Below are 57,112 nucleotides of genomic sequence, written 5' to 3' on the forward strand. Positions count from 1 at the left end.
CGGCGCGAACGCGTCTTGCCCCCGGGCCGCTGTGGTGCTCTGACGTATGACAATACTTCTGAGAAGATTAGTATCTCAGCATCGGCTCGGTCTTTCTGCCCGTCGCTCTCGCTATCTGGGGGGGCACCGCAGGCCGCATACATCGCGGGCCTGTTCGACCCGTCGGAGTTCGACTGGAGCGTGTGCCCGCGTGAGGAGGCGCCGGCGGTCGGTAGGTCAGCTGCTCTCGGCAGCTGACGTTTCGGGCTGTCGTTCTGGTGGCAATCGCCAGCGACCGTCGTCGGTGGCGGACTGTGTTGCCGAATGGATCTTCTCTCCCTTGGTGTGCCATCGCCCCTTTCCGTCTTTGTGTTTACTCTCCCCCTGGTTCTTCGCTCAAGCTGCGATAGTACCGATTCACTGCCGCCTGGTAGCGCGGGGGCACGTCAGTGGACTCCCGCACCGCCACGGCCCGGGCGTGCCCACCGGCGTTCTCGCGCAGGCGGTACTCGATGTCCTGGAGCCGGGCGAGGAGGGCGGTATGCTGGCGCTGCAGGGCTTGCAGGTCTGCCGGAACCGTTTCGCCTTGCAGTGCCTCCACAAGGGCGCTGATGTCGCGGGCGACATCGCCGGCGCCTTGGAATGAATCCGCCAACTCGCCGAGCTCGCCCAGGCGTTGCCTCATCCGGGCCGTGAATTCGCCGAGGCGATAGCTACTATCGTAACCGCCCGCAGACCCGACAGGCCCCGTGCCCGTGCTGCTGGAAGTGGTCCCGGTTCCGGTACCGGCCGTCGCCGCCCCCTCCGCCCCCGACGCCGGCGGGGTGCCGGTGGATTGCTCGCCGCTGGATGACGCCGCGCCTTGTCGCTCGGCATCGGCAAGGCGCTGTTCGTCCGCCTTGAGACCGCGCACCAGCGCCCGCAACCGTTCCAGCCGCTCCGCCTCGCTGAGACCCGCCTGCCCGTCACCACGTGCCGTGGTGTCGGCCCGGACGAGGCGTTGCCGGACGAACTCGATATCGTCCTCTAGCTGGGCTTCGCGTGCCGCCTGTGTGCGCTCCGGATCGCGGTCCAGGGCTTCGGCCGATACGCGCATGCGTGCTTCCAGGCCCCGGTCGCGCAGCATGCGCTCGGCGGCTTCCAGGTCGCCGGCCAGTTCGGGCTGCGCCTGCCGTGCCTGTCGCAGCAGGCGGCCAACCTGGTTGGTGAGCTCTCCGAGCTCTCCGGCCAGGGTGTGTTTGCGCCGGGCGAGCTCCCGCGGGGACGCGGAACGCTGGTCGCCGTCACTGCGTTGCCGGTCCAGAGCCTGGCGGATGTCCCGCTGTTCCGCCGCCGCTACCTCGGCACGCTCCCGGGCGCGCGTCACCCCCTCCACGAGCCCCTGACGGCCGGCTCGCTCCAGAGTGCGCTGAACCGATCGCAGGCGTTCCAGCGCTTCCTCGCCGGCCTCGGCATCGCCGCGCCGTGCCGAGCGTTCCATGGCGGCTCTGGCGGCACGGAGCTGATCCCGGGCGTTCTCGGCCTGGCGGGTGACCGCGGGGTCTCGGTGTCGGGTCAGGCGTGCCAGCTCGCGCTCGAGTTTCTCCAGCTCTGCGGCGAGCGCTTGCTGCGTGGTGGTCCCGCCGCTGCCCTGCTGGCCGCGCAGCCGGGTGCGCTCGATTTCGCGCTGCTGCCGGCGTGCGAGCTCACGCAGTTTGTCCAGGGCATCCTCGATGGCCTGCTCGGGGCGGTTCCACTGGCCGCGTTGCAGGGACTCGTACTGGTTGCGGAACTTGTCCATTTCCAGCCGGAAGAGCTCGGTGAGCTCACGTCGGGCGCCATCATTCTGTCCGCCGGTGCCACGGGACTGCGAAATCATGACATCGCGGAAAGCGGCGTCGGCTCGCTGAAGGTGGCGCAGCGCCTCGCGTGCCCTGGGCAGGGCAATGGCCACGTCGCCGCCGGCGAGCTTCGCCTCGACGTCGACCATCGCCCGGGCGGCGCGTGGCATTTCCTCGGCCATGCGTCGATAGCCTTCGTTGTCGCGGACGAAACGGCGTGGCCCGAAACGTCGGACGATGGCGTCGACGCGCTCGCGAATCCGGGCCTGGGCCACCGCCAGGGTATCGATGCGATCGGTGACGACAAGCGGGTCGAGGCGATCCCGCTCGCGTTTGAGCTTGAATAGCGCCACGACGAGCGAGCGTTGCTGCGCGCTGAGCTCGGCGCCGCGAGGGCCCTGGCCACCCCCGGCGCCACCACCGCCACCGCCCGAAGCGCGATGGTAGCGACGCTCGAAGGGACGGACTTCCATGAAGAAGAGGTCGGTGACGGCCACACGGTCCGGATCGCCTGGCGCATCCCGCGCGCGGGCGTAGTAGGCAATGAGGTCCCCGGGCTCGAGGGGAAGCGTCTCCAGCGCCAGGACGTGGGTGGCTTCGATCGCCGTGGGGGTGTCGGGGGCAGGCTCGAAGGTGATGACACGATCGTCGCTGCCGTTGATGTTGAGTACCAGCTCCAGCGCGCGCACGGCGACATCGTCCCGCGCGCTGGCGCTGATGCCGATCTCCTCGATGGACGTGACCCGTGTGTCACGCCCCGGCCATTCGAGGGCCACCGCCGGCAGGGCGTCCGCGTGCACGCGGATTGGGTATTCGGCGCTCGCGGCGACCGGGCCGGCTTGTCCCGCCGGCAGCTCGATGCGGTAGCGCCCATCCGCCTCCAGTGCGAGTGTCGCCCGCAGGCTATCGCCGCTTCGCTTCAGGGGGATGCGGCGCTCCCCGTCGAGCACCAGCGCGCCGGTTTCCGCCGTCGTGTCGGGGACGACGCGTACTTCCACCCGGCTGCCGCGCACACTCGAGATGGGCCCACCGTCACGAACCCGTTTCGGCGGTCGACCGGTGTGTTCGGGATATTCGTAGCGCAGATCGATGCGCTCGACGCCCGGGCGTGGCACCACCGCCAGCCGGTGCCGACTGGATTCGATCGGGCCGCTGCGGACGTAGTAATCCACCGGCGCGTCGATATCGATCAGCAGGGCTTCATGGCCGGCCGTGGTTTCACTCGGGGTCATCGCCGTCGGCGTCCAGCGGTCTTTTCCAGCCGTGCGGGTCATGAGCTCGACGCGTTCCGGGCGGAAACCATCGGCCTGTGCGGCAATCGCCTGATCCGCGCCGGCGGCCACGACCACGTCCCCGGGCCGGACCGTCAGGCGGTAGGGGTTGCCGGGCGCTGCGTCGGCGGAGGGGCTTGCGAGCAGTACGAGACCGTGCCGGATGGGCGCCGGGCCCCACAGGGAACCGACAATGGCGACGAACGCGATGGCCGTGAACGCCGTGGCGGCTACGCGCAGGCGTGCCAGCTCCAGTGCGCGCACGTTCCCGGTACCGGCACAGGCCGCCGCGGCCCGCTCCAGGAGCGTGCGCTCCAGTGAGCCGGAGCCGGTTCGGCCGCCGGATGCCCGCATCTGCTCGTTGACCTCGGCGGCACTCACCACGAGTGCATCGAGCCCGGCCGAGCGGGCTTCGATGTAATGCGCCGCCTGCAGCCGGGAGAGGCGCCGTAGCAGCAGCGCCAGCGCGGTGGCGAGCAGGATGAGCGGCAGGAGCACATAGATGGCGATGCGTGCGGCGTCGACCGCCGCCTCGTCGAAACGCTCCGTCGCCATATAAGCGACGGCCACGCCGATCGCGAACACGGCCAGGCCGGTGGCGACCGTGGCGGCCTCGAGCGTACGTCGGGCCCACCAGCGCCGCCGGACCAGGGTGAGCCAGGCGTCGAACGTCGGCTCGGCGTCGGCGGGTGCCGGATGCCGGGTCGAGGTGGAGCGGCTCATGGCGTCGTCGTCCTCCGGCCGAGTGGCCGGGCTTCCATTGGGCTGCGCCGGGTGAGGCGGTTCGCCGCCAGGCTTTCCAACAATAGCAGGGCCGCAGCGGCGCCGAGCAGATACCAGCCGAGCGGCGTTGCGGCCCCGGCGGTGGCGACCGCCACCCCGGTGGGTGTGCCCCCCGGCAGCGGGCGCCGTGTGATGCGCTCCCTGAGCTCGTCGGGGCGCGCGGCGGTCAGCAGGGATTCGCGGCGGTCGGTATTCACCGCCAGCATCAGTGACGGTGCGCCACCATCGCGGCGGTGTACCTCGTGAATGCCACGCTCGCCGACGCGCAGCAGGTGTTCCCCAGGCGGTAACCCGGTCCGCCCGCCGCCGGGTAGCTCTACCACGGCGGCGCCGCCGCCTGCGAGGAAGGGCGCCCAGTCCGCACCATTCGGTAGCCTTGTCGCCAGGCGCCGCAGATTCGCGACATCGCCGGGCGTGTGGGCGAGGGCGACGTCGGCCCGGCGGGCGAGGTGGCGTAGCAGTTCATGGAGCAGCGGCACGAAGCCCGGCTCCAGCGCGAGATCGCTCCATGGGGCGGTGTGGCCGGCGGTCATGACCACGCTCCGTCCCCGCCCGTGGGCGTGCTCGACCAGCCATGGCTCGCCGGTTTCGAAGCGTGCCAGCACGGGGCCGTCAATGTCGTCGTGATTGACATCCAGCGTGCGCGAGAGGCGGAACCGCACGCCAGTCAATGCCCCGGCGAGGTTTACTTCGGCCTGGGGGGGTGATGCCGGCGGAAACCCCGGGGCCAGCACGACGCCGATACCCGGCGCCGGGTGGCGACGTACCGGTCCCGGGCGCCCGGGCACCAGCGGCGAGTCGCTGGCAGGGTGTCGTGCCGCGGAATCGGTATCGGTCATGATCATCAGCACGGCGCCGCCGCGTTCGACGAATCGCGCCACGCGTTGACGAGTGCCGGTATTGCGCAGGGCGAGATCGTCGGCGATCAGCACATCGATGTCCGCCGTGGTGTCGCCCGTGGCATCCCGCGCCCAGCCGGTGACCGTCATCGGCGGATGCGTCGCTGCCGCGAGGGCGCGTTCGAGATAGACCGGCGGCTCCCCGCTGCCGGGGGCGGTGGCGGAGTCCCGGAGCAGCCCGACGCGAAGGGGCGGCGCAGGGGTTATCACCAGGTCGTAGACGTCATCCGCCGGCAGATCGTCGGCGTCGAGTACGATCCGCGCGGCGATCTGGCGGTCCGCGGCGGCTATCACCGGCATGGATATCGTGCGTTCCTCGCCGGGCGCGAGGTCGACCGTGCGCCGGGTGCGGGGGCGTCCATCGGTTTCCAGTGCCACATTGACGCTGGCGAGGTCGGTGGTGCCGGTATTGCGTATCCGCACGGCGAGGGTCTCCGCGCCGTCGCCGGCGTGACCCGCCGGAACGAGCGTGGCGCCGAGAATGGCGGCGTTGGCCGTCACCGCCGCGGTGACGGGCCGGAGCTCGATGTCGATGGGGGTATCCAGGTAAAGGCGGTCGAGCCGCGTCAGCACGGAGCGCTGAAAATCGGAGACCACGACGATGGCCGGCTGTGTCGCGCCCGACTCGTGCAACAGGCGTTCGGCGAGGCCCAGCGCGGCCGCCGGCCGGGTGCCCCCATGCGACGGCCTCAGCTGCGATAACACGGCACGCAGGGTGGCCCGGTCACTGCTGAAGGGTGATGCCAGTGTGGCCGTTTCGTCGAAGGTGACGATGGCCAGGCGCTCGTCGCCGGTCAGTGCGTCGATCTCGGTCTCGGCGGCAGCGACGGCCTCCCGCCAGCGCGCGGTCGGGCTCATGCTGTAGGAACGGTCGAGCAGCAACACCGTGTCGCGCACGGGTGCGGTTGCTGCACCGTCGCCGGTTTCTTCGGCGAGCTCGGGGCCGGTGAAGGCGACCACCAGCAGTGTCAGCGCCAGGCACCGCAACGCGAGTAGCAGGGGGTTGCGCAGGGTCTTGCGCCGGCGGGCCCGAAAGGGCATGCGCTTGATGAACATCAGCGACGGGAACGCGAGGCCACCACGCTCGCGGCGGTGCACCAGGTGCACGATCACGGGGACGGCGAGCGCCGTCAGGGTGAACAGAATCCAGGGGCTGGTGAGCGCCAGTGCCATGATCAGCGCCTGAACCGGCCCCGGAAGGCACGGGTGGAGAGGTAGTGGTGGAGCATGTGATCGAGGGGCTGGTCGGTGGCGAAACAGGCGTAGTCCATGCGGCGTGCCCCCAGCGTGCGCGCCAGTGCACGCCGGTGCGCGGTGAGCTCGCGGCGGTAGTCGTCGCGGATCGACTCCGGCACCACCGGTGAGCGGGCGCCACTTTCCATGTCCTCGAGTACGGTGGGTTCGGTGAACGGCAGGTCGCGCTCGGCGGGGTCGAGCACGTGCACCGCGATGACCTCCTGACCGCGCAGCCGCAGCTGATCCAGCGCCGCGGCCGCTTCGTCGGGCTCGGCGTAGAAATCGGAGACCACCACCACGATGCCCCGCCGGGTCAGCCGCCGGGCGAGGCGCTCGATGGCGCCGGTGAAACCGCCCGGGCGGTCGGCGGTGAGACGGGAGAGCGTGTGCATAACCGCCTCACGGCGCCGGGCCGAGGGCATGATCATGGCGACGAGGTCGTCATCGAATCCGGCGAGCCCGACCCGGTCGCGTTGGCGTGCGGCAAGATGGGTCAGGCAGCCGACGACGAAGCGGCCGTAATCGAGCTTGCTCACCCCGTGGCTGTCGAAGCCCATGGAGCGTGATATGTCGAGGGCGAACATGACATCCGCGTTGGTCTCCGCCTCGAAGGTCTTCATGTACAGGCGGTCGGTGCGGGCATACAGGCGCCAGTCGATGCGTCGCACGTCGTCGCCGGGCACATAGGGGCGGTGTTCGGCGAAGTCCACCGACACGCCGCGGAAGACAGCCTGGTGCAGGCCGCTGATGAAGCCGTCCACCACCTGCCGCGAGATGAGGTCGAGGTTGCGAATGCGTGCGAGCACGTGGGGGTCGACGAAGCGCGTTTCGGCCACGCGGCCGCCTCCCATGGATCGCCCGCCGCCCGTGGCGCCGCCGGGGGCCGGCATCACGCAGACCCCACGTTCGCCGTGGGTGTGATACTGCCCAGAAACTCGGCGATGAGGCTGTCCACGGTGACCTGTTCCGACTCGGCCTGGAAGTTGCGGAGCAGACGGTGGCGTAATACCGGTGCGGCGAGGGCGCGCACGTCCTCGTAACCCACGTGCACCCGCCCGCGCGTGAGCGCCCGCGCTTTGCCCGCGAGCACCAGGAACTGCGCCGCGCGCACGCTGGCGCCGTAGGTGAGCCAGCGTTCAGCGGCCGGGGCGGCGGCGGGCGTGCCCGGACGGGTCGCGCGGGTGAGCTGCACCGCGTAGCGGGCCACCGGCTCGGCGACGGTGACGCGGCGGGTCAGGCACTGGTAGGCGAGCAGTCGTTCGCGGGAGATCACCGGGTGCAGCTGTGCGGCCGCCGGTCCGGTGGTGGCCTGGACCACGGCGAGCTCATCGTCCTCGCGCAGATAGTCGAGCACGATTTCGAACATGAACCGGTCGAGCTGTGCCTCCGGCAGGGGGTAGGTGCCCTCGAGCTCGATGGGGTTCTGGGTGGCGAATACGAAGAACGGGTCGGGCAGGGGGTAGGTCTTGCCCTGAATCGTGACGTGGCGCTCCTGCATGGCCTCCAGCAGGGCGGACTGGGTCTTGGGCGGGGTCCGGTTGATCTCGTCGGCGAGCACCATGTTGGCGAATATGGGGCCCGCCATGAATGCCAGCTCGCGCCGCCCGGTGGCCGGGTCCTCCTGCACCAGGTCCGTGCCGGTGATGTCCGAGGGCATCAGGTCGGGGGTGAACTGCACGCGGGAGAAGCTGAGATCAAGCGTCTCCGCCATGGTCTGCACCAGCAACGTCTTCGCGAGCCCGGGCACGCCCATCAGCAGGGCGTTGCCGCCGGCGAGCAGGGTGACCAGCATCTGCTCGACCACCGCGGTCTGGCCGACGATGCGCCGGCCGATTTCCGTGGTCACGGCGTGATAGTCCTGCTCGAGGGCCCGGGCGAGCTCGGCGTCAGAGGTCGGGGCAGCGGTGTTCAAGACGGTATCCTCCCGGAGTCATAAACCCCGGCGTTCAGGGGCATCCCGTGCCGGGCCGTTGCGTTCCGGCCGGCGTGGTTCGGCGCCTGGTGCGGCGTCTGGGCGTTCTGCCGTCAGGCGTCGATCGCGCACCGTCAGCAGCAGTTCCAGGGCATCGTCGTACAGCGGCGCGATCTCCAGCGCGCGGAGCACCTCGGTACGTGCCGCCTCGGTCCGGTCCGCGTGGCTCAACGCGCGGGCGAGTCGATAGCGCGCGCCCGCTTCGTCCACCGGTCCGAGCGCGACCACCGCCTGGCGGGCGGGGATGGCGGCTTGCCAGGCGCCGCGCCGCTCGAACATGGCCGCCATGTCGCGGTAGGTGGCGGGGTCGAACGGTTGAATGAGGGTGGCGCGCTCCAGGGTGCGCGCGGCGGCGTCGGCGGCGCCGGTCTCGCGGTAGAGCCGGACCAGTGTGCGGTGGGCGTCGAGGTCGTCGGCATCGATGGCGATGGAACGTTCGAGGAGGTCCATGGCAGTCGCGCGGTTGCCGAGCCCGATCTCCGCGTCGGCCAGCAGGCGATACGCGCTGCCGGGACCGGCATGGTCGGGAAACATCGCGAGCGCCTGCCGGAGCGGCTCGCGGGCTTCCGCGAAAGCTTCCTGCTCGAGAGCAGCGCGACCCCTTGCCAACACAGCCGCGTAATCGGCGCCGGCGCCGCGTCCGTCCGGGAACAGGCCGCGCAGCGAATGTCGGAATCGCTCGTGGACGTAAGTCTCGAATGCGCGGTCGAACGCCGCCGGCTTCATGGCGAATCGCTTCGCGATCAATTCGGCCGTGGTGGCGCCCTCGGCGAAGCCCTCGATCATCGCGACAACGGCATCGAATCCGTGGCGTTGCTCGATGAACGCCACCACCAGCGATGCCTGGTAGTACGCGTGTGCGATCTGCCGGGGATAGCTCGGGCGCAGAAATGCGCGGTCCATGTCGCTCGCCGGCGGCAGCCGCCCGCTGTGGAAGGCGTGCAGGAAGTCGGGGGTGACGTCCATGCCCCAACCGGGGTGGGCCGCGCGTTCCTCGTAGACCGCGAGGCCCTCGCTGAACCAGCGTGGCATGCGGCCGCCGGTGGCGGCCAGGTGGAAGCTGTGAGCGATCTCGTGCCAGACCGCGGAGGCCCAGTTGAAGGGGCCGAAGGTGCCGGATGACGGCGAGTTGAGTGCGATCACCGGGCCGAAACACACGCCGAGGATGTTCACGCCCACCAGGCCGACGGTGCGTACGGAGAAATCCTCGTGACGCGGGTAGAGTTCGATGCGAATGGGAGTCTGCGGACGGACTCCGTAACGCTTTTCGAAGAACTCGTATGCCTGTTCGGCGATGGGCAGCAGCCGCAGGGCGAGCACCTCCGCCTCGCCGGGGGCAGCGACCAGGGTGAAGCGTTCCGAGCGTACCGTCTCGAAGTCCGCCAGGCGATCGAGGAGGTCGAGGGTGTTCTTGGTGCGAACGTCGTACGGGTCGCCGCGGAAAGCCCGATCCAGGCTGGCGCGACCGGCGCTCATGTCACCCAGGCGCAGAAGATTCTCGCCGGCGAGCATGTGGCCACGCCAGGCTTGCGAATCCTGTCCGATCTGGGTGCGGGCGAATCGCAGGGCGTCGCGGTAGCGCCGGTTCTGGCCGGCGATTTCGGCGAGTGTCTCGAACACGCCGCCATAGCCCGGCGTAGCGCCATGGATTGCGGCGATCTGTTCGCCGAAACGCTCATGGTCGTCGCGGAGGTAGTGCACCGCCGCCAGCAGGGCGCGTGCCTCGGGGGAGTGGGGGTTAACCGCGAGTGCCCGGTGGATGTGACGCTCGGCGGCCTCGACGCGGCCGCCGTCGAGGAGCAGGCGGGCGAGCAGGAGACGCGCCGGCACGTAGCCCGGTCGTCGGTCCAGGACCAACGCGACCGTGCGCTCCGCCGCCGGCGAATGGTCGAAACGCTGGCTACGGGCCAGCCCGAGCAGTGCCGGCAGGTAGCCGTCGTCACGCTCCAGGGCGGTCCGGAAGGCTTGCAGTGCTTCGGTGTTGTTGTAGCGGTCGAGCAGCAGCTCGCCGAGGGCGACGTGGCCCCGCGGGTCATCGGGGGCGCGGCGAATCGCCCGCTCGTAGTGGTCCAGGGCCGCGTGATACAGGGCGGGATCGCTTCGGGCGAGGCGCCGGTACGCATCGCCGACGGCGATGTCGGCCGCCGGCGTCAGCGCACGCTCACGCCTGCGGGCCACGTCGGCGACACCTTCGAGCCGCTGGCGGGCGCGCTCGGACCGTCCCAGGAGCGTATCCAGCCGCGCCAGGGCGACCTGCGCCGGCAGATCGGGTTGCGGTGCGAGGCGGGCGACCCGTTCGTAGACCTCGGCGGCCTGCTGGTATTCGCCGGTGGCGATGAGCCCGCGGGCGAGTATTCGCCATGCCGCGGCCTGTTCAGGTTCGGTTTCCGTGACGGCGCGTGCCAGGCGTACGGCTTTGCCCGGGTCGCCGGCGTCGAGCGCCTTGCGGGCGTCGTCGATACCGGCGCCGCTGACGGGGGGCATCGCCATGACGAGCCCCAGCGCCAGGGCACCGGCCAGACGGTGAAGGCTGGCCGCTGCGCCGGTCATCGTGCCGCGACCTCCCGATAGGCCCGCCGGTTGAGTGCCAGTGCCACCAGCAGCGATTCCAGTCGGTCCCGGTAGCGCTCGGGAGGCAGTACCCGCTTGTCCCGTTTCAGTCGCCCGATCAGGTCCACCAACCGCTGTGCCTGTACGTCCAGCGCCTGTTGCGCGACGGTGACGCGTTCATCGCCGCCGTCGGTGGCGGGCTGTGCGAGGGTGAAACGCCGGGCGAGGCCCCCGTCGCCGCCTTCCGGGGATGGCTCGGGGCTGCCGCGGCCATCGCCGTCGTCGTCCAGCAGCGCGTGCTCGGTGAGCAGTCGCTGTTCGCTGTGGTACGCCTGTGCAACCTGACGTTTGGCGTAGCGAAACGCCTCCAGTAGCGATATCGCTTTGTCCTTGTCCGTGTCGGCGGCGTCGTTGGCCAGGGCCTCGACGAAGTAGGCGGCAAAGCGGGTGTGCTGCGCTTCGGCGGCGTTGGCCGTGGCCGAGACGATCACCCGGTTCTCGCGGGAGAGCGCGGTGAGGAAGGGGGCGCTGGCGGGTGTGGTGTCGATCACCGCCACGCGCCGGTCCGCCAGCGCGGCGAGCGCATCGGCGAGATCGGTCGCGCTCAGATCGGGGCCGGGCAGGTTGAACAGCGCCTCCGGGCCCTGGGCCGAGCCGTGCCCGATCAGCACGATGAGGATGCGGTCGCCCGGCGACGAGCGCTCGGCCAGCGTGGCGATGGCGGTGAGCACGGCGGCTTTACGGGAGATCCCGTCGACGCGCTCCGGGGCCAGCTCGGGGTGCGCGGAGAGGTAAATGCTGCGTGCGTCATCCATCGCGTATCGGCCGTGTATCGTCTCCAGCAGCGTCAGCGACCAGCGGTGGAAGACGTCTCGGTAGTAGGGTTCGCCGCCGAGGCCGCTGACCACGAGGAGGTGACGTTCTCCCACCGCTGCGGAGACCGCCGGCGCCGTGAACGCCAGGCACAGCCCCAGCAGCAGTGTGCGGGCGGCGTTCATGCAACCCCCCGGCCGCGGCGCAGCAGCCACTCGGCGCACATCAGTGTCAACGCGGCGAGCAGTAAGACAGGCGCATCCCACAACGGCAGACGCTTGACCACGGAGCGGGTGTCGCGGGTGTCGTCGATGGCCCCGGCGAGTGCCCGTGCATCGGCGGCATCCACCAGGCGCCCGCCTGTGGTCGCGGCGATCGTCTCCAGGAGTTGCCCTCCGGCCGTCCGCCCGTGGAACTCATCGCCGCTGGCGGTGACATCGACGTGCTCGCGCACCGTCACGTCGCCGTTGCCCTCGCCATCCCCCGGCAGGGTCAACGTGAGCTCGTGGCGGCCCGGCGTACGGGGCACGAAGCGTGCGCTCTGCCAGCCGGCGGTGCCCTCGGTGGAACGCGTCATGGGGTAACGCCGGATCTCCCCCAGCGGCGTGGTCACGGCCAGGGTGAGCTTCGCTTGTGGGTCGGGACGATGAAGCGCGTCGAGCGCGTGTGCCGAGACGGTGACTGCCTCGCCCGGCGTGGCCCGGGTTACCGAGAGCTCGGTGCGAACGCGCCGGTCGGCGTGCCGTGCCAGATCCCGGATGATCCCGCGCCAGAGGCGTTCGTGGGTCTGATCGGCGGGTGCATCGGGGACGCCCATCTGCCATCGCCAGCTGTCGGCCACCGCGAAGCTTGCGACCTGGCCGCGGCCGTAGCGGTGCCTCGCCAGGACGATGAGCGTATCGCCGTCCACTGCGCGACCCTGCAGCAGGACGCGGGCGCCGAGTTTCGCTTCCCGCAGCGGGTTGAGCACGGTCAGCCGTGGCAGCTGCGAAAACGGCGTGATTGCGTCGGTGGTGCCGGTGAAGTCCAGCAGCGGGTCCGATCGACCGGCGGTGGTCGGCTGCACGGCCACGTCGGTGGCGCCGGTCGTGGCGTCATCCACCGGGTGGACGGGCATCAGCTCGGCAAGCAGAGACCGGGCGTGACCGCCGCGCGCGTAGGCGTGGCGGCCGCCGAGCAGCAGCAACCCGCCGCCACGGCGGGCGACGAAGTCGCGGATGGCCGCCTGTTGCTCGCGGGTGAGCAGCGTCGCCTCCACGCTGCCGAGGATCAGTACGTCGTAGCGGAACAGGGTCTCGGCCTTGTCCGGAAAACCGCCGGCCAGCTCCCCGGGATCCTCGACACCGACACGGTAGTATTTGTTGTCCGCGGTGCGGATCAGCGAGGTGAGGTGAATGGCCGGGTCGCCAGCCACTGCCCGGCGGATGAACTTGACCTCGTAACGGGGCTCGCCTTCGAAATGCAGCGTACGGATGGGCTCGTCGAGCACGACCACGCTGCGCTCGCGCTGGTTGTTGCGCACGACCGTCTCGCCGGGAAGCGGGGTGACCCGGGCGGTCAGCAGCCGGCCGCCGGCCTCCTCGAAGCTCAGTCGCCGGTGTACACGCAGTTGCTCGCGGTCTTCCGGCAGGGTGAGCTCATGACGGTCGACGATGATTCCGTCATCCTCCAGGGTCAGTACGACGCGATCGCCGCTGAATGCCTGCCACGCGAGTGCCACGGTCACCGGGAACTCGTCACCCGGTCGCACCCGGCGCGGCGCATGCAGCCCGCGAACCGCCAGGTCACCCCCCGTGCGTGCAGGGATCATCGCGACCGTATGTACCGGTACGTCCGCCGCCCGCAACGCGGTGAGGGCGGCGTCCAGCCCGGTCCGGGCGTGGGGGGAGGCGCCACCGCCGTCGGTGACGAGCACCACGGCGGCCAGTGAGCCCGCGTCGGGGCCGGTCGCCACCTGTAGCAGCGCGTCGCCGAGCTCGCTGCGTGCGTCCGCGTGGGCCAGCGCCGACGCCGGTTGAAAGGGGTGAACCCCCTCGCCGAAGCGGAAGTAGCGGGTGTCGAAGCGTTCATCGAGCGTGGCCGCGAGGGACCCGGGCTCGCCGCTGACGAGCATGGCCATGCGCTCGGTGCCGGTGACACTGTCGGCGTCCGCCAGCCGCAGGCTCAGCGAGTCGTCCAGCAGAACCGCAACGTGGCCGGGGATGGGGTCGTCGACTTCACTGATCAGCGTCGGCCGCGCCAGTGCGAGCAGCAGCACGGCGGCCAGCAGCAGGCGCAGGGCAAAAGTCGCCGGTCCGCCCCCCAGACGCCGGTAACCGGCGACCCACAGCAGCACCGCTGCCGCCGTGGCGACCGCGAGGGCATAGAGCCACCAGGGCCAGGCGATCACGATGCTGCCGTCGGCGAACCATGCCGGCGGATACTTCAGCAACCATTCGAGCACGGCCGGTAACCGCTGTCAGTGTGTCATCGCGTAGATGACGAAGTTGACGCCGATCTTGAAGGCATAAGTCGAATACCGCAGGTGGTAGCTGGGGCTGTCCGCCCACTCCCATCCGTCGCCGAGATCCGTGTTCCAGTTGATGAGCACCATCAGACGTCCGTCATCGTCGAAGATGCCGCGGACGCGGGGCACCCGGCCGCCCTGTTCGTGGGTGGGGCCTTGGCCCGAGGCCAGCTGCACATTCGGGACCTGCACGACCTCGTCGATGTCGTAGAAGACGTGGAACACCGGGTGGTCCATGGGCACTTCCTCGATTCGGCGCGCGGGGAAGACCCGGCGCATCTGCTCCTCGAAGTGTTGCCAGGCCCAGTCCCCCCAGAAGTCGTCGATGACCAGAAAACCACCGGCGAGCAGATAGTTCCGCAGCGCGGCGACTTCCGAGTCGGTGAGCGACATCGAGCCCACCTCAAGGACGTAGACGAACGGGTACGCCTGCAATGCCTCGGCGCGCAGCTCGATGGCGTGCTCGGCGTCGGGGGCGTCCACCAGCGTGAGGCGCTTGAGCGCGACCAGGAACTGCTGATCCGCCTTGGGGTAGTCCACGGCCCAGCGCGGTCCCCAGCCGTTGCCGCTCCCCGCGCCGTAGATGCCGCGGGTGAAGTGGAACTCGTGGCTTGCCGGCTCGCCGTCGGCCATCGGTGGCCGTGCCGCAGCCGGCGCCGTCAGGGAACCGGCGAGAATCGCCGTCAGGCCTGTGGCCAGTACGTTCCGGTGCCAATGGCGTTGGCGCACCATGCCATCGGGAGGGTCGTTGCGAGGCGTCATCGCGATTCGAGAACCAGCTCGGCATCGCCCACCATCACGATTGCGCCGTTGGTACGGATCTCTTCCAGGGGAATGGCGAGTGCCTCGTCCCCGGGGCGAAGGTGGGGATCGCCCTTGAACAGGATGCGCGAGGTCAGTGACCGGTGATCCGGATGGCCGACCACATAGTGGATGTGCTTCGCTCTGCGGTACTGTCCCGGGACCGCCGTGATCACCGAGAACTCGCCGTCGCCGTCGGTAATGAGCTGCGCCCGGTAGCGTGCCTCCCGGTACCGGCCGGCGCCGTCGGCCTGCCACAGCCGGACTTCCGCCCCGGCCACCGGATTGCCGTCATCGGCGACGACGCGGGCGCGCAGATGCAGCCGCTGGCCGGGGTCGCCGTCATGCCATAACTGCGCCTGGTGCGCACCGCTGGTCCGGTGCCCGCCCACGGGCCCGTCGCCCGTTTGCGCGGTCGTGAGAGACGGCATGGTGGTGACGAGCACCATCAATGCCATGGCCCGGACGATCCGGGAAAGCCGGAGGGTGGACATGGGCGCTTACACCCCGAGGGGACAGACTGTTAGCAAGAATAGACGATGCGTCGTCCCGACTGCCCGGATCTCCCGACCCATCCGACGAGCGCTGCCGGCGACTGGCTCTTCGCTGCGGTGCGTGCTTGACGCCGTACCGTGGTACGGGCGCTATGCTCATACTGCGGTGCGGAGGTGACCATGTCCGGCATGACCATTGGCAAGGCGGCACGGGCCGCCGGCGTGAGAGTCGAGACGGTTCGCGTCTATGGGCGTTGCCGCCTCATCGACCAGCCGGATCCGTCGCTGTTGTTCGGCGCGGTGGCCAGCGTGCGCTCGTCGAGCTGCGCTTCCCCCTTCGTCCCGTGAGCAACGACTGCGCGTGCGTGGGGGAGTGCCATGCCCGATTTGATTGCCATACTCGAGCAAAGCCCGGCCGGCTCGTGGCCGGCGTTCATCGCCGTGGCGCTCGCGGGCCTGCTCATGGGGGTGGCGCCGAGCTCGCTGCCACTGATTTCGGTCGTCATGGGGTTCGTCGCCGGCCGACAGGACGCACCGAGCGGGCGGGCGTGGATGGCGGGGCTTGCGCCGTCGGTCGGTTTCGTCGTCGCGATGGCGATGGTGGATGCGGCGATCGGTGCGCTGTTCGGTTTGCTTGGTTTCGTCGTGGTTCGCGCTCTCGCCACTCACCTGGCGTTCACGTACCTGGTGATCGGTCTCGTTCTCGTCGTACTGGGGCTCGCCATGCTGCGGCTCGTCCGTGTGCGCTGGCCGACACCACGACGCCCTCGGACGACACGGCCGCACTCCTTCGCGGCGGGGTTCGCTCTGGGCGTTCCAGTCGGCCTCACGACCTGTCCTGCGTGTACCCCGATCGTGCTGCCGATTCTCGGCGCCGCCGCCTCGAGCGCGACGCCTTGGGCCGGCGCGGCGCTTTTGTTCACATTCGGTCTGGCCCGAGGCATCCCGGTGATGATCGCCGGCAGTCTGACAGGTAGCGTCAAGCACGTCCGCTGGCTGGCGCCCTGGGTCGTCCGGGTGGAGGCCGCCGGTGGGATCGTGCTGTTGTTCGTCGCCGGGTACTTCCTCTACCTGAGCGCCGTCTACGGGCAATGGCTTCCCTAGTTGTTACTAATCTTCTCAGAAGTATTGTCATACGTCAGAGCACCACAGCGGCCCGGGGGCAAGACGCGTTCGCGCCGGCGTGGCTGGGTCACGTCAAGCGAGCGCAACGCCGCCACCGGGGCGCTGTGGCGCTCCCTTTGGGCCGGTCTGTGCGCCGATGGGATCTGCGTTGCTCACCGCTTATGGTGCCCGGCTACACGGCGCGCCTCGCGCCTTGCCCCATCGGCGCACAGACCGGCTGACGCATGACAATACTTCTGAGAAGGTTAGTAGCTCTAGCCCGGACGGTGTCGCGCCTCCTCGCCGTAGCCCCATTACGACTCGTCGCTGCGCCTGACCCTGGCGAGGGGGGCGCATCGGAAATGCGACGACATGCGGATGCCGGATACCCGGATGACGGCGGTTGTGAGGCGGGGATGCGTCGCCCCGATTGCGGGGGCTCGTTTGTGTGCCGGGGTCAGCCGCTATTTCGCCGGCGGGTTGGCAGCGCGCCGATGATCTCGTTCGCGCTGGCCGGCTTTGCGAAATAGAACCCCTGGAGGAAATCGCAACCGAGGTCACGCAGATAATCCGCCTGGAATCTGGTCTCCACGCCTTCAGCGACGACTTCCAGGCCCAGCTCGTGCGCCATGGCAAGGGTCGTGCGAACGATGGCCTCGTTGCGCGAGTCTTCGGGAAGCCCTTGCACGAACATTTTGTCGATCTTGAGTCCGTCGACGCGGAGATCCCTCAGGTACGCCAGCGATGAATAGCCAGTGCCGAAATCGTCGATGAGTACACCGATGCCGAGCGACTGCATGCGCTCGATGGCTTGCATGGACAGTTTCATGTCATCCATGACCACGCTCTCGGTCAGCTCGACGTAGAAAACGCTTGGATCGATGTGCAGTCGTTCGAGGTAATCGACGGACTTCTGGATGGCGGCCGTTTGCGCGAACTGCTTCGCGGAGAGGTTCAAGGCGATCCTGATCTCCGGCATGAATCCCTGGAACGTGTGCAGGTAGTCGGCGCATGCATTCGTGAAAACACGGCGCGCGACATCGGCCACCTGCCCGGATTCCTCGGCGACAGGAATGAACTCACCGGGGCCGATGTGACGCCATTGCCCGGAAAGCCGCGCCAGCGCCTCGAAGCTGTGGATCCGGCCCGTTTTCGCCTCGATGATCGGTTGGTAGTGATTGATGATGCTCCGCTTCTCGACGGCCTCGCGAAGCGCCTGGGAAATCGCGAGAAACGTCCTGGTCCCCTGGTAAAGGGCTGGTTCGTAGAATCCGATCTCGCCGCGGCCGCTACGTCGTGCCGCGCGCAGTGCGGTTTCCGCACTCTGAACCAGTGTTTCCGCTTCCGTGCCGTCCTCGGGAAACAACCCGATGCCGATGCTGGCGGACAGGCGCAGTGCCTCGCCGTTTACCGGCACCTCGGCCAGTAGCGCCCGTCGCAGGGCATCGGCGATTCCCGTGGCATGCCCGACGCTGGCCATCTCGTCCACGAAGATCAGGAAAGTATCTCCGCCGGTTCGGGCAACCACGCCGTGATCGGCGGCGGCGCCGTGAACGCGTTCCGCGACGATGCGCAGGACGTCGTCGGCCACATGGTGACCGAAACGCTCGTTAATGCCCTGGAAGTAATCGATATCGATGACCAGCACGGCCGCCAATGCATCCCTGGGGCGCCCCGTGAGCCTTTCCGATATGGCGTCGAATGCGGCCGATCGGTTGGGTAGCCCGGTCAGTGGATCATACAGCCTGAGGCGGCTGATGAGGTTCTCGAAATCCTCGATCCGGCCTATGTCCGCAAACAGGCACAGGTAGTTGGCTTCCGTGGAGGCCCTGGTATCGATTCTGGATATGCTGCCCTGTAGCGAGATAGGGGTGCCATCCTTTTTTCTGGATTGGAGTTCGCCCTGCCAGAATCCGTTCGCCTCCAGCGATGCATCGATTGCTTGCAGCCGCTTCGGGTCAACGTCATTCAATGTATCCCGAAAGGGCGGCGTTTGGTCAGCGACCTCGTTGGCGGTGAAGCCGGTGATTTCTTCGAAGGCGGCATTGACCCACTTGATGCGCCAGTTGCCGTCGACGATGGCCGTCCCTTCCTGGGTGTTCTCGAGTGCGGTCTGGGCGAGGCGAGCTGCCCTGAGGGCGTGGTGTCGCTCGGAGATGTCGTGGAGCATCAAAACCGTGCGGACGGTTCCCGAGGTGTCCCGGAACAGTGTGCTGTTGATCTCCACGGGCAGCAGCAAGCCATCTTTTCGACGAACGTTCAGCTCCGCAGTGACGCGCCCCTCCTCGTGGCGTTTTTTCAGCAATCGCTGTAGCTCGGGGTCGTCATCCGCCATGAACAGTTGCCGACCGCCGGCCCTGAGCTCGTCTTCGGTGTAACCAAGCATCTCGCAGCCGGCCGGGTTGGCGGTGTGGATCCGCCCCGACGGCTCGGAGAGAAAAATGCCGTCGAGGCTGTGCTCGACGACGAGCGAGAGTTCGGAGTACGTCTGTGCGTACCATCTCAGTAGCGTGGCAACGGCCCAGCCGATGACGGGCGCCGTCAGTACGATGAAGATCACGCCCGCCGCCGCTTGCACGAGAACGGGCTCCTGATTCCCTCCGGTGATCTGAGCGATCGCGCCTTCGAGTCCGATGACGCTCACCAGTGCGATGACACCGTAGACGGTGGCACAAAGCGCGCCAACATGGCGGGGGGGCCAGCGGAGTGGGCGCATAGACGTGACCTCCTGACAGAGAAGTGTAGCAGGCACACTTCACACGCCGACGAAATCACAATCGGACCGCCGATCCGTCGGCGGGAACCGTATGTGCACGTGTTCGCGTTCCAGGCAGGGGGGATCATGGTGCACGCGGCAGGCGCGCCGGTGAGACCGCCGGGACGTCGTCATCACAGGTGAGCCGGTTGCGGGCCTGCCAGTGCGGGTGGCGGAGGGATCACGAACGCGTGCCAGCGTCAGCCGGCGGGTAGGCGGCAGCCACGAAGCTTGCGCGAAACGCTCATTGATACCGATGATCTCAACCGGCGCAGCAGGAGAGCTGCGAGACGTCCCGGGTGAAGGTCTGCGCACAGAGCCTGAGGCCCTCTACCATGGTGAGGTAGGGGAAGAGCGTTCCGGCGAGCGCGTGCACGGTCATGGCGCTGCGAATCGCGAGTGCGGCGGTCTGGATGATCTCGCCGCCGTTGTGCGCGAGCACCTGCGCGCCGATGAGCCGCCCGGTGTCCGCTTCGGCGACGAGCTTGATGAAACCCCGGGTGTCGAAGTTCGCGAGCGCCCGCGGCACGTTCTCCAGCTCCAGGCGCCGGCTGGTGGTCGCGATCCCGGCGCTGCGCGCCTGGCCCTCGTCCAGACCCACTGTTGCCACCTGGGGATCGGTGAATACCACGGTAGGCGTGACCGATAGGTCCAGCCGTTCGTCGCCGCCGGTCATGTTTACCGCTGCCCGCGTACCGGCGGCCGCCGCGACGTAGACGAGCTGGGGCAGATCCGTGCAGTCGCCGACCGCGTAGATCGCCGGGTTGCTCGTGCGCAGCCGTTCGTTCACGCGGATGGCCCCGCGCTCGTCCGTGGCGACGTCCGCCGCCTCCAGATCCAGTGCCCCCGTGTTGGGCGTGCGGCCGGTGGCGACCAGCAGCCGGTCCGTGGCGATCGGGCCGTGACGCGTGGAAAGGGTGAATTCGCCGCCGGTGAACGTCACTTGCGCCACCGCCGTGTGGGGGAGAACGCGCAGGCCTTCGTCCTCGAAGGCGGCCTGGAGTGCCTGTCCTATCGCCGGATCCTTGCGACTGAGCAGCGTGCTGCGGGCGAGCACGGTCACTTCGCTACCCAGACGCCGATAGGCCTGGGCGATCTCCAGGGCGACGAACGACGAGCCCAGCACGGCGAGCCGCGACGGCGCTTCGCTGTGGAACAGGGCGTCCGTGGAAGTCCAGTAAGGCGTCTTGGCCAACCCGGGTACCGGGGGTATGGCGGGTGAGGCGCCGGTGGCGATCAGCACCCGGTCGGTCGCGAGTCGCCGGACGCCGCCTGCGGTCAGGCTGACCACCAGCGTGTGGTCGTCCTCGAAGCGGGCGTGGCCGTGGATGAGCTCGATTCGTGGGTTGTCATCCAGAACGCGCTGGTATTTCGATTCCCGCAGCGCCTCGACACGGCGGCGAATCTGTCCCAGCAGGCGCTCGCGGTCGACCGCCGTGCCGCCGGTGCGTGGTACACCATCGAATGGATGATGACGCCGCGCACGGGCGGTTTCCGCGGCCCGCAGCAGGATCTTCGAAGGCACGCAGCCAACGTTGACGCAGGTGCCTCCGAGGGTGTCCCGTTCGATCATGGTCACTCGGGCACCGGCCTCGGCGGCGCGAATGGCCGCCGCGAAGGCGGCGCTGCCGCTGCCGATGACGGCGATGTGAGGCTCGCACGCCCGGCTACTCGCTCCCCGGTCGACCATCGCTCACTCCTGCGGCTGTGCCGGGTAGCCGGCGTTCGCGGTGGTTCGCGTCAACGCGGCGATACCGGTCTGCGTGTCGTCGAAGGTGACCGTGGCAGTCTTGTCCTCCAAGGATGCGGTGGCAGCGGTGACGCCGGGCACATCGCTGAGTGCCTGCTCGACGATGTAGGAGCAGCTCGCGCACGACATGTTCGCGACGTCCAGGGTCACCGTCCGCTCGGCGGCAACCGCCAGTGGCGTCACGATGACCATGAGGCAGACGGCAGGCAGAAGGCGGTACATCGGGTTCATGGCTCAGTCTCCCATCAGCAGCGGCAGTAGATACGGCCAAGCGATCACGGCGATCACCAGCAACGTCGACAGCCACAGCACCACGGTGGTAATGCGTTTCCCCGGGGCGCTCGCGCAGTGGCCCTCGAGATCACAGGCGTCGCGCTGGCGCCGGCGCATGCTGATGAAGCCGGCGAGGATCAGGGCACCAGCGATGACCACGAAGATCGGCTTGTACGGGGCGAGGGCGGTGAGGGTCGCTATCCATGCCCCACCGATGCCGAGCGAGAACAGCGCAAGCGGCACGATGCAGCATGAGGATGCGAGCACGGCGCCCAGGACGCTGGCGCCGGCGAGCACCCCGGTCCGGTCGTGGTGCGTCACCGTCGGCGCCCGGCCGTCGGTGGTGGTCGACTCGTCGGTGTATGGCATGGCTTCATCCGCTGGGCGTGTCGGTTGCTGTGAACTACGCTATTGTCTGTAGTGACTACAGGGTCAAGACATCGCGAGGTCCGGGGTCTTGCGTATCGGGGAGCTGGCTGCCGAAACGGGCGTCAAGATCGAAACGATTCGCTATTACGAACGTGTGGAGATCCTGCCGGCGCCGGCACGAACGGCGAACAACTACCGCACCTACACCCGAACCCATCTGCGTCGTCTGCGATTCGTCCGTCGGGCGCGGGCCCTGGGATTCACTCTGGATGAGGTGAGGACGCTGCTCGCCATGATCGACGGCGGCGATTACACCTGCGCCGAGGTGAAGACCCTGGGGGAGCGGCATCTTGCCGACATTCGCGCGAAGATCGCGGAGCTGCGACGCATGGAGGATGTCATGGGGCAGGTGGTGGAGCAGTGCAGCGGCGCGCGTACGCCTGACTGCTCCATGCTGGAGGCGCTGTTCGACGGCGACGATCGGGGCGTGGACGATCTCCGCTGCCGCCGGCCAGGCGTTTGATGCTGAGCTGCCCGGGGGCGCCGGCGGCCCCGGCGGTCTCGCGCCCCCGTGATTGCACGCCCTCGAGAGGGGTTCAGGTTTCCTGCGCCGCCAGCCAGCGGATCCAGTCGGCAACCCGCTGCACCGGTCCGGAGAGCTCGCGTTCCCGCGGATAGCAGAGATAGCAGGCGTCCGTGGGTGAGTCGGTCCGTCCGAACGGCGCCACCAGGGAGCCCGCATCGAGATACCCGTCCACGATCGGCCGGCGGCCCATGGCGAGGCCCAGGCCGTTCTGGGCAGCCTCCAGAACCTGGTGACCCTCCGCGAATCGCAGTGCCTTTTCGAGGCCGGGTGCATTCAGACCGACGGTGGCGGTCCATTTGGCCCATTCATCGGGGTCGGTTTCGTTGACGATCAGCCGTGCTTCGGCCAGGGCACGCTCGATGTGCCCGCCAATGGCCGTGTCGAGATAACCGGGCGCGCAAACGGGGATCAGTGCATCGGGGAAAAGGCGGTGTGCCGTGAGTCCGGGCCACGAGCCGCCGCCGTAGCGAAGGGCCAGATCGACCTGCTCGCGCGGCAGATCGACGCTTCGGGCCGTGGTCAGAATCTGCAGGTCGATGCCCGGACACTGCGCCTCGAACGAGTTCCAGTTGGGAATGAGCCACATGGAGGCGACCGCCGGCAGGGTCGTGATCGCCACGCGCTGGCGGCCCTGCGGGCCGCGCAGTTGCCGCGTCTCCTTGCGGATTCTCTCGAGCGCGGGCACGACCGCGTCGTAGTAGCGCTCGCCCGGCTCGGTCAGCGTGACCCCTGTGCGGTTGCGCTCGAAGAGCTTCAGGCCCAGGTAGTCCTCGAGCTGACGGACCTGGTGGCTTACCGCCGACTGCGTGATATGCAGCGCTTGCGCCGCGCTGGCGAACCGCTTTGTGCGGGCCACCGCGACGAAGGCGCGTAACGCTGCGAATGGCGGGAGGTCGCCGAATTCACTCGCCAAGACCGGCTCCCATCGATTCTATTCATGGCATGTGCAATATATCTCGTTTGAGTCGATGCGCCCATTCGCCGAAATATGAGGGCATGACGACTACATCAGGCCTGTTGGCGGGAGCGTTGCCATGAATAAATATGATTCCCGTGATGCCCATCGGCATATCTGGGATCTCGGTGGCCTGTATGTGCAGGCCACGTGGATGCAGACCCAGGCGCGGCAACTGGCGACCATGGCGGCCATTCGGTTACTGGCGAGAGCGCTGTTCCGCGTGGCACTCCCTGTGATCGGATTAGTAAGGCGCTGGACCAGTCTACTGGCAGGTGCACGGACCGCGCAGGCGCGCCCGGGCGGCGCGGCGCAGCCGCCCGGGCGTTCCATTCGGCGAAGCGGCTGAATGGCGCCCGTCGCGGTCAGCGGCGCCCGAACGCGTGAGCGAGCGATTCAGGCGCTCTCGGCCTGGGGAAACCGGTCCCGTGTGCGGTTGGCGTAGCGCACCAGGGCGAGCATCACCGGCACTTCCACGAGGACGCCGACCACCGTTGCCAGCGCGGCGCCGGACTGCAGCCCGAACAGCGCGATCGCCGCCGCGACGGCCAGCTCGAAGAAATTGCTCGCGCCGATCATGCTTGCCGGCGCCGCCACGCAATGGGGCACGCGCCAGGCACGGGCCCAGCGGTAGGCAAGGGCGAAGATGAGCACCGTCTGCACGATCAGCGGCACGGCGATGAGCGCAATGTGCAGGGGATTGTTCAGAATGACTTCGCCCTGGAAGGCGAACAGCAGTACCAGCGTGAGAATCAGGCCCGTGGGCGTGACCACACCGATACGCTTCAGGAACACGTCGTCGAACCACGTTCGGCCTTTGCGGCGGATGAGGCTCACCCGGGTGAGGTATCCGACAGTCAGCGGGATGACGATGTAGAGCAGCACCGAGAGCGCCATGGTGCGCCAGGGCACGGCGATATCGCTCACCCCGAGCAGGAATACCACAATGGGCGCGTAGGCGACGAGCATGATGAGATCGTTGATGGCGACCTGCACCAGGGTATAGGGGGCATCGCCCCGTGTGAGATAGCTCCAGACGAAGACCATGGCGGTGCAGGGCGCCGCGCCCAGGAGAATGGCGCCAGCGAGGTATTCGCGAGCGAGCGCCTCCGGGATGAGCGGCTCGAAGACCACGAAGAGGAAGAACCAGGCGATCGCCGCCATGGTGAAAGGCTTGATCAGCCAGTTGACGACGGTGGTGATCACCAGGCCCTTGGGCTGTCGGCGTACCCCGACGATGGCGCCGAAATCGATCTGCACCATCATCGGGAAGATCATCGCCCAGATCAGGATGGCCACGGGAATCGAGACCTGGGCGTACTCGAAGCGTGCCAGCGTCTCCGGAATGGCGGGCGCGAGCTGGCCCAGTGCCAGGCCGGCCATGATGGCGAGCGCCACCCACACGGACAGGTAGTGCTCGAATACCCCCATGCCTTTGTCGACATCGGGCGCCTGGGTCGCCGCCACGGCGGCGTTGCCTTGGTTCTTGGTCATGGTCTTCCGGTGGTCCGAGTGTTGGGTGGTTTGCGTGGGTCAGCGCTGCCTTAGCGCTTCGGGCAGGGTTTCGACGAATGCGCGGATCTCGTCGCGTACCCGGCGATAGTGCGTCATGGCCTCCGCCTCGTTGGTGGCTTGTCTCGCCAGCGCCGGGGGATCCTGAAAGCCTCGGTGGACGGTCTCGACCCGACCCGGGAAGATGGGGCAGCTCTCGGCGGCGTTGTCGCAGACGGTGACGACATAGTCGAAGGGTACGTCCGCGACTTCGTCGACGTGTTTCGAGGCGTGCCCGGTGATGTCGATGCCGGCTTCGCGCATGACGCTCACGGCGCGTGGATCGACTCCGTGGGGGGCGATGCCGGCGGAATAGGCATCGATGACGTCTGCCTTGAGGGCGCGCGCCCAGCCCTCGGCCATCTGGCTGCGGCAGGCGTTGCCGGTGCACAGGAAGAGTACCTTCACGGGTTCGGTCATTGGTCCGTCACCTTCGCGTACGTTGGAGCGCCCTGGCGGCAAGGCGTGCTCGCCCCGGCGTGGCCGGGGCACTCGAGGTCAACAAGCTCAACAGCAGGCCCCGGTGGTGTTCTTCGACGCCGGCGCAGGGGCACAACACGAGCCTTCGGTTTCCGTCTCCGCCGCGGTGGTGGGGGCACAGCAGGCGGCGCCGTCTCCACCGTCTTCATCGCCCGTGCCGTAGACGGGGATGCTTTCCAGGCTGTGGAAGGTTTCCCAGGCGATGCCCTGCGGGTCGGTCACCCAGTACTTGTCGGATTTCGCGTAGCAGCAGGCGGTACCCATCTCGGCTTTCACGCCGGCCTTCATCGGCTCGAGCCGCTCGTGCACCTCGGCGAGCTCGTCATCGGAGTCGACCTGCACCCCCAGGTGGTCGAGCCCCGCTTTCGCACTACGCGTCGAGATGGCGAAGTTCACCCGGGGATCGTCGAGCATCCACTTCGCGTAGTCGGGCTTGAGCACCGTTGGCTCGACGGCGAACAGGCCCGTGTAAAAGGCGACGCTGTCGTCGAGATTCGAGACCGAGACGTGTACGTGCAGGCGTTTCATGGCGACTCTCCTTCAGTGGGGGCGCAGGCCAGGGCGCTTGCGGGGGAGCAGGATTCGCCGCCGCAGCAATTCTCGGTGAGAAAGCCGATGAGCGTGTTCATCGCGGCGAAGTCGGCGGAATAGATCACGAACCGGCTGCGCTGCTCGGCGCGCACCAGACCGGCATGGCTGAGCTCCTTGAGGTGGAACGACAGCGACGACCGGGGAAGTTCCAGCCGGGTGCTGATCTCGCCCGCGGGCAGCCCCTGCGGACCGGCTTCCACCAGCAGGCGAAAGACGGACAGGCGTGACTCGTGGGCGAGTGCGGCAAGCGCGGTTACGGCAACTTTGTTTTCCATATTTCTATAATAGTGGAAATGTCGAATTCGATCAATCGTCGAGGCCCGCTGCGTGCCGGCCCGCAGAGGCAGGCGAGTGTCTGTCCTGGCGCGGTGAGGTTGCGCGGACGCAGTGGGTTTGACACGCATCATTGAAACATGGATTTTGTTTAAATCTTAAAGGCACACGGAGGCAGGGAGCATGCCGCCGACCATTGCGTTCCTGATCACAGTCAGCTTCGTGATTTCGTTCGCCGGGATGCTGGCGCTCGTCTGGGCCATCGCGAACAACCAGTTCAGCCTGAGTCAGGGGGCGGCGCGCACCATCTTCGCGCATGGCGAGGAGGGCCGGGGCGAGGATCCGGCCACACCGGCCGCCGAGCCGGGAAGGGGGCGGGTCGAAGCGGATGCCGCGGAGTTGGACGCGCGGGACGTCGCCGACCGATCCACGCGCGTGCCCGTGCTGACGTTCCTGGGCTCTGCGGTGATGTGGCTCGTGGTTGGCTCTCTCTACGGCGTGCTGGCGTCACTGAAGATGCACTGGCCGGAGCTGCTGGCGGACACACCGGCGTTGACGTTCGGTCGCGTGCGACCGATGCATCTCAACGCAGTGGCCTACGGGTGGGCGGCCATGGCGGGCATCGGCGTGGCCATATGGCTGATTCCGAGGCTGTTCAAGACACCGCTGGTGGGTGGGCGTTACGCCACGGTGGGGGCGTTGATCTGGAACGTTGCCATGGCCGCGGGTCTGGTGGCGCTTGGCGCCGGCTATTCGGACGGCATGGAGTGGCTGGAGATTCCCTGGCAGATCGATCTGCTGTTCGTGCTCGGAGGTGCGCTTTGTGCGGTGCCCTTGCTGCTCACCGTCCGGCACCGCCGTGTCGAGCATCTCTACGTGACGAGCTGGTACCTGATGGCGGCGCTGGTGTGGTTCCCGTTGCTGTTCACGGTGGCGAACCTGCCCGGCGCGTTCCCGGGCGTCTCCGGCGCCACGGTGAACTGGTGGTTCGCGCACAACGTGCTGGGGCTGTGGGTGACGCCCATCGGCATCGGCGTGGCGTACTACATGATCCCCAAGATACTGGGTCGGCCCATCCTCTCCTACCGCCTGTCACTGCTCGGGTTCTGGGCGCTGGCGCTGTTCTACAGCCAGGTTGGGCTGCATCACCTGGTCGGCGGCCCGGTACCCACGTGGGCGGTGACGCTGTCCATCGTCCAGAGCGTGATGATGGCCATTCCCGTGATCACCGTGGCGATCAACCACCACGGCACCATGTGGGGGCATTTCCATCGCCTGAAAGACTCGCCGACGCTGCGTTTCGTCTGGCTCGGCAGCCTCGGCTACACGGTCTCCTCGCTGCAGGGGTCCATGGAGGCGCTGCGCTCGGTGAACCTGGTGACCCACTTCACCCACTACACCGTGGGCCACGCCCATCTGGGCTTCTACGGTTTCCTGAGCTTCGTGCTCTTCGGCGCGGTGTATTTCATCGTGCCGCGGCTGGCGGACTGGGAGTGGCCGTCGCGGCGGTTGATCAGCGTGCACTTCTGGCTCACGGCCGCGGGCATCACGGTGTATTTCGTGGCGCTCACGATGGGTGGTTGGCTGCAGGGCCTCGCCATGCTGGATGCCGACACGCCGTTCATGGACGTGGTGCGGCTGACGCTGCCGTATCTGGAGGCGCGGTCGCTCGGAGGCACGCTCATGACACTCGGCCATCTGGTGTTCGCGGGTCACTTCTTCCTGGCGGTCACCCGCCAGGGGCGGGCGCTTAGCGGGCCGACGCTGTTCTCCCCGGCGCGCGTGCGCGAGGAGGGCCGGGCATGAAGAACACGCTCGCCATCATGGCCGGGGCGGCCGTCATCCTGCTGTTCTCCATGCTGCTGCTGGTGGTCATGCCGTATCTGCAGGTCACCGCGAGTGATCCCGCAGAAGAGCTCGAACGTTACTCCGCCGCCGAACGGCGCGGTCGCGCGATCTATATCAGTGAAGGTTGTGTCTATTGCCACAGCCAGCAGCCTCGTGACGGGTCATTCGCGTCGGCCGACCAGGCCCGCGGCTGGGGAAGGCCGTCGGCACCCGCCGATTACGCCTACGATCAGCCCCACTTGCTCGGCACCATGCGTACGGGGCCGGATCTGCTCAACATCGGCGCGCGTCAGCCCAGTGCCGACTGGCATCTGGCGCACCTCTACAACCCGCGCTCGGTGGCCCCGGGCAGCATCATGCCGCCCTACCGGTATCTGTTCGAGGCGGTGATTGCGCCGGGCCCGAACGAACGGGTGGTCAATCTCCCGCAGGGGTACGGCCCGGGTGGTGGCCGGGCGGTGGTGGCCACCGATCGCGCCCTCGATCTGGTCGCCTATCTCAAGGCACTGGATCGGACTTACGCCACCGACGACATCCCGCGGGCAGACGAGGAGGGCGAGCGATGACCGCACCCCGCGAGCGCGCGCGGCAGCGCGAGAACCCGGAGCCCGAGGAAGGCGACCGTCCGGTGCCGAAGGCGGTGTTCGTGCTCATCGCCGGTCTGTTTCTGTGGGGCTGTTACTATCTGCTCGCCCACACGGGCTATCCACTGGGCGCCGGGGATGCGCGCACGCCCATTGTCGCCCGCGACGGCGCCGATGGTGGCGCGGTCAGCGGCGCGTCCGTATATGCGGGTAATTGCGCCGCCTGCCACCAGGCAAAGGGGCAGGGCATAGCCGGCACGTTTCCGCCGCTGGTCGGCAGTCGCTGGGTCACGGAGGGTAATGGACGCATGGCGGCGGCGATCGTGCTGCGCGGTCTCCAAGGGGGCATCGAGGTCCAGGGCACGGTCTATGACGGTCAGATGCCGTCCTTCGCTGGCCAGCTATCGGATGCCGAGATCGCTGCGGTGGTGACCCATATCCGCACGAGCTGGGGCAACGATGCTGGTGCGGTGAGTGCCGGGGTCGTCTCCGAGGTGCGCACGGCCCTCGACGGCGACGCCGGCCCCTGGAAGGGGGGCGAGGCTCTGCGATCCGCATTCGACGGGTCGGCCGGGGGGTAACCCGCCTCTCAGCCGTCCCTGAGGTTCGGCGGCACGATGCCAAGCTTGCGCATGCGCCGGTAGACGGTGGGGCGGGAGACGCCCAGCAATCGGGCGACGGCAGTGATGTTCCAGCGTTGCTCGCGCAGCAGTTCGTGGAGCTCGCAGTGGGCGTCGGAAGGCGTTCGTGGCGTCCCGCTCGAGTATCCGCCAGCGTCGAGCTGTGCCACCACCCGGCCGGGCAGCGGCGCGCAATCGTCAGGCAGGTCGCCGAGGGCGATCTCGTCGGCCTCGCAGGTGGCCAGGGCGAATCGCAGGGCATTGTTTAGCTCGCGGATGTTGCCCGGCCAGTCGTGGGCGAGCAGGGCACTCATGGCGTCGCCGCGGATCGCCGCATGGGCGCCGCGCTCGCGGCAGATACCCTCGAAAACGCTGCGGATGACGTACTGTTTGTCGGCGCGGGCGCGCAACGGTGGCAGCTTCAGGGTGGCACCGTTCAGGCGGTAGTAGAGATCCTCGCGGAAGGCGCCGTCGTCGATCAGCCGGCGGATGTCCCGGTGGGTTGCGGCGACCACGCGCAGGTCGACGGGGACCGGGCGTTCCGCGCCCAGCGGCAGGATTTCCTTTTCCGCCAGCGCACGCAGCAGCCGGGTCTGCAGATGCAGGGGCATGTCCCCGATTTCGTCGAGAAACAGCGTGCCGCCGTCGGACTGCTGGATGAGCCCTTTCATGCCCTTGCTGCGTGCGCCGGTGAACGTGCCCGGCTGATAGCCGAAGAGCTCGCTTTCGATCAGGGATTCGGGGATCGCCGCGCAATTGACGGCGATGAACGGCCGTCCGGCCCGGTCGCTGGAATCATGAAGCGCGCGGGCGAGCCGCTCCTTGCCGGTGCCGGTCTCGCCGACGATGAGCACGTTCACCGGCTCGTTGCGCAGGCGCTTGGCGCAGGCGATGGTCTTGCGCATGGTCGGGTCGTCGGCGGCGAGCCGGTCAAGCTCGGGCAGATCCCGGGTTTCCGCCGGGCGTCGGCCGTCATGTGCCGGCCCGTGGCGCTTCTTGGGCTCGATCAGGGTGGCGAAGTAGATCTCGCCGGCGTGGTTGGTGTGAAAGGCGCGCACCTGGTCGTCGGTCGCGAAGGGAATGCTCAACACGTCCGTGAGCTCACAATCGAACAAGTGCGTGATGTTCAGCGGCGCTTCCCCGGCGACACCGGCATAGTGGGGCGGATTGCTGCGCAGAAGCCGCCGGGCGTTGGTATTGGCGGCGACGATGGTGCCGTCCTCTTCCATGGCGAGCAGGTTCTGGCCGTTGACGTGGACCATCTCCCGGGAATTGCCGAAGCGGAAGACGTGCTTGTCGCGGTAGCGGCGCAGGAAATAGGCGTCCTCGATCATCCGCGCGTAGTGATTGACCAGCTGCAGGGCGAAGTTCTGACTGCTCTTGTCCGTCGGCGAGCGCAGCGCGGAGACGTCGAGCACCGCCAGCAGGTCCCCCTGGGGGCTGAACACCGGCGCGGATGTGCAGGTGAGGGTGATGTGGCTGGCGTCGAAGTGGTCCACGCGGTGACAGGTCAGGGCGACGCCTTCCTCGAGGCAGGTCCCCACGGCGCACGTGCCGGCGTGGCGCTCGTTCCAGTCGGCGCCGAGGTACAGCCCGGCCTCGCGCAGCGGGCGATCGTCGCGGGGGTTGCCCAGGTACTCGACGGTAATGCCGCGGTCGTCACAGAGCAGGAGCACGTAGTCGAGCTCCGCGATGTGTGCGTAGAGCTGCTCCACGCCGGAACGGGCCACGCTCAGGAATTCGTCGACGCGTTCGCGGTGCTCGCGTAGCCGCTCGTGGGTGACGATCCGCGCTGATTGCGGTCGGCTCGGATCCAGCCCGTACTCCCGTACACAGCGCTGCCAGGAGCGCGTGATGATGTCGGGTCTCTCGCCGGTTCCGGCGTTCGCCGGCTCATCGGCAGCACGGGCAAGAACCGTGTCGATGTGCGTGCGCTGTGCGGTATGCAGTGCCATATCGCCGCTGCCCTTCATCGTGGGTGACGGGGCATCCATGCTGCGCGGGGAGGTGCTCTCGTGCGGCCGTGGCGACGATACGCGGCACTCGGCTGACCGCGGGAATGTGCTCCCCGCGAGCCAAGGCACCGTGACGATCTCTCCTCCACTGGCCCCACCGGCAACACATCGCCCGTGGGATTTCCGTTCCGATCATTGTTGTACGCCGGAGCGGGGCGTCCCGTCCCCTGGCCGTAGCGTGCGTCGCGCTGGTAACCGGCTACCAGTATGACACAGGCGGATTCGGCGCTCCCCTGATCCGGCGCTGGTGCTTGGGTTGAGCACTTGCAGGCTCCGTGCCATCAGCGTGGGCCGGATGTATTCGGCAGACCACGGTATTCGCCGCCTGGCAGGAATGCGCCAAACGCTCACCGGCACGTTACAGGTGTGCGGGACGACCGTTACACGTGTAACGAGTGTAACGGTTCCGATCGTGTTGCCTCCCGTTCCGTGGGCGCTTGTCCCGATGCGGTGGACGCTCGCATTGCCGCTTGAAATCAATGCCCTAGACAATAGCCCGCCGTGAATTTCGGCTTCTGGCACGGAAGCTGCTAAAGGCATTTCACGACCAGCGTCAATGCGAAGTCGTCCAGCCCGGATCCGGTGCCCGTTGCCACCGCGACCGGGTAGATAAAGACATAGCGTACGGACGGCAATCCGCCGTACGGGATGGCACGAAATGCCATGCCCTTTGTGAGGAGGAGACAACCATGAAGACGCACACCAACGCCCTGGCAATGAGCCGAAGGGCATTTCTGCGCCGAAGCGGTAATCTGGCGCTCGGCGCCAGTGCCCTGGCCGTTTTGCCCACCAGCGTATTCGCCGGGGAATCACAGGCGCATTTCAACGCGACACTGTTACGCATGGCGCGTGACATTTATCCCCATGACGCGCTCGAGGACCGCTACTACTGGGAGCCGGTCAAGGGCGTGATCGACGGGCAGGTCGAGCTGCTTGCCGATGGCGTCAAGCGGCTCGATGCCAAGGCCCGGGAAGGGCACGGGCGCGTCTACCGGCATATCGCCACCGAGCCCGACCGTGTCCGGATTCTGCGTGCCGAGGAGAACGAGGCCTATTTTCAGGCCGTGCGCACGGCGCTGTTATTCGGCATTTACAACAACAAGTCGCTGTGGGAACCGTTTTTCGGCTACGAGGGGTCGTCCTGGGAAAAGGGCGGTTATATCAACCGCGGTTTCAACGACCTGGATTGGCTTTGAACGGCGTCGGAGGGGAGTGCTGAACAATGGCGGCGACATTCGATTACAACGATGATTCCGTTATCGTGATCGTCGGCTCCGGTGCCGGTGGCGGAACACTGGCCTACGAGCTAGCGCGCAAAGGCGTGAAAACGGTGGTTCTCGAGGCCGGTAAACGGTTCACCATGGCTGACATCGAGAACGACGAATGGGCGATGTTCAAGAAAATCTCGTGGCTGGACAAACGTATTTCCGCCGGCCCGTGGCATCACAGTGAAAACCATCCGAATCTGCCCGCGTGGATCGTCAAGGGGGTCGGCGGCAGCACCATCCACTGGGCCGGCGTGGCGCTGCGCATGCAGGAGCACGAATTCCGGATGCGCTCCGTCAACGGCGACATCGACGGCGCCAATCTTCTCGACTGGCCCATCCGCTACGACGAGCTCGCACCGTACTACGACCGCGCCGAGAAGAAGATGGGGGTGACCGGCAGCAAGGAAACCGGGTTGCCGTACCACCAGTGGCACAACTCGTTCAAGGTGCTGGCGGAGGGCGCGAAGCGGATCGGCTACAAGGAGATCAAGGCCGGTCCCATGGCGATCAATACCAAGCCTTATGACGGGCGCCCCGCGTGCCAGCAGATCGGCTTCTGCATGCAGGGCTGCCGCATCGGTGCGAAGTGGTCGACCATGTACACGGACATTCCCCGCGCCGAGCAGAGCGGACTGTGCGAGCTGCGGCCGGAGGCCATGGCGCTGAAGATCGAGCACAACGCCAAGGGACTCGTCACCGGCGTCGTCTATGCGGACAAGGACGGCAACGTTCAGCGTCAGAAGGCCCGGGCGGTGTGCGTGGCCGGCAACTCCATCGAGTCACCGCGGTTGCTGCTGAACTCCGCCTCCAGCCTATTCCCGGATGGTCTCGCGAACTCCTCGGGGCAGGTGGGCCGCAACTACATGACCCACACCACCGCGGGCGTGTACGCGATCATGCCCAAGCCGGTGAACATGTACCGCGGCACGACAGTGGCGGGCATCGTCTCGGACGAGTCCCATCACAATCCCGAACGCGGTTTCATCGGCGGCTACAAGCTCGAGATTCTCTCCCTCGGGGTGCCTTTCCTCTCGGCGTTCCTGGTGCCGGGCCCGAGCGGCTGGGGCCGGTCGGTCACCTCCGCCATGGAGCAGTACGACCACATGTCCGGCGTGTGGATCTGTGGTGAGGACCTGCCGGTGGAGAGCAACCGCATCACGCTCCACGACAGCGAGACCGACCAGTACGGCCTGCCGGTGCCCATCGTCCACAAAGGCGATCATCCCAACGACACACGCATGCGCCAGCACGCCTACGAGCAGACCGCCAAGTGCTACGAGGCCGTCGGTGCCACCCGCATCGTGAACCTGCCGCCATACCCGGCCAGCCACAACATGGGCACCAACCGCATGAGCGAAAAGCCTCGCGACGGTGTGGTGAACAAGTGGGGGCGTGCCCACGACGTCAGGAACCTGTTCGTCTCCGATGGCAGCCAGTTCACCACCAGCAGCGCGGAGAACCCGACGCCGACGATCGTTGCGCTCGCCATCCGGCAGGCCGATCACATCGCCGATCTGATGAAGCGCGGCGAGCTCTGAGCGTCGTCGGTGCCGGGCGTGCCGACTCAACGGATCCGACAGGAGAACAGGTGATGCAAGCGACCACCGAACAGTATCTCTGGATGTACGAAAGCATGCTGGTCAGCCGGCATCTCGAGGAGACCATCGAGGCGATCTACATGGAGGGGAAGAAGCCCGTGTTCAACATGGCGAACGGGCCGATTCCCGGGGAAATGCACCTCTCCAACGGCCAGGAACCCTGTGCCGTGGGCGTGTGTGCGCATCTGCGGCCGACCGACGTGGTCACTGCCACCCACCGCCCGCACCACATCGCCATCGCCAAGGGCGTGGACTTAAAGCGCATGGTCGCCGAGATCTTCGGCAAGAAGACCGGTCTCAGCGGTGGCCGCGGTGGCCATATGCACCTCTTCGACCCGGCGGTGAACTTCAGCTGTTCCGGCATCATCGCCGAGGGCATGGGGCCGGCGGTTGGTGCCGCGCTCTCGCGCCGGATGCAGAACAAGGAGGGGGTGGCCGTGGCGTTCCTGGGCGAAGGGGCCGCCAATCAGGGTGCTTTCCACGAGAGCCTCAACCTGGCCGCCGTGTGGAATCTGCCGGTGGTGTTCGTGATCGAGGACAACGCCTGGGGGATCTCGGTGGCGAAGAACACCGCCACCGCCGTACCGCGTAACGACGTTCGTGCCGCCGCCTACGACATCCCCGGCGTGTTCGTGCCGGACAACGATCCTACCGCGGTGTTCGAGGCCGCCGGCGAGGCCGTCGAGCGGGCCCGCGCCGGCGGCGGACCGACACTTATCGAGATTCAGACCTACCGCCTCGCCGGCCACTTCATGGGTGACGGCGAGGACTACCGCCCTGCCGGCGAGAAGGAGGCGCTGCTGGCCAAGGACCCGATTCCGCGCTTCCGCGACCGCCTGCTGGCCGACGGCGTGTTGACCACCGATCAGGACGGCCGCATCACCGCCCGCGCCCAGGCGTTGGTGGACGAAGCGGTGACCTTTGCCCGGGAAAGCGACTACCCGGCGCCGGAGGAGGCGCTGGAAGCGGTCTTCGTGTAACGGCAACGGCCACGGGAGGGACGAGGAAATGAGTGAAGCAGCAACCATGAACGCCGCGGTCTGGCACGGGCGGCGCGACATCCGGCTGGAGAACGTGCCGGTTCCGGGACGCCCGCAGGCCGGGTGGGTGCAGATCCGGGTCCACTGGTGCGGCATCTGTGGATCGGACCTGCACGAGTACGTGGCTGGCCCGGTGTTCATTCCGGTGGACCAGGCGCATCCGCTGACCGGCCTCAAGGGCAATTGCATTCTCGGCCACGAGTTCAGCGGCGAGATCGTCGCCACCGGCGACGGCGTGAGCGGGTTCGAGGTGGGCGACCGTGTCGCCGCCGACGCCTGTCAGCACTGCGGGGCGTGCCGGTACTGCAAGGAAGAACGCTACAACCTCTGCGAGCAGCTCGCCTTTACCGGGCTGATGAACAACGGCGCGTTCGCCGAGTACGTCAACGTCCCCGCCGATCTGCTCTACAGACTCCCCGACGGTTTTCCCACCGAGGCCGGCGCCCTCATCGAGCCGCTGGCGGTGGGTATGCACGCCGTCAGGAAGGCCGGCAGCGTGGTCGGGGAGACAGTGGTCGTGGTCGGCGCGGGCACCATCGGCCTGTGCACGATGATGTGCGCGAGAGCCGCCGGCGCTGCCCGGGTGATCGCGCTGGAGATGTCCTCGGCGCGCAAGCGGAAAGCCCGGGACGTGGGCGCGACGCACGTCATCGACCCCAGCGAGTGCGATGCCGTCAGCGAGGTGAAGCGTCTCACCGGCGGCTATGGCGCACCCGTTTCCTTCGAGTGCATCGGCCACAAGGACACCGCGCAGCTCGCCATCGACGTGATCCGCAAAGCGGGCAAAGCCGTGATGGTGGGCATCTTCGAGGAGCCCAGCGAGTTCAATTTCTTCGACGTCGTGGCCACCGAGAAGCAGATCATCGGCTCGCTGGCCTACAGCGGCGAGTTCGCGGATGTCATTTCGCTGATCGGTGACGGGCGCCTGGATGTGGCACCGCTCATCACCGGGCGGATCGAGCTCGGCAACATTCTCGAAGGTGGCTTCGAGGAGCTCGTCAACAACAAGGATCACAACGTGAAGATCATTGTCACGCCCAATTCGTCGCTCAATGCCCGGGCGAACGGTACCCAGCACAGTTGAGGAGGAGCGGCCATGACTGCCGTAGCCAGTAATGCGTCTGAAAAGAAGCTCACCATTGCCCGCGCAATGGCCGAAGCGACCGCCCAGGAGATGCGCATCGATGAGCGCGTGTTCGTCATGGGCGAGGACATCGGCCCTCTGGGCGGCGTGTTCGGCAACACCCGGGGGCTCCACGACGAGTTCGGTCCGGAGCGCATTCGCGATACGCCCATTTCGGAGACAGCGTTCATCGGTGCCGCGGTGGGTGCGGCTTCGGACGGCATGCGCCCCATCGTGGAGCTCATGTTCGTGGATTTCTTCGGCGTGTGCATGGACGCGATCTACAACCTCATGGCGAAGAACACTTACTTCGCCGGGGCCAACGTCAAGGTGCCCATGGTGCTGATGGCCTCGACCGGCGCCGGCTATTCCGACGCCGGGCAGCACTCCCAGTGCCTGTACGCAACGTTCGCGCACCTGCCGGGTATGAAGGTGGTGGCGCCGAGTAACGCCTACGACGCCAAGGGGCTGATGACCGCCGCGATCCGCGACGACAACCCCGTCGTCTACCTGTTCCACAAGTCCCTGCAGGGCATGGGGTGGCTCGGCACCGAGAAGGGCGCAACGGTGAGCTGCCCCACGGATGCCTACGAGGTGGAGATCGGGAAGGCGGCCACGGTGCGCGAGGGTACGGATGTCACCATCGTGAGCCTCGCCGCTGGTGTCCACCACGCACTGCGTGCTGCCGACGAACTCGCCGGCGACGGGGTGAGCGCGGAGGTCGTGGACCTACGCTCGTTGGTGCCCCTCGACCGCGATCACGTCTTCGAGTCCGTGCGCAAGACCGGTCGGCTCATCGTGGTCGACGAGGACTACCGCAGCTACGGGGTCACCGGCGAAATCATCGCCACCATAGCCGAGCGTGACGTGAGCGTGCTCAAGGCGAACCCGCGGCGGGTGGCGTTCCCCGATATCCCCATACCGTTCACCCGGCCGATGGAGCAGTGGGCGCTGCCGTCGGCGGAGAAGATCGTCAATGCATTCCGGGAGATGGAGAAGTGACATCCATGAGTGAGATCAAAGTGCCAACGGATCTGTGGGAGGACGACAACGAGGCCGTCATCACGTCCTGGCTGGTGGATGACGGTGCCGAGGTCGCCGCTGGCGACCTGGTCGCCGAGATCATGGTGGAGAAGGCGCAGCACGAGATCACCGCACCTGCCTCGGGAACCATTCGCCTGGGCAAGGAGGCCGACGAGGTGGTCGCCAAGGGCGACGTCATCGCCGTTATCGAATGAAGTCACGTCCACGAGGCCAGCTATGACGACCAACGGCTCGACGCAGACGGTCATCCCCCTCAAGGGAATGCGGGGGATGATCGCCGAGAAGATGCACAACAGTCTCGCGAGCACCGCGCAGCTCACCCACCACGCCGAGTGTGACGTCTCGGCATTGCTGCGCCGGCGCGGGTTGATCCGCGAGCACGGCGGTACGGCGTCCGTGCAGGACCTGCTCATGTATTACGTCACCGCCACACTGGTCGAGCATCCCGCGCTCAACGGCACCCTGGAGGACGGCGAGATTCGCCTGAGCGAAGCGGTACACCTGAGCATCGCCGTGTCGCTGGAAAACGGGCTGCTCGTCGCCCCGGCATTGTTCGATGCCCAGGCCATGAGCCTGGAAGCGCTGGCCACGGCCCGCCGCGAGCTCACGGAGCGGGCTCATGCCGGCAAGCTCTCCGTGAAGGAAATGACCGGCGGGACCGCGACGGTGAGCAATCTCGGCCTCACGCGGGTGCGGTTCTTCACACCCATCCTCAATGCCCCGCAGATCGCCATCGTCGGCATCGGCGGCACCGAGGAACGGCTCACCCGGGCGCCGGACGGGAGCATTGCGGGACGACCGTATATGGGGCTGTCGCTGACCTTCGACCATCGAGCGGTCAACGGCGCGCCGGCGGCGGCGTTCCTGGATGCCCTGTGTCAGCGCATCGAGCAGGCACCGGAGCCGTCATGATGGCCGCGACGCAGCAATCGACATGCCCGGCGTGCGAGCCGACGGCGCTGACTCACCTGGGCGTGGTCGAGGGACTGGCACTCGAACGGGCGTTGCTCGGCGAGGTGACCGCGGGTGCGATCGCCGCCGACGTGCGCATCTGGTGTTCGGCCGACCGCGCGCTGGTGGTGCCGCGGAGCCTCGCCAAAGGGCGACGGTTCGCGCGGGCGAGCGCGGTGCTCGAGCGTCTCGGCTATCCCGTGGTCGTGCGCGAGAGCGGCGGCGACGTGGTGCCCCAGGCGCCGGGGGTATGCAACGTCGCCGTCGCGTTCTCTTCGTCGCCTCGCGCCACCGGAGGGCGACTCAGCGTGGGCGCGGCCTACGAAGTGCTCTGTACACCGCTGGCCTGGTGGCTGCGCCGGCAGGGCGTGGCTGCCGATGTCGGCCCGGTGCCGGGGGCATTCTGCGACGGACGCTTCAACGTCACCATCGGCGCGCGCAAGGTCGCCGGCACCGCGCAGCGCTGGCGTCAGACACCCCGTGGCGGGCAGGCGGTGCTGGCGCATGCGGCGCTCATGGTGGACGTGGACATCGACGAGCTGGTGAGCGTGACGAACATGTTCTACCGGCTTTGTGGCCTCGATCGTCGGTGCGAGGTGGCGAGTCACACCACGCTCGCCGTTGCCCTGAGGGATGCCGGCGGCGGGTCTCTGATGCTGGATGCGCGCTTGCAGGGCCTTCTGACGCTCTACCGGGATTGCCTGTCTCCGAGGGCGGGGCCGGTACTGGTCACCGTTTGAGGCCGGTTGCCCGCACGCGGGCGGTCGGTGGTAACCAATGACCAACGAGAGGAGGAGCTCATGACGCTCGACAACCAGGTAGCGCTGGTCACCGGTGGTGGCCGCGGGATAGGGCGGGGCATCGCCCTGGCGCTGGCAGGTGCCGGTGCCGATGTGGCCGTCGCCGACATCGATGCCGACATCGCCGGCGAAAGCGCCGAGGCCGTCAGGCAGACCGGACGTCGGAGCGTGGCTTTGACCGTGGACGTGACTGATCCGGAGTCGGTCACGGCGATGGTCGCCGACGTGGAGAAAGCGCTCGGGCCACTGGCGATCGCGGTCAACAATGCCGGCATCATCAGCATCAAGTCAGTCGGCGAGATCGCCGTGTGCGACTGGGACAAGCTCATGAACGTCAATGCCCGCGGCGTGTTCCTGTGCACGCAGGCGGAGGTAACCGCCATGCGCCCGAGGGGGTTCGGCCGCATCATCAACGTCGCCTCGATCGCGGGTAAGGTCGGCTTTCCGGATCTCTCCCATTACTCGGCGTCCAAATTCGCGGTGATCGGTTTCAGCAACGCCGTGGCGAAGGAGGTGGCGCAGGAAGGAATCACCGTCAACGCGCTCTGCCCGGGAATCGTGGGCACCGGCATGTGGCGTGGCGAGGATGGGCTTGCCGGGCGCTGGCGGCAGCCCGGCGAGGGCGAGGCGGAGTCCTGGGAACGCCACCAGAAAACCCTGCTGCCCCAGGGGGTGGCTCAGACCCCGGAGGACATGGGTGATCTGGCCGTCTACCTCGCCGGTGCGAGCCACGTCACCGGCCAGGCGATCGCCGTGGACGGCGGCTTCTCGCTCTGAGCCGGACGGACGCATCCCCGACCGGCGCGCATGTGCCCCTCCCGGGAAGCGCTGATGGGGCCGTGACGGCCACCGTGGCGCCCTTGGTGGGATGGAACAGCATCCATCGACGCTTCCCTCGTTCGCCGGAGTCCGTCAGCGGCTCCGGCAGTTTTTTTCCGCTTGTTGTCTCTGCAGTTGAACGGCTCATCGTTCGGGACATCCGCTCGCGGTCAGCCCCCGGCATGAAATCCGCTCTGGCATTCCCTATATCCCGCAGGTGGGGGCGGCGATAGCACCCGTGGTGACATCGTGATCGCCTTTGCGGCGTTCGGTCTCGTGGATCGGCTGTTCCGGGGAGCCGGCATCCCGGGAGCCGCAACGCGATCCACTCTGCCTTCATCGATACGTCGGCGGGCCGGGGTCCGGATCGGAGCCGTGGACGCAGCCCACGGCAATGTCACGCAGCAGCGCCGTCGATTTCCGAACACGACCGCATTCCCTTGAGGGGCGGGCATGTCAGCCAGCGCTTCGTGCTCGCTGACCTACGAGGACGCGGTCGCGCTTACTCCATGAAGGCGCGCCAGCAGCGACCGCGCCCGCTTCCGGCGGATACATCCCGCTTCGCTCCCGGTGCTCGACGTGACCGACGGCGAAGTCCCGTAGGTCGGCTGCTCTTGGCAGCCGACGCCACCGAGGCCCGGAACGGCAATGCGACCCGCGCCGGAATTCCCGACACCTCGCACGCGGGGTGTAACTGTCGGGTCAGGATCGCAATCGCCTTTGCGGCGTTCAGGTGTAACGCAACGACTGTAATGCGTGAGTCGATCGTAACGCGGGTGCGCTTGTCTTTTGTCCTTTGAAATCAATTGGTTGGTATTTTCTTGCTGAGATGAAGCCGTGGCACGGCGGTTGCAAAAACGGTTGCGACGTTCCCGCGCGGAGCGTTTGCACGAGAAAAACACGTCTCAGAAATTCGGAGGAGAGAAAATCCCATGAAACGACGTTTGCTTCGAGCCCTGGCTGTTACTGCGGCAACCATCTCGTTCGGAATATCGGTGTCCGCTCATGCGGAACTTCCCGGCATGCGCGGCAGCCAGCATTTCGGGTTCACCGTTCCCGACCGCGAGGCGGCGGTCGATTTTTTCGTGAACGTCATTGGCTGCGAGGCGTTCTTCACCATCGGACCGTTCGGGCCCTTCGATGACAATTGGATGGAGGTCAATCTGAACGCGCACCCGGAGGCCACGATTCCGGCCGCGCACCTGGTGCGTTGCGGTAACGGCACCAACCTGGAGATCTTCGAGTACACCGCGCCGGACCAGCGCAAGGTTCAGCCGCGTAACAGCGACTACGGCGGCCACCATATTGCCTTCTACGTCGACGACATGGATGAGGCGGTCGCGTACCTGAAGGATCAGGGCGTGAAGGTGCTCGGCGAGCCGCACACCTTCACCGAGGGGCCGATGAAAGGGCTCACGTGGGTGTACTTCATGGCGCCCTGGGGCATGCAGCTCGAGATCGTGAGCGCGCCGTACGGTATGGGCTACGAGCAGTCCACCGGTCGGCGCCTGTGGGACCCGCGCCACTGAGACCATGCGCTCCCCGACAACGGCGGCGGTCTATGCCGCCGCCGGCTCGTTTTTTCCCCTGTACCGCCCGGCAAGGGCCAGCACCAGGCTGCCGATGCCCAGTAGCCAGATTGCGAGACCCAGCAGCGCGCCCACGTACGGAATGATCTGCAGGAGCACAATCGCCAGCAGCGCCATGACGAAAGCGGTTATGACCGCGCGGCGGCCCGGCGTGTCGGTTCGGCGCCAGCGCCGCACGCCCATGTGCCCCACGGCGGCGACGCCGTTGACGTAACCCACCAGAAGCATCACCGGATACAGTGCCAGAATGGCCAGACCGAGTGGCAGCCCGACGAGGGTGATCATTGCCAGCACCGCCACGAATGGCGTGACGATGAGTGCTGCGATGCCCAGACCCAGTGACGTTAGCATTCGACGCGTGCCGTTGCCCGCCGCCTCGCCGGAGAAAACCGGAAAGCCCAGCAGGTAGACCGCTCCCACCACGAGCATGCTCAGGCCGAAGACGATCCCCGCGCCCACGTTCACTCCGTCGTCGGTGTGGGCGCCTTCCTCCCCGGTGTCAGGGCGGGTGGATCGGGTCATGTCGCCCTCGATGATCGCGCCGTCGGCAATCGCCGGGTCCTCGCCGCCGTGATAGTGGAAAGCCCCGCGGATGTGGGCGCTATCGAGCACCCGTACTTTCTCCGCGTAAACGGTGACGTCGCCGTCCACCGTGCCGCCGATCACGACCTGCTGTGCGGCCGCCTTCAACTCGCCGCCGACATTGCCGAGCACCTGAACCTCGCGGCCGGCCATCCAGGCCCAGCTTCCGGTGCTGCCGTCCGTGCTCAGGGTCACGGTCTCACCGGCGGCGACGACATGCCCGCCGACACCCTCGGCGATGGTGACCAGTCGGCCGACGGTCCGCAGGTCGTCGGCGATGGGCGCATTGACGCTGACGGTCTCCGCCGCCGTGATGACGTCCTCGTCCACGGCCTCGGTGATCGTCACACGCTGGCCGGCGGCGGCGAGGTCGCCCTGCACGCGGGCGGCGATCTCGACGGTGCGGGCGGCGACGTAGAAGTCGTCGGGGATGGTGCCCCGTTTGACGATGGTCTCGCCGAACTCCTGCGCCGCTGCGGTGGTGATCAGGCCGGCAATGGCCAGGAGCATGACGATGGCGGGCAGGCGCATGGATCTTTGATGCCGCATTGTCTGTGCGTCCTCTTCATTCGCGTCCGGACCGGCCTAACGCGACGCCATCAATGACCCGCCGGCTGCCATGAACAGACCACCCGTGGCGCGGTTGAACGCTCTGACTCGCCCGGGCCGGCTGAACCAGCGCCCCAGGCCCGAGCCCATGGCAGCGTAAACCGACATCAGGGTGGTATCGATCACCAGCCAGGTCAGTGCCAGCACGGCGAATTGGGGCAGTTGCGGTGCGCCCGTATCGACGAAATTGGGAAACAGCGCGGCGAAGAACAGGATGTCCTTGGGGTTGCTGATCCCTACCGTGAAGCCCCGGCGGAACAGCCTGCCGGCCGACGCCCCGTGCGATCGTGAATCCGTGCCGTCGGTGGTGGCGAACGACGGTGGCCGCGGCTGCGCCAGCCAGGCCTGCAGGCCGAGGTAGACGAGATAGGCGCCGCCGACGAGCTTGAGCAGGGAGAATGCCGTCTCCGAGGCGGCCAGGATTGCCCCCAGGCCCAGCGCGGAAACCAGCATCAGCACCAGGGAAGCCAGGGTGCCGCCGATCACGGTGGCGCTCGCCTGGTGGCGGCCGAAGGCCAGGCCATGGCTGGTGCACAACAGCGCGACCGGCCCGGGAAAGACGATCAGGGCCGAGATCACGCCGACGTAGGTCACCCATGTCATCCAGGTCACAGATACTAATTCGGCCACAGGCAATGCCCCGTGTCAGAGCGCTTGTGCGGCCCGGCTGCAAGGCGCGCGAGCGAAGGCGTGGCGAGGCTCACGTCGAGTGAGCGCAACGCCGCAGCCGGGCCGCACAAGCGCTCCTTCGGGCGAGCCTGTCGGGCGCTCTCGCAAGGCGCGAGGCGCGTGGTGTAGCAAGGCCTACATGAGCGACGAGCAACGCCGGGAGAGCACCCGACAGGCTCGCTGACACGGGGCATTACCTGTGATCGGATTAGTAACTCCCTTGCCGGATACCGGCCGATCGTCGACGGATTGACTGTTGCGGACGCCTCCGTCATCGCGGACCACGTCGCATTGCGTATCAGGATGTTTTCACGGTGGCGTCCGGACGTCGACCCCGGTGAGGCGCGAATGCATTCGATGAGGTTGATTTGCGTCAACGCTGGCACAGGGGGCAGGGGCGATAGTGCATGCGCTCACACACCATAGGGAGGCACGCCTCGGTGGCTCGACGTATCACCATTATCCAGGGGCATCCCGACCCGGCCGGGGGGCACCTCTGCCATGCCCTCGCCGACGCTTACGAATCCGGGGCCGTGGCCGCCGGCCACCAGGTACGCAGGGTCGAGGTGGCCCAACTGGATTTCCCGCTGCTGCGACGGCAACGCGAATTCGACGCCGGTGAGCCGCCCGAGGGCATCACCGCGGCGCAGCAGGCCATCGAGTGGGCGGAGCATCTGGTGATTGTCTACCCGCTGTGGCTCGGCACCATGCCGGCGCTGCTCAAGGCGTTCTTCGAGCAGACCCTGCGGCCGGGCTTCGTCTTCGGCGCCAAGGTCAGGGGGCGGCCACAGAAGCGGCTCAAGGGGCGCTCGGCGCGCATCGTGGTGACCATGGGTATGCCCGCATTCGTCTACCGCTGGTATTTCGCCGCGCACAGCCTGCGCAGCCTGGAGCGCAATATTCTGAAGTTCTGCGGCGTCGCACCGGTGCGTACACGGCTTTTCGGCATGGCCGGTGGTGCCGGCGAGCGGCGGAGTGAACGCTGGCTGGCCGGCATGCGTGTTCTGGGCGGCAAGGGCCGCTGAATCGCTCCGCCTCGGGGGGGGGGCGTGTCAGCGGCCGTCCCGCTTCCCGAGCTCTATGTCAGGCCGAGCGCCCTGGCGTGGTGATGCAAGTGATCGCCGATGAGGGTGGCGATGAAGTAGTAACTGTGGTCGTAGTCCGGCCAGCGCCGCAGGGTAAGTGGGTGATCGGCCTCGTGACAGGCACGCTCCAGAGCGTCCGGGCGTAGCTGTTCGTCGAGGAACTGGTCGCTCTCCCCCTGATCGACGAGCAGGGGCAGACGCTCCTCGGCGTGTGGAATCAGACGACAGGCATCGTAATCGTGCCAAAGCGTGCGGTCTTCCCCCAGGTACCGGGAGAACGCCTTCTCGCCCCACGGCACCTCGGACGGGTTGCACACGGGGGCGAATGCGGAGACGGCGCGGTAGGCGCCGGGGTTGCGCAGCGCGCATACCAGGGCCCCGTGTCCGCCCATGGAATGGCCACTGATGCTGCGGTCCGTGGTCACGGGCAGGTTTGCCTCCACCAGCGCCGGCAGCTCGTCGACCACGTAGTCGTACATGCGGTAATGGCGCCGCCATGGATCCTGCGTGGCATTGACGTAAAAGCCTGCGCCGGAACCGAAATCATAGTCGTCGTGTTCGCCGGGCAGGTCGGTGCCGCGGGGGCTGGTATCCGGGCAGACGATGGCCATGCCGAGCTCCGCGGCGAGGCGCTGGGCACCCGCTTTCTGCATGAAGTTCTCGTCGGTGCAGGTGAGCCCGGAGAGCCAGTAGAGCACCGGCACGGGGCCGTGCTCGGCCTGGGGCGGCAGATAGGTGCCGAAGATCATGTCGCAATCGAGCGCGCGCGCGTGGTGGCGATAGCGGGTCACCCAGCCGTCGAAGCAGCGGTTGCGCGAGACGATCTCGAGCGTTGCCGGTTCTGCCATGGTGTGCTTGCTCCAACCGATTGTGTGATGCGCCGGGGCGCGAGGCGCCCCGGCGGCCGCGAATTGCTAGTACTTGATGACCGATCGGATGCTCTCGCCGGCGTGCATGAGCTCGAAGGCGCGGTTGATGTCCTCGAAGCCCATGGTGTGGGTAACGAACTCGTCGATCTTGAGCTCGCCGTTCATGTAGCGCTCGACGTAGCCCGGTAGCTGACTGCGCCCCTTGACGCCCCCGAAGGCGGAACCGCGCCATACACGCCCGGTGACGAGCTGGAAGGGGCGTGTGGAGACCTCCTCGCCGGCACCGGCGACCCCGATGATCGTGGACTCGCCCCAACCCTTGTGACAGCACTCCAGCGCCGAGCGCATGGTCTGCACATTGCCGATGCATTCGAACGAGTAATCCACGCCGCCGTCGGTCATTTCGGTGACGACTGCCTGAATGCTGGCGTCGTGGTCCTTCGGGTTGACGCAGTCGGTGGCGCCGAGCTGGCGGGCGAACTCGAATTTCTCCGGATTGATGTCGACGGCGATGATGCGTTCGGCCCTGGCCATCACCGCGCCCTGGATCACGCTAAGCCCCACGGCACCCAGGCCGAACACGGCCACGGTGCTGCCGGGCTCCACCTTGGCGGTGTTGAGCACGGCGCCCACACCGGTGGTGATGCCGCAGCCGAGCAGACAGACCTTCTCCAGCGGCGCCTCCTTGCTCACCTTCGCCACCGCGATCTCCGGCAGCACGGTGTATTCCGAGAAGGTGGACGTACCCATGTAGTGGTGGACCGGGCGGCCGTCGATGGAGAACCGGCTGGTGCCGTCCGGCATGAGGCCCTGGCCCTGGGTGGTGCGTATCGCCGAGCAGAGGTTGGTCTTGCCCGACCGGCAGTACTGGCATTCGCCGCACTCGGGAATGTACAGGGGCACCACGTGGTCGCCCGGCGCGACACTGGTCACGCCCGCGCCGACGTCCTCGACGATGGCCCCGCCCTCGTGGCCGAGAATCGCCGGGAAGTTACCTTCCGGATCGGCGCCGGAGAGGGTGAACGCGTCGGTGTGACAGACGCCGGTGGCGACGTTCCTCAGCAGGACCTCACCGGCCTGCGGGCCGGCCACGTCCACTTCGACGAGATCGAGTGGCTTGCCCGGCTCCCAGGCGATAGCGGCACGGGATTTCATGAGACCTCCTGCGAGCGTGTCGTGTTGGCGGTGACTTGCACCGGAGTGTATAGATCGCAAAAAGCGGTAAAAATTGGGAAGATCGCATTAGTCTTTTGCACTGGAGCAATAATGGCTCGTTGGGACAGCGTCGAGGCGTTCGTCAGCGTCGTCCAGCACGGCGGCTTCTCCGCGGCTGCCCGCGTCACGGGGGCGTCGCCGTCGTATCTCAGCCGGGCGGTCAGCCAGCTCGAAACCCGCCTGGGCATGCAACTGCTCTATCGCACGACCCGCCAGATTCGCCTGACCGATAGCGGACGGCGTTACTTCGAGGACTGCCGCGAGCTCATCGCGGGACTGGAGGCGGCGGAGCGCTCGGCGCAGGCCCTGGAGGCGGCCCCGCGCGGGCACCTGCGTCTGAGCTGCGCCACGCACTTCGGCGAGCGTTACGTGGCACCGGCGCTCAACGATTTCCTGCTGCGTCATCCGCAGGTCAGTGCCGAGCTGACGCTGACCAACCGCATGGTGAATCTCATCGACGAGGGCTTCGACCTCGCAATCCGGCTCGGCACGCTGCGGGATTCGAGTCTCGTTGCCCGCCGCCTCGCGCCGCGCCGGCTCTATGTCTGCGCCGCTCCCGGCTATGTCGAGCGTCAGGGGGCGCCGGGCTCGCTGGACGAGCTCGCCGGTCACCATTGCCTCGTCGGCTCCACCGACTACTGGACGTTCTCGGTCGGCGGACAGCGCGAGGACCGTCGTGTGCGCGGTCGCCTGCGCTGCAACAGCGGTCCCGCGCTGCTGGATGCGGCGCTCAAAGGGCTCGGCCTGGCCCAGTTGCCGGAGAACTACGTCCTCACGCATCTGGATCGCGGCGATCTCGTGGAGGTGCTGGGCGAGCATGCCTACGCGCAGGCCGGCGTCTACGCGGTGTACCCGTGGAGCCGGTATCCGGTACCCAAGGTCCGCGCGCTGGTGGCTTTCCTGGTGGAGCGATTCGCCGGGCGGGCGCCGTGGTCACGGTGAGCGTGCCCGTCAGTCGTGGCGTTTTCCGCCTATGACGAATGCCCGCAGCGAATCGCCGTGACGGGCCGCGAGGGTCTGGACCCGCTGGAGCAACGCTTCGTTTACCCGGTGGCCGGCGGGTAGCAGGAGAAAGCCCTCCGGTGTGGTGAGGTCCTTGGCGAGAACCATGCCGGGCTGCAGATCAGTGACGGGAATGCCCTCGTGCGTGCCCTCGTCCGCCGGCTGGCGCTGCTTGTACCAGCGGAAGAACGCATTCACCGCGCGTGGGTCGAAGCGCTGGCCGCGTTCGCGCAATATGAGATCCCGTGCGTCGCTCTCGGTGAGCCGGCGGCGGAGAATGTGTCCATGCATCGCCTCGTCGAAGGTATCGATGACGCTGAGAATGCGGGCGGCGATGGGGATATCGTTCCCACTCAGCCCGTCGGGGAATCCGCGACCGTCGAAGCGTTCGTGGTGTGCCCGTACCAGCCGTGCAACGCCCTTCAGTGCAGTGCTGGCGTTGAGCAGCGATTCGCCGATTTCCGGGTGGCGGTGGAATTCCTTGGCCCCATTGCCAATCAGGCGGGACTGGGGGGTGCGTTGAACGTCGTCCGGCAGGGCAATCTCGCCGATATCGTGCACTTTTGCCGCGAGGACCGCCTCGGCGATGCGGTTCTCGTCCAGGCGCAGGTGGTGGCCGAACTCTTCCATCAACTCGGCCACGCGCTCGCCGTGGCCCCTCTTCGCGGGTGTTTCCAGCGCTAGAAGGCCGTGGCAGAGCTCGCGGAGCTCCGCCGCTATGGGAGCGCTCGAGTGTTCCGTTGTTCGCAGCGCGTCGGCGGAGCGTACGTGCTCGAATACCTGAAGCGCGGCGGCCAGTGTCGTCTGTAGCTCCTCCGGCGACCAGGGCTTCTCGAGCAACGCGAAAACCTGCCCTTCGTTGATGGCACGGCGGCTGACGTCATAGTCGCCATAGGCAGTGAGCAGGATGCGGGCGATGGTCCGGTCACGTTGCGCGAAGCGGGCGAGCAGGGTAACGCCGTCATCGCTGCCCAGGCGGAAGTCGCAAATCACGGCATCGATCGTGTGCGCGTCCAGGACGGACTCCGCTCCCGCGGCGTCGGTGGCCGTGTGGACCTCGTAACCCTGGCGGCGGAGCTCGCGGCGCAACGCCGAGACGACGTTGGCCTCGTCATCGACGCACAGTACCGAAGCGGGGCGTTGGGTCGTGGCCTGCGACTCGGTCACTTGCGTTGCCGTCGTTTCATCCATGGCGCTCGTCTCCGCCGGTGCCGCGTTGTTGCTCGCCCGATGGTTCGTCGCCGCGCTTGTCTCCGGTCAGCGCTGTAATGTCCAGCGCTTCCCGCTCGACCTCCAACTCGTCGATGCGGCTTTGCATCGTCACCGCCTGGGCCGCGAACCGATCCACGGTCTCCTCCAGGGCGCGGATCTTCATGCGCTGGTTCTCGAAGCCCTGGGACTGCGCCATGAGCTTGCGTATCTGGCGACGGTTGCGGTGACTCTCGTTCTCGAAGAGCTTCAGTGATTGTTCCCATTTGGCGAGCTGTTGTTCGAGCTCGCGGATCTTGGCGGTGTAGTGGCGCTCGAGCTGCTCGCGGCTGAGCTCCGACTTCTCCAGCTGTGTCTTCAGGCTGTCGATGACCTGGCGCTGCTCGGTGATCGACGTCAGAAGATGCTGGTACTCGGAGTCCAGGCGCTCCCCCGAGCGCTCCACCAGCCGTTGCTGGCGTGCGAGGTTGCGTGGCGCTTCGGCCTGGGACTGTGCCACGCCCGGGCGTGCCTCGAATGGGGCGATGTCGCCACGGTCCAGGTACTCGTCCAGCGGCCGCCGCGCCATCTCGTAGGCCTCCAGGTGTGCGTCGACCCGTTCGCCGCGGGCGCTGTCGTCCACGAATTCCTTTCGTAGCGCCGTGCGCAGGTTGGAGCTCGCGCGCCTTTCCTCGACCGTGGCGCTATGCATCTCGTTGAAGCGTTGCCGGTAGCCTTCCAGTGTGTCGATGCGGTCACGCAGCCGCTTCATCTCCACTTCCCGGTTGTGTTCGGAGTAGGCGTCCGATGACGCCGGCGGCTCCGGTTGGGGCGATGTGCCGGAGCGGCTTTGCCCGGCGCTGGCGTTCCGGGACTGGGCCAGGGCGGATGCGAGCGCCTGCTCTGCCTTGTCCCAGCGTGCCAGGTGCGTGCCGAGGTACTCCTCGCGTGCCTGCCAGTGTTCCGAAGGGGGGCCCTCGAGGGCGAGCAATTCCGTACGCACGAGATCATAACGGAGCTGAAGCATGACCAGCGCCGGATCGTGCCCTTGCTCCAGTACCCGCAGCCGGTCGAGATCCGGCGGATTGCCATCCCAATGTTCCCGGTAACGCTCGGCCAGCGCTTTCGCCTGTTGGTGGAGGTATTCCGAGAAGTGTTCGTGGCCGTCTGGCAGCTCACTGCTGCGCGAGGCCTTCATGCGACGGCGCTGGTGCAGAGCCCATATGGACAGAGCCACGACAACGACCAGCAACACCGCGACCGCATCGGCCAGGCCGATGACCATTCCAATCAGCTGGTGCCGGCTAAATGAATCCATTGGCAATTAATCCCGGCGGCGGCATGAGCGCGGCGGCTTCATACCTATTGAACGGCCACTTTTCATAGACCTTAATAGGACATCAATGCGGCGTCGATCACACATCGTTGCAGTAGTGGCCTCGATTCAGGGCATTGCCGCCACCGGAAATGGCGACGGGGGATAACCGATGACACAGTCCTCGCGGTACAGGTCGGCGTTGCGGATCGTTGCATCCGGTGCGTGGGCATGGCCGTTGTCCGGCGCCGCGGCGGTGCAGGACAGCGCAGTTGCGGCGGTTCTTTCCCATCCAGAGGCGATGCTCGCGCTCGTGGCGGTCATGGTCGTTGCGGGAACGGGCTGGTGGTGGCACCGGCGCCGCCGGGCGGGGGCGGGCGATCGGGTCAGGGAGCTGAATTGCCTGTATGCGACCGCCGCGGCGCTGACCGCGGGCGCACCGCGCAAGCAGACGCTCGAGGCGCTTCTGGCGGCCTTGCCCGACGGCTTTTCCGAACCCTCCCGGGTCGAGGTCAGGCTCAGTCTCGACGGTGAGGAGCACCAAACGGCGGGCTGGCGGGATGCAACGGGGGACGGCGGGGCGTTCATCGGCGCCGATGTGAAGGCCGGCGATACACCATTCGGACGTCTCGAGGTTGCGTACCGGCCGGATCGTCGCGGGCGTTCCCCCGCTTTCCGGGCGGAGGAGACTTGGCTGCTGGAGAGTGTGGCCCAGCAGGTGGTGGTCTATCTCGAGCGTGACCGGGCGCGTCAGGCGTTGCGCCGGAGCAAGACACGACTGAGGCAATTGATGGATACGGCGACAGAAGGCATATGCCATCTGCGCGCCGATGGTCGTGTCCGGTACGCCAATCGCCTTTTCCTGGAGCTGCTCGAGGCACCGGCGTGCGATGTCGTTGGCCGTTCCATCTATGAGTTGGTGCCGGCGGACATCGCCCAACGGCTCCGCGAGGGATTCCGGCAGGGGCGGCGAGGCGACACCCTGCGCTATGAGCTCTATACCGAGCGCGTCGAGGGGCAACCGCACTGGCTGTTGGTGTCGGCATCCATGGAATACGATGACAACGGCTCGCTCGCCGGTGTCTTCGCCATGGTGACCGACATCACCGAACAGAAACTGGCCACACAGCGGGCGGAGGAGGCATGCGAGCGCCTGGAAGCGCTGCAGGGGCGCATGATGCGCACCGAAAAGCTCGCCTCCATCGGACAGCTCGCCGCCGGCGTCGCTCACGAAATCAACAATCCGCTCGCCTATGTGAAGTCCAACCTGGGTACGCTGCGCGAGTACCTGCGTTACCTCACCGACGCGGTCACCGCGGCAGGCGTTGTCGACGAGCAACTCGATTTCGTACGCGACGACCTGCCCGAGCTGCTCGACGAATGCGAAGACGGGCTGCGCAGGGTCACCACCATCATCGCCACACTCAAGGGGCTCGCCCGGGACGGAGCCGGGGACTGGGGGGCGACCGATGTCAACGAAGCCGTCACCGATGCCCTTCGTATCGTCAGCCCCAGCCTCTCCGGTCGGGGAGAGCTCACGCGTGAGCTCTCGCAATTGCCTTCCGTCGAGGGTTCGTCGTCGCAGCTCGCGCAGGTGTTCGTCAACCTGCTCACGAATGCGATGAAGGCGCTGGGCGACTGGGGGCGCATTCGCGTGGCCACTTGGTATGACGCGAGTGCCGGCTACGTCATGGTGGAAGTGGCGGATAACGGCGAGGGCATACCGAAGGAAGCGCTGAACCGAATCTTCGATCCCTTCTACACCACCGCCAACGCCGGCGAGGGCACGGGGCTCGGACTGGCAATGGTTCATACTATCATCGAGCGCCACGGGGGCAGCATTGACGTTGCGAGCGAGCCGGGGCAGGGCACCACCTTCCGTCTGGCTCTGCCGGCGTAGCCCCGCCGATGCTCACTGGGACAGCCGGGGCTGGTGGCGGTCGTCGTGGCGGCGGTAGTGCGCATGAATGGCACTCGGCGGTGCCGGGCGGTGGAAGTAGTAGCCCTGCATGAAGTCGCAACCGAGCGCACGCAGGTGGCTGGCCTGGGCCGCGGTTTCGACGCCTTCGGCGATCGTGACCAGGGAAAGCGCCCGCGCCATGGCGATGATGCTGCGGGTGATGGCGTCGTCGGCCTTGCGTTTGGGCAGCCCCTGTACGAACGATTGATCGAGCTTGAGTCCGTCGACGCGGAGGTCGCGAAGGTAACTCAGGGACGAATATCCGGTGCCGAAATCGTCGATGTAGATGCGCATGCCCGCTTCGCGCAGCACTGCGATGGTGGCCCCGGCGGTGGCGTGATTCTGCATCAGCGTGCTCTCGGTGATCTCCGTGGCGAGCCGCGCCGGAGGCACACCGTGACGCTCCAGCAGCTCGAGTGTCCTTTCGGCGAGTTGCGGGTCCGCGAACTGCTGGGCGGAGAAGTTGATCGCGATCCTGGCCTCGCTGAGCTCGTCACAGAACCATCGCTTGATGTCCCGGCAGGCGTTGTCGAGCACGGTCTCGGCGATTGCGCCCATCAAGCCGCTTTCCTCGGCCACGGGGAGAAATTCGTCGGGGCCCATGACGCGTGACGGGTGACGCCAGCGCACCAGAGCTTCCAGCGCGCTCACGCCGAAGTCGTCCGCTTTGACGATGGGCTGGTAGAAATTGCGCAGCTGGCCGGTGTTCAGGGCCTGGCGCAGGTCGGAGGAGATTTCGATGAACTGGCGCGCCTCGTGGCCCAGGGCTTCGGTGTAGAAGCGGTAGTTGTTCCGGCCGTGGCGCCGGGCGTCGCCGACGGCGGCCTCGGCGCTGCGCAGGAGCTCGTCGGCGGTCGCGCCGCAGGTGGGAAAGAGGCTGATGCCGATGCTGGTGGTGACCGTCACGCGGGTGTCGATGACCCGGAAAGGCGAGGCGAGCATCGCTTTCAGCTCTTCAGCGACCAGCGCGGCGTCGGTGGCATCCGTGGGCGCGTCGAGCAGCACCAGGAAGCTGTCGCCGGTGTGGCGGGCGATCAGTGTTCCGTCCGGGAGGTTGCTACGCAGCCGGCTTGCGACCTGTGCCAGCACTTCGTCGCCCAGCGCATGACTGAACGATTCGTTGATGCGGCGGAAATCGTTGAGGTTGAGCATCACCACGGCGCAGCGATCGGTATCGGCGTTCATGTGGCCGAGGCGCTGTTCGAGCTCGCCGGCGAAGTAGTCACGGTTCGGCAGCCGGGTGAGGGCATCGGAGCTGGCGAGCTGGTGGATCTGCTCGGCGTAGGCATCGAGCCTCGAGACGTCGGCGAAGCAGCAGAGATAGCGGGTGTTGCCGCCGGCGTCGCTCAGGCGCGTGATATTACCGATCAGCGGATAGCGCTCGCCGTTGCGCCGGTGGGAGTCGACCCGTCCGTACCAGATTCCCGAATGATCGAGCGCTTGCGTGATTTCGGCGGCCAGGGCCGGGTTGTTGCGCATCGCCTGGGCAAACGGCGGCAGCTGGCCCTGGACATCGCTGACCGGGTACTGGGTGATGCGCTCGAAGTTGTGGTTCCCCCAGATCAGGTGCCAGTCGTGGTCCAGCAGGATCACGCCGTCGGAAACGTTCTGAAGCACGGTGCGGGTGATTCGGCGCTCGAAGCCGGCTTTGGTCTTGCGGAAGACCAGGTGGCGCCGCTGCGACGGGCCGTCCACAGCGGGGGCGTCACTGCCCAGTGCGACCCACGTGTGCTCGCCGGTCTCGCGACGTATGGCAAGGCAACAGCTCAGTGCCCCCCGGGTGAGCGCGTCTTCGAATGCGTCGTACCAGCGTGACCCCCCGGGTTCGACGAGTGTGCGCAATGGTTGGCCACGGAGTGTTTCTCCGGAGTAGCCGAGCAGCCGCTGTGCCGGCTCGTTGGCGTCGTCGATGCGCCAGTCGTCGGCGGTGAACGTGACAACGGCGTCGTCCGGGTGAACGGTCGGCGAGGCGGCGCGTTGTCGACGGCCGGTTGCGGTGGCCAGGACGTATCCGAGCGCTGCCGTCAGTGGCGCGGTCACCAGGAGGTAGCCGCCGGTGAACGCCAGGACGCTGTCCGGTGTGGCTGAGCGCGTGGTGACGAACAGTAGGCCGCTTCCCAGGAGCAGGTAGACGGTGGCGATCACGGCGCCGGCCGTTGAAGGACGTAGTCGCCAGTTGCGCACGCATGCCCCCGTGGTTTGGGATGGGATCGGCTGGTCTGGCTTACGGGAGACGCTCGCCGGCTCCTCCAACAGAATAGTACGTTAAATCCGTGTTTTGAGAACCAATCCCCATATTGGTGTGAGTTTCATCGTCGCAACGACGGAAGGTCATGTTCTTCGTGGCCACGGCCGGCGCGCGACAGCGTTGCCGCGTGCGGTCGAACCGCCGCGGTGTCCCCCAGGGGCAGCCGGGTGTGTCAGGCGCTGTGAGCGCGTTCCTTGAATTCCGAGACGATACGCTCCTGCTCGCCGGGGGGCGCCGGCTCGTAGTCGGCTCCCTCGACGGCGTATCGGCCCTGGCCGCTGGTGAGTGATTTCAGCGTGGACTCGTAGTCTCCCAGCTCGCTCAGCGGCGCTTCGGCGCTCAGTGTCACGATGCCATCGGGCAGGTTGCGGGTATCGATGATGCGTCCGCGACGTGCCGAGAGATCGCTGGTAACCCCGCCCATACTCGGCTCCGGGGCGGTGACTTCCACGCGCGCGTATGGCTCCAGCACGATAGGCCCGGCTTTGCGAGCGGCATCCAGGAACGCTTTGCGTCCGGCGATCACGAATGCGATCTCCTTGGAGTCCACGGAATGGTGCTTGCCGTCGTGGACGACCACGCGGACATCCTGCATGGGATGGCCGGAAATCGCGCCGGCGGCCATGGCCTCGCGAACGCCCTTCTCCACGGCGGGAATGAGCGAGGTGGGAATGGCGCCACCGACGACCTCGCTGGCGAACTCGAAGCCGACGCCCCGCGCAAGCGGCTCGACGCGGAGGAATACCTCGCCGAACTGGCCGGCGCCGCCCGTCTGCTTCTTGTGTCGGCAGTGACCCTCCGCCGGCCGCGTAATGGTCTCGCGATAGGCCACCTTGGGCGTGTGCGTGTGCACGTCCACGTGGTAGCGCTCGTGCATGCGCTCGATCATGGTGCGCAGGTGCAGCTCGCCGTAGCCACGGATGACGGTCTCGTTGGTGGCAGCGTCACGGTCGACGTGAAAGAACGGGTCCTCGGCGGCCAACTTGTTCAGTGCCTCGGAGAGTTTCTTCTCGTCACTGCGCCGTTCCGGCTCGATGGCCAGCCCATAGGTGGGCGGGGGCAGCTCGAAGGGGGGCATGTGGATGAGGTCGTCATCGTGAGAGTCGTGGAGTACGGCATCGTGGTGGAGCGCCTCCAATTTGCTGACCGCCCCCAGGTCGCCGGCGACCAGGGTGTCCACCTCGGCGAGGTGTTTGCCCTGGGCCTTGTAGAGTTTGGCGAGTTTCACGGGTTTGCGCGCGTCGCCAATGAGCAGCGACTGGTCCCGGCCGAGCGTTCCCTGGGCGACCCGCAACAGCCCGACCTTGCCGACGAAAGGATCGATGAACGTCTTGAAGACGTGGGCGAGTACGGGGGCCGTGGAATCCGGGTAGGGGTGCAGTTCCTCGTCGTTACCGTTGCCGTCACCACGCAGAAAGGGTGGCGGATTGCCCTCGGTCGGCGTGGGCATTAACCGCGCGAACACTTCCAGGAGTTCCGCGACGCCAGCGCCCGTGCGCGCCGAGACAAAGCACACCGGTATCAGGTGGCCCTCGCGAAGGGCCTGTTCGAACGGCTCGTGGAGCTGCTCGGGCGTGATCTCGCCCTGCTCCAGGTACAGCGCCATGAGCGCTTCGTCCACCTCCACGACCTGATCCACCAGGGCGGTGTGCGCGGCTTCCACGCCCAGGAAGTCGGCCTCGCCGGCGGGCTCGAAGAAACAGTCGGCGACCCGGGTGCCCGCGTCCGCCGGCAGGTTCACCGGCAGACATTCGGCGCCGAAGGCTTCCTGTAGCTGCGCGAGCACTCCCGGCAGGTCATCGGCGGCGTCGATGCGGTTGACGATAACCATCCGGCACAACTGCCGGCGGGTGGCCATGTCCATGGCGCGCTGGGCCATCGGTTCGATGCCGGTCTGGGCATTGATCACCACCGCTGCCGTTTCCACGGCCGGCAGGGCGCAAAAAGCCCGCCCCAGGAAATCCGGATACCCGGGGGTGTCGATCAGGTTGACGTGGCGGCCACGGTAGTCGAAGTGGCCGAGTGCGATGTCCAGCGAGTGGCCGTGGGCTTTCTCCAGCGGGTCGTGGTCGTAGACGGTGGAGCCGTTGTCCGCTCCCGAGCCGGCGGCGGTGACGCCGCCGTGATGGAGCAGGGCTTCGGCGAGCGTGGTCTTGCCGGCGCCGGCATGCCCGAGCAGGGCAACGTTGCACAGCGCAGCGGTGGTATACGACGACATGGCGCGCACCTCGGTTCACCTTGGCGGTGGTACGCGCGGCGATCCCGGCCGCACGTCCGCGCTGTCAGTTTAGGAAACGCTGGACGCTTCGCACGTGCTTCCGGTCGATCAGCGCATTCGCAGACGAGGCGCGGAGGCAACGGGCGTGGTTCAGTGTTTCTTCTGGTCGCCACATCGCTCCCGTTCTATGCTGTTGTGCCATTCCGCGTTGCCAGGGAGTCCGGCCATGCCCCAGCCGATGGAATTCCGCACTGAACGGCTGTATCTGCGCCAGTGGCGCGAGGATGACTTCGAGCCCTTCGCGGCGCTGAACGCCGACCCCCGGGTCATGGAGTACTTTCCCGCGGTCCTGGATCGCGCCGACAGCGACGCCATGGCCGGGCGCTGCCGGTCCCTTATCGCTGAACGCGGTTGGGGCTTGTGGGCCGTGGAGTTGCGGGCGACGGGTGAGTTCATTGGCTTCGTCGGTCTCAACGAACCCGAACCGGAGCTGCCTGTGGCGCCGTGTGTGGAGGTCGGCTGGCGCCTCGCGTTCGCGCACTGGGGGCGGGGCTATGCCAGCGAGGCGGCTCGTGGGGCGTTGCGGGTGGGCTTCGAGGATCTCGGGTTGGCGGAGATCATCTCGTTTACTGCCGTCGGCAACCGCCGTTCCCGCGCGGTCATGGAACGGCTCGGAATGGTGGCGGATGCCGAGGGGTTCGCCCATCCGCGGCTGCCGGCGGACAGTCCGCTGCGCGCGCACTGTGTCTATCGGCTCGCCCGTGAACAGTGGTGTGCCTCCCCGCGCTCGTGGGAGGCACACCACTGAGCGACGGACGCATCACGAGCCCCGACGCTGTGCCCGCCGGCGGGCCATGACGGCCCGGGCTGCATCCACGTGCATCGGCAGGCGGGTGCCCCACCTCAGCTCCGCGCGGGTGTAGCCGAGATCGGCGAGCAAATGGTCCTCCAGGGCGAGCAAGCGCCGGAACTGCTGCCGCCGCCGCCACGTCCGCAGCCATTGCCCGAGTCGGGCACGCAACGCTTCCAGCCATTCCACCGG

General features: G+C 67.2%; 49 protein-coding genes (1 of these 49 cut by a window edge). 21 read left to right on the forward strand and 28 right to left on the reverse strand.

Annotated elements, in window-relative coordinates; translation table 11 throughout:
- Positions 1-352 precede the first annotated feature (352 nt).
- From ACPEES_RS13775 to ACPEES_RS13815, 9 genes are read right to left on the reverse strand one after another with little or no spacing between them, the layout of a single operon-like run.
- Complete coding sequence (locus ACPEES_RS13775; RefSeq protein ID WP_435104087.1) at positions 353-3,793, reverse strand: DUF4175 family protein; 3,441 nt, start codon at positions 3,791-3,793, stop codon at positions 353-355.
- Positions 3,790-5,925: a VWA domain-containing protein gene (locus ACPEES_RS13780; RefSeq protein ID WP_435104088.1), complete on the reverse strand. Its 2,136-nt coding sequence runs from the start codon at positions 5,923-5,925 to the stop codon at positions 3,790-3,792. Before ACPEES_RS13780 ends, ACPEES_RS13775 begins: the two co-directional genes overlap by 4 nt.
- 2 nt (positions 5,926-5,927) lie before the next feature.
- Positions 5,928-6,824 (reverse strand): DUF58 domain-containing protein, encoded by an 897-nt coding sequence (locus ACPEES_RS13785; RefSeq protein ID WP_435104089.1) that lies wholly within the window; start codon positions 6,822-6,824, stop codon positions 5,928-5,930.
- Between the two features lie 53 nt (positions 6,825-6,877).
- Positions 6,878-7,900 carry an AAA family ATPase gene (locus ACPEES_RS13790; RefSeq protein WP_435104090.1) on the reverse strand — a complete coding sequence of 341 codons (1,023 nt, stop codon included), beginning with the start codon at positions 7,898-7,900 and terminating at the stop codon, positions 6,878-6,880.
- An 18-nt stretch (positions 7,901-7,918) separates the two neighbouring features.
- Positions 7,919-10,510 (reverse strand): tetratricopeptide repeat protein, encoded by a 2,592-nt coding sequence (locus ACPEES_RS13795; RefSeq protein WP_435104091.1) that lies wholly within the window; start codon positions 10,508-10,510, stop codon positions 7,919-7,921.
- Entirely contained in the window at positions 10,507-11,508 is a 1,002-nt protein-coding gene (locus ACPEES_RS13800; protein WP_435104092.1) for a C13 family peptidase, read from the reverse strand. The genes ACPEES_RS13795 and ACPEES_RS13800 overlap by 4 nt, the downstream gene beginning before the upstream one ends.
- Positions 11,505-13,766, reverse strand: a complete 2,262-nt coding sequence (locus tag ACPEES_RS13805) for a hypothetical protein (protein WP_435104093.1) — start codon at positions 13,764-13,766, stop codon at positions 11,505-11,507. The genes ACPEES_RS13800 and ACPEES_RS13805 overlap by 4 nt, the downstream gene beginning before the upstream one ends.
- Before the next feature lie 15 nt (positions 13,767-13,781).
- Positions 13,782-14,591 carry a DUF4159 domain-containing protein gene (locus ACPEES_RS13810; RefSeq protein ID WP_435104094.1) on the reverse strand — a complete coding sequence of 270 codons (810 nt, stop codon included), beginning with the start codon at positions 14,589-14,591 and terminating at the stop codon, positions 13,782-13,784.
- Entirely contained in the window at positions 14,588-15,124 is a 537-nt protein-coding gene (locus ACPEES_RS13815; RefSeq protein WP_435104095.1) for a hypothetical protein, read from the reverse strand. Before ACPEES_RS13815 ends, ACPEES_RS13810 begins: the two co-directional genes overlap by 4 nt.
- 180 nt (positions 15,125-15,304) lie before the next feature.
- On the opposite strand from ACPEES_RS13815, the gene ACPEES_RS13820 reads away from it, so the two are divergent.
- Both ACPEES_RS13820 and ACPEES_RS13825 read left to right on the forward strand, forming a co-directional pair.
- Entirely contained in the window at positions 15,305-15,472 is a 168-nt protein-coding gene (locus ACPEES_RS13820; protein ID WP_435104096.1) for a hypothetical protein, read from the forward strand.
- A 30-nt stretch (positions 15,473-15,502) separates the two neighbouring features.
- Positions 15,503-16,228 (forward strand): cytochrome c biogenesis CcdA family protein, encoded by a 726-nt coding sequence (locus ACPEES_RS13825; protein WP_435104097.1) that lies wholly within the window; start codon positions 15,503-15,505, stop codon positions 16,226-16,228.
- A gap of 457 nt (positions 16,229-16,685) precedes the next feature.
- Here ACPEES_RS13825 and ACPEES_RS13830 read toward each other — a convergent pair whose 3' ends face one another.
- From ACPEES_RS13830 to ACPEES_RS13845, 4 genes are all read right to left on the reverse strand, one after another.
- Positions 16,686-18,944 carry a sensor domain-containing protein gene (locus ACPEES_RS13830; protein ID WP_435104098.1) on the reverse strand — a complete coding sequence of 753 codons (2,259 nt, stop codon included), beginning with the start codon at positions 18,942-18,944 and terminating at the stop codon, positions 16,686-16,688.
- A 301-nt stretch (positions 18,945-19,245) separates the two neighbouring features.
- On the reverse strand, positions 19,246-20,673 hold the full coding sequence (gene merA, locus ACPEES_RS13835; RefSeq protein ID WP_435104099.1) for a mercury(II) reductase: 1,428 nt from the start codon (positions 20,671-20,673) through the stop codon (positions 19,246-19,248).
- Positions 20,674-20,676: 3 nt separating this feature from the next.
- Positions 20,677-20,964: a heavy-metal-associated domain-containing protein gene (locus ACPEES_RS13840; protein WP_435104100.1), complete on the reverse strand. Its 288-nt coding sequence runs from the start codon at positions 20,962-20,964 to the stop codon at positions 20,677-20,679.
- A 3-nt stretch (positions 20,965-20,967) separates the two neighbouring features.
- Positions 20,968-21,375 (reverse strand): mercuric transporter MerT family protein, encoded by a 408-nt coding sequence (locus ACPEES_RS13845; RefSeq protein WP_435104101.1) that lies wholly within the window; start codon positions 21,373-21,375, stop codon positions 20,968-20,970.
- Positions 21,376-21,463: 88 nt separating this feature from the next.
- On the opposite strand from ACPEES_RS13845, the gene ACPEES_RS13850 reads away from it, so the two are divergent.
- On the forward strand, positions 21,464-21,898 hold the full coding sequence (locus ACPEES_RS13850) for a MerR family transcriptional regulator (RefSeq protein ID WP_435104102.1): 435 nt from the start codon (positions 21,464-21,466) through the stop codon (positions 21,896-21,898).
- Positions 21,899-21,971: 73 nt separating this feature from the next.
- Here ACPEES_RS13850 and ACPEES_RS13855 read toward each other — a convergent pair whose 3' ends face one another.
- Positions 21,972-22,874, reverse strand: coding sequence for a LysR substrate-binding domain-containing protein (locus tag ACPEES_RS13855; protein WP_435104103.1), 903 nt, complete (start codon positions 22,872-22,874; stop codon positions 21,972-21,974).
- A 121-nt stretch (positions 22,875-22,995) separates the two neighbouring features.
- Between ACPEES_RS13855 and ACPEES_RS13860 the strand changes: the two genes are divergently transcribed.
- The gene (locus ACPEES_RS13860) at positions 22,996-23,265 is read left to right on the forward strand and encodes a hypothetical protein (RefSeq protein ID WP_435104104.1); all 270 of its coding nucleotides are present in this window, start codon (positions 22,996-22,998) and stop codon (positions 23,263-23,265) included.
- 47 nt (positions 23,266-23,312) lie between these two features.
- Here ACPEES_RS13860 and arsB read toward each other — a convergent pair whose 3' ends face one another.
- The 4 genes from arsB to ACPEES_RS13880 form a co-directional block, all read right to left on the reverse strand.
- Complete coding sequence (arsB, locus tag ACPEES_RS13865) at positions 23,313-24,410, reverse strand: ACR3 family arsenite efflux transporter (protein WP_435104105.1); 1,098 nt, start codon at positions 24,408-24,410, stop codon at positions 23,313-23,315.
- Between the two features lie 39 nt (positions 24,411-24,449).
- Positions 24,450-24,887 (reverse strand): arsenate reductase ArsC, encoded by a 438-nt coding sequence (locus ACPEES_RS13870; RefSeq protein ID WP_435104106.1) that lies wholly within the window; start codon positions 24,885-24,887, stop codon positions 24,450-24,452.
- Between the two features lie 87 nt (positions 24,888-24,974).
- Positions 24,975-25,475 (reverse strand): ArsI/CadI family heavy metal resistance metalloenzyme, encoded by a 501-nt coding sequence (locus tag ACPEES_RS13875; protein WP_435104107.1) that lies wholly within the window; start codon positions 25,473-25,475, stop codon positions 24,975-24,977.
- Positions 25,472-25,813: an ArsR/SmtB family transcription factor gene (locus tag ACPEES_RS13880; RefSeq protein ID WP_435104108.1), complete on the reverse strand. Its 342-nt coding sequence runs from the start codon at positions 25,811-25,813 to the stop codon at positions 25,472-25,474. The genes ACPEES_RS13875 and ACPEES_RS13880 overlap by 4 nt, the downstream gene beginning before the upstream one ends.
- Positions 25,814-25,994: 181 nt before the next feature.
- Here ACPEES_RS13880 and ACPEES_RS13885 point away from each other — a divergent pair, with 181 nt between their 5' ends.
- From ACPEES_RS13885 to ACPEES_RS13895, 3 genes are read left to right on the forward strand one after another with little or no spacing between them, the layout of a single operon-like run.
- On the forward strand, positions 25,995-27,617 hold the full coding sequence (locus tag ACPEES_RS13885; protein ID WP_435104109.1) for a cbb3-type cytochrome c oxidase subunit I: 1,623 nt from the start codon (positions 25,995-25,997) through the stop codon (positions 27,615-27,617).
- Positions 27,614-28,225, forward strand: coding sequence for a cbb3-type cytochrome c oxidase subunit II (locus tag ACPEES_RS13890; RefSeq protein ID WP_435104110.1), 612 nt, complete (start codon positions 27,614-27,616; stop codon positions 28,223-28,225). The genes ACPEES_RS13885 and ACPEES_RS13890 overlap by 4 nt, the downstream gene beginning before the upstream one ends.
- Complete coding sequence (locus tag ACPEES_RS13895) at positions 28,222-28,824, forward strand: c-type cytochrome (RefSeq protein WP_435104111.1); 603 nt, start codon at positions 28,222-28,224, stop codon at positions 28,822-28,824. The genes ACPEES_RS13890 and ACPEES_RS13895 overlap by 4 nt, the downstream gene beginning before the upstream one ends.
- An 8-nt stretch (positions 28,825-28,832) precedes the next feature.
- Here the strand turns inward: ACPEES_RS13895 and ACPEES_RS13900 are convergent, their stop codons facing one another.
- Positions 28,833-30,818, reverse strand: a complete 1,986-nt coding sequence (locus ACPEES_RS13900; protein WP_435104112.1) for a sigma-54-dependent Fis family transcriptional regulator — start codon at positions 30,816-30,818, stop codon at positions 28,833-28,835.
- A gap of 749 nt (positions 30,819-31,567) precedes the next feature.
- Between ACPEES_RS13900 and ACPEES_RS13905 the strand changes: the two genes are divergently transcribed.
- The 10 genes from ACPEES_RS13905 to ACPEES_RS13950 all read left to right on the forward strand — a co-directional run bounded on the left by ACPEES_RS13905 (position 31,568) and on the right by ACPEES_RS13950 (position 41,050).
- Entirely contained in the window at positions 31,568-32,074 is a 507-nt protein-coding gene (locus tag ACPEES_RS13905; RefSeq protein ID WP_435104113.1) for a hypothetical protein, read from the forward strand.
- Positions 32,075-32,100: 26 nt separating this feature from the next.
- Positions 32,101-33,684 carry a GMC family oxidoreductase gene (locus ACPEES_RS13910; RefSeq protein ID WP_435104114.1) on the forward strand — a complete coding sequence of 528 codons (1,584 nt, stop codon included), beginning with the start codon at positions 32,101-32,103 and terminating at the stop codon, positions 33,682-33,684.
- Between the two features lie 53 nt (positions 33,685-33,737).
- On the forward strand, positions 33,738-34,724 hold the full coding sequence (locus ACPEES_RS13915; protein ID WP_435104115.1) for a thiamine pyrophosphate-dependent dehydrogenase E1 component subunit alpha: 987 nt from the start codon (positions 33,738-33,740) through the stop codon (positions 34,722-34,724).
- Between the two features lie 28 nt (positions 34,725-34,752).
- Positions 34,753-35,868 (forward strand): 2,3-butanediol dehydrogenase, encoded by a 1,116-nt coding sequence (locus ACPEES_RS13920; RefSeq protein ID WP_435104117.1) that lies wholly within the window; start codon positions 34,753-34,755, stop codon positions 35,866-35,868.
- 12 nt (positions 35,869-35,880) lie between these two features.
- Positions 35,881-36,909, forward strand: a complete 1,029-nt coding sequence (locus tag ACPEES_RS13925; RefSeq protein ID WP_435104118.1) for an alpha-ketoacid dehydrogenase subunit beta — start codon at positions 35,881-35,883, stop codon at positions 36,907-36,909.
- Positions 36,910-36,914: 5 nt separating this feature from the next.
- The gene (locus ACPEES_RS13930; protein ID WP_435104119.1) at positions 36,915-37,145 is read left to right on the forward strand and encodes a lipoyl domain-containing protein; all 231 of its coding nucleotides are present in this window, start codon (positions 36,915-36,917) and stop codon (positions 37,143-37,145) included.
- A gap of 22 nt (positions 37,146-37,167) precedes the next feature.
- Positions 37,168-37,863: a 2-oxo acid dehydrogenase subunit E2 gene (locus ACPEES_RS13935; protein ID WP_435104120.1), complete on the forward strand. Its 696-nt coding sequence runs from the start codon at positions 37,168-37,170 to the stop codon at positions 37,861-37,863.
- The gene (locus ACPEES_RS13940) at positions 37,860-38,642 is read left to right on the forward strand and encodes a lipoate--protein ligase family protein (protein WP_435104121.1); all 783 of its coding nucleotides are present in this window, start codon (positions 37,860-37,862) and stop codon (positions 38,640-38,642) included. Before ACPEES_RS13935 ends, ACPEES_RS13940 begins: the two co-directional genes overlap by 4 nt.
- 60 nt (positions 38,643-38,702) lie before the next feature.
- Entirely contained in the window at positions 38,703-39,479 is a 777-nt protein-coding gene (locus ACPEES_RS13945) for an SDR family NAD(P)-dependent oxidoreductase (RefSeq protein ID WP_435104122.1), read from the forward strand.
- Positions 39,480-40,453: 974 nt separating this feature from the next.
- Positions 40,454-41,050, forward strand: coding sequence for a VOC family protein (locus tag ACPEES_RS13950; protein WP_435104123.1), 597 nt, complete (start codon positions 40,454-40,456; stop codon positions 41,048-41,050).
- Positions 41,051-41,080: 30 nt separating this feature from the next.
- On the opposite strand, the gene ACPEES_RS13955 is transcribed toward ACPEES_RS13950, so the two are convergent.
- Together ACPEES_RS13955 and ACPEES_RS13960 are read right to left on the reverse strand one after the other, a co-directional pair.
- A complete protein-coding gene (locus ACPEES_RS13955) occupies positions 41,081-42,241 on the reverse strand; it encodes a hypothetical protein (RefSeq protein ID WP_435104124.1) in 1,161 nt (386 codons plus the stop codon).
- Between the two features lie 36 nt (positions 42,242-42,277).
- Positions 42,278-42,904 (reverse strand): LysE family translocator, encoded by a 627-nt coding sequence (locus tag ACPEES_RS13960; RefSeq protein ID WP_435104125.1) that lies wholly within the window; start codon positions 42,902-42,904, stop codon positions 42,278-42,280.
- 473 nt (positions 42,905-43,377) lie between these two features.
- Between ACPEES_RS13960 and ACPEES_RS13965 the strand changes: the two genes are divergently transcribed.
- On the forward strand, positions 43,378-43,995 hold the full coding sequence (locus ACPEES_RS13965; protein WP_435104126.1) for an NAD(P)H-dependent oxidoreductase: 618 nt from the start codon (positions 43,378-43,380) through the stop codon (positions 43,993-43,995).
- Between the two features lie 53 nt (positions 43,996-44,048).
- Here the strand turns inward: ACPEES_RS13965 and fghA are convergent, their stop codons facing one another.
- On the reverse strand, positions 44,049-44,903 hold the full coding sequence (gene fghA, locus ACPEES_RS13970) for an S-formylglutathione hydrolase (protein ID WP_435104127.1): 855 nt from the start codon (positions 44,901-44,903) through the stop codon (positions 44,049-44,051).
- Between the two features lie 66 nt (positions 44,904-44,969).
- A complete protein-coding gene (locus tag ACPEES_RS13975; protein ID WP_435104128.1) occupies positions 44,970-46,079 on the reverse strand; it encodes an S-(hydroxymethyl)glutathione dehydrogenase/class III alcohol dehydrogenase in 1,110 nt (369 codons plus the stop codon).
- A 111-nt stretch (positions 46,080-46,190) separates the two neighbouring features.
- Here ACPEES_RS13975 and ACPEES_RS13980 point away from each other — a divergent pair, with 111 nt between their 5' ends.
- The gene (locus tag ACPEES_RS13980; protein WP_435104129.1) at positions 46,191-47,081 is read left to right on the forward strand and encodes a LysR family transcriptional regulator; all 891 of its coding nucleotides are present in this window, start codon (positions 46,191-46,193) and stop codon (positions 47,079-47,081) included.
- A gap of 9 nt (positions 47,082-47,090) precedes the next feature.
- Here ACPEES_RS13980 and ACPEES_RS13985 read toward each other — a convergent pair whose 3' ends face one another.
- Together ACPEES_RS13985 and ACPEES_RS13990 are read right to left on the reverse strand one after the other, a co-directional pair.
- Positions 47,091-48,332, reverse strand: a complete 1,242-nt coding sequence (locus ACPEES_RS13985; protein ID WP_435104130.1) for an HD domain-containing phosphohydrolase — start codon at positions 48,330-48,332, stop codon at positions 47,091-47,093.
- Entirely contained in the window at positions 48,325-49,647 is a 1,323-nt protein-coding gene (locus ACPEES_RS13990; RefSeq protein ID WP_435104131.1) for a hypothetical protein, read from the reverse strand. Before ACPEES_RS13990 ends, ACPEES_RS13985 begins: the two co-directional genes overlap by 8 nt.
- A gap of 169 nt (positions 49,648-49,816) precedes the next feature.
- Between ACPEES_RS13990 and ACPEES_RS13995 the strand changes: the two genes are divergently transcribed.
- Complete coding sequence (locus tag ACPEES_RS13995) at positions 49,817-51,544, forward strand: two-component system sensor histidine kinase NtrB (RefSeq protein WP_435104132.1); 1,728 nt, start codon at positions 49,817-49,819, stop codon at positions 51,542-51,544.
- 12 nt (positions 51,545-51,556) lie between these two features.
- On the opposite strand, the gene ACPEES_RS14000 is transcribed toward ACPEES_RS13995, so the two are convergent.
- Positions 51,557-53,788 (reverse strand): putative bifunctional diguanylate cyclase/phosphodiesterase, encoded by a 2,232-nt coding sequence (locus ACPEES_RS14000; protein ID WP_435104133.1) that lies wholly within the window; start codon positions 53,786-53,788, stop codon positions 51,557-51,559.
- Between the two features lie 236 nt (positions 53,789-54,024).
- Entirely contained in the window at positions 54,025-56,070 is a 2,046-nt protein-coding gene (gene fusA / locus ACPEES_RS14005; protein ID WP_435104134.1) for an elongation factor G, read from the reverse strand.
- 226 nt (positions 56,071-56,296) lie between these two features.
- Between fusA and ACPEES_RS14010 the strand changes: the two genes are divergently transcribed.
- Positions 56,297-56,878, forward strand: coding sequence for a GNAT family N-acetyltransferase (locus ACPEES_RS14010; RefSeq protein WP_435104135.1), 582 nt, complete (start codon positions 56,297-56,299; stop codon positions 56,876-56,878).
- A gap of 12 nt (positions 56,879-56,890) precedes the next feature.
- On the opposite strand, the gene ACPEES_RS14015 is transcribed toward ACPEES_RS14010, so the two are convergent.
- Positions 56,891-57,112, reverse strand: partial view of a DUF1127 domain-containing protein gene (locus tag ACPEES_RS14015; protein ID WP_435104136.1) — the 3' portion only. 93 nt of this gene lie beyond the right edge of the window; only the last 222 of its 315 coding nucleotides appear in the window; its start codon lies off the right edge, out of view — the gene reads right to left on this strand; it ends in the stop codon at positions 56,891-56,893.

Origin of the sequence: Arhodomonas sp. AD133, assembly GCF_051195215.1 — a bacterium.
Classification (GTDB): domain Bacteria; phylum Pseudomonadota; class Gammaproteobacteria; order Nitrococcales; family Nitrococcaceae; genus Arhodomonas.

Bases quoted from the DNA above. Each gene is read 5' to 3' on its own strand.
- ACPEES_RS13775 (WP_435104087.1), bottom strand. From the start codon at position 3,793: ATGAGCCGCTCCACCTCGACCCGGCATCCGGCACCCGCCGACGCCGAG.
- ACPEES_RS13780 (WP_435104088.1), bottom strand. From the start codon at position 5,925: ATGGCACTGGCGCTCACCAGCCCCTGGATTCTGTTCACCCTGACGGCG.
- ACPEES_RS13795 (WP_435104091.1), bottom strand. From the start codon at position 10,510: ATGACCGGCGCAGCGGCCAGCCTTCACCGTCTGGCCGGTGCCCTGGCG.
- ACPEES_RS13800 (WP_435104092.1), bottom strand. From the start codon at position 11,508: ATGAACGCCGCCCGCACACTGCTGCTGGGGCTGTGCCTGGCGTTCACG.
- ACPEES_RS13810 (WP_435104094.1), bottom strand. From the start codon at position 14,591: ATGACGCCTCGCAACGACCCTCCCGATGGCATGGTGCGCCAACGCCAT.
- ACPEES_RS13815 (WP_435104095.1), bottom strand. From the start codon at position 15,124: ATGTCCACCCTCCGGCTTTCCCGGATCGTCCGGGCCATGGCATTGATG.
- ACPEES_RS13820 (WP_435104096.1), top strand. From the start codon at position 15,305: ATGTCCGGCATGACCATTGGCAAGGCGGCACGGGCCGCCGGCGTGAGA.
- ACPEES_RS13825 (WP_435104097.1), top strand. From the start codon at position 15,503: ATGCCCGATTTGATTGCCATACTCGAGCAAAGCCCGGCCGGCTCGTGG.
- ACPEES_RS13830 (WP_435104098.1), bottom strand. From the start codon at position 18,944: ATGCGCCCACTCCGCTGGCCCCCCCGCCATGTTGGCGCGCTTTGTGCC.
- merA (WP_435104099.1), bottom strand. From the start codon at position 20,673: ATGGTCGACCGGGGAGCGAGTAGCCGGGCGTGCGAGCCTCACATCGCC.
- ACPEES_RS13840 (WP_435104100.1), bottom strand. From the start codon at position 20,964: ATGAACCCGATGTACCGCCTTCTGCCTGCCGTCTGCCTCATGGTCATC.
- ACPEES_RS13845 (WP_435104101.1), bottom strand. From the start codon at position 21,375: ATGCCATACACCGACGAGTCGACCACCACCGACGGCCGGGCGCCGACG.
- ACPEES_RS13860 (WP_435104104.1), top strand. From the start codon at position 22,996: ATGAATAAATATGATTCCCGTGATGCCCATCGGCATATCTGGGATCTC.
- arsB (WP_435104105.1), bottom strand. From the start codon at position 24,410: ATGACCAAGAACCAAGGCAACGCCGCCGTGGCGGCGACCCAGGCGCCC.
- ACPEES_RS13870 (WP_435104106.1), bottom strand. From the start codon at position 24,887: ATGACCGAACCCGTGAAGGTACTCTTCCTGTGCACCGGCAACGCCTGC.
- ACPEES_RS13875 (WP_435104107.1), bottom strand. From the start codon at position 25,475: ATGAAACGCCTGCACGTACACGTCTCGGTCTCGAATCTCGACGACAGC.
- ACPEES_RS13880 (WP_435104108.1), bottom strand. From the start codon at position 25,813: ATGGAAAACAAAGTTGCCGTAACCGCGCTTGCCGCACTCGCCCACGAG.
- ACPEES_RS13885 (WP_435104109.1), top strand. From the start codon at position 25,995: ATGCCGCCGACCATTGCGTTCCTGATCACAGTCAGCTTCGTGATTTCG.
- ACPEES_RS13890 (WP_435104110.1), top strand. From the start codon at position 27,614: ATGAAGAACACGCTCGCCATCATGGCCGGGGCGGCCGTCATCCTGCTG.
- ACPEES_RS13895 (WP_435104111.1), top strand. From the start codon at position 28,222: ATGACCGCACCCCGCGAGCGCGCGCGGCAGCGCGAGAACCCGGAGCCC.
- ACPEES_RS13900 (WP_435104112.1), bottom strand. From the start codon at position 30,818: ATGGCACTGCATACCGCACAGCGCACGCACATCGACACGGTTCTTGCC.
- ACPEES_RS13905 (WP_435104113.1), top strand. From the start codon at position 31,568: ATGAAGACGCACACCAACGCCCTGGCAATGAGCCGAAGGGCATTTCTG.
- ACPEES_RS13910 (WP_435104114.1), top strand. From the start codon at position 32,101: ATGGCGGCGACATTCGATTACAACGATGATTCCGTTATCGTGATCGTC.
- ACPEES_RS13915 (WP_435104115.1), top strand. From the start codon at position 33,738: ATGCAAGCGACCACCGAACAGTATCTCTGGATGTACGAAAGCATGCTG.
- ACPEES_RS13920 (WP_435104117.1), top strand. From the start codon at position 34,753: ATGAGTGAAGCAGCAACCATGAACGCCGCGGTCTGGCACGGGCGGCGC.
- ACPEES_RS13925 (WP_435104118.1), top strand. From the start codon at position 35,881: ATGACTGCCGTAGCCAGTAATGCGTCTGAAAAGAAGCTCACCATTGCC.
- ACPEES_RS13930 (WP_435104119.1), top strand. From the start codon at position 36,915: ATGAGTGAGATCAAAGTGCCAACGGATCTGTGGGAGGACGACAACGAG.
- ACPEES_RS13935 (WP_435104120.1), top strand. From the start codon at position 37,168: ATGACGACCAACGGCTCGACGCAGACGGTCATCCCCCTCAAGGGAATG.
- ACPEES_RS13940 (WP_435104121.1), top strand. From the start codon at position 37,860: ATGATGGCCGCGACGCAGCAATCGACATGCCCGGCGTGCGAGCCGACG.
- ACPEES_RS13945 (WP_435104122.1), top strand. From the start codon at position 38,703: ATGACGCTCGACAACCAGGTAGCGCTGGTCACCGGTGGTGGCCGCGGG.
- ACPEES_RS13950 (WP_435104123.1), top strand. From the start codon at position 40,454: ATGAAACGACGTTTGCTTCGAGCCCTGGCTGTTACTGCGGCAACCATC.
- ACPEES_RS13955 (WP_435104124.1), bottom strand. From the start codon at position 42,241: ATGCGGCATCAAAGATCCATGCGCCTGCCCGCCATCGTCATGCTCCTG.
- ACPEES_RS13960 (WP_435104125.1), bottom strand. From the start codon at position 42,904: ATGACATGGGTGACCTACGTCGGCGTGATCTCGGCCCTGATCGTCTTT.
- ACPEES_RS13965 (WP_435104126.1), top strand. From the start codon at position 43,378: ATGCGCTCACACACCATAGGGAGGCACGCCTCGGTGGCTCGACGTATC.
- fghA (WP_435104127.1), bottom strand. From the start codon at position 44,903: ATGGCAGAACCGGCAACGCTCGAGATCGTCTCGCGCAACCGCTGCTTC.
- ACPEES_RS13975 (WP_435104128.1), bottom strand. From the start codon at position 46,079: ATGAAATCCCGTGCCGCTATCGCCTGGGAGCCGGGCAAGCCACTCGAT.
- ACPEES_RS13980 (WP_435104129.1), top strand. From the start codon at position 46,191: ATGGCTCGTTGGGACAGCGTCGAGGCGTTCGTCAGCGTCGTCCAGCAC.
- ACPEES_RS13985 (WP_435104130.1), bottom strand. From the start codon at position 48,332: ATGGATGAAACGACGGCAACGCAAGTGACCGAGTCGCAGGCCACGACC.
- ACPEES_RS13990 (WP_435104131.1), bottom strand. From the start codon at position 49,647: ATGGATTCATTTAGCCGGCACCAGCTGATTGGAATGGTCATCGGCCTG.
- ACPEES_RS13995 (WP_435104132.1), top strand. From the start codon at position 49,817: ATGACACAGTCCTCGCGGTACAGGTCGGCGTTGCGGATCGTTGCATCC.
- fusA (WP_435104134.1), bottom strand. From the start codon at position 56,070: ATGTCGTCGTATACCACCGCTGCGCTGTGCAACGTTGCCCTGCTCGGG.
- ACPEES_RS14010 (WP_435104135.1), top strand. From the start codon at position 56,297: ATGCCCCAGCCGATGGAATTCCGCACTGAACGGCTGTATCTGCGCCAG.